This window comes from Halorubrum trapanicum (genome assembly GCF_017873555.1).
Classification (GTDB): domain Archaea; phylum Halobacteriota; class Halobacteria; order Halobacteriales; family Haloferacaceae; genus Halorubrum; species Halorubrum trapanicum.
Genome location: NZ_JAGGKE010000001.1, coordinates 278,140 through 333,605 on the forward strand (window position 1 = coordinate 278,140; position 55,466 = coordinate 333,605).

The 55,466-nt window shown below is 69.6% G+C and carries 56 protein-coding genes (2 of these 56 only partly in view); 31 read left to right on the plus strand and 25 right to left on the minus strand.

The window, feature by feature from the left end; genetic code table 11:
- From J2744_RS01365 to J2744_RS01375, 3 genes are all read left to right on the plus strand, one after another.
- A protein-coding gene (locus tag J2744_RS01365) for a VC_2705 family sodium/solute symporter (protein ID WP_209543470.1) crosses the window boundary here: on the plus strand, positions 1–1,078 show its 3' portion. It extends 722 nt beyond the left edge of the window; 1,078 of the gene's 1,800 nt are visible here — the last part of the coding sequence; its start codon lies beyond the left edge, outside the window; its stop codon occupies positions 1,076–1,078.
- Positions 1,078–1,539 (plus strand): universal stress protein, encoded by a 462-nt coding sequence (locus tag J2744_RS01370; protein ID WP_209543472.1) that lies wholly within the window; start codon positions 1,078–1,080, stop codon positions 1,537–1,539. The genes J2744_RS01365 and J2744_RS01370 overlap by 1 nt, the downstream gene beginning before the upstream one ends.
- 106 nt (positions 1,540–1,645) lie before the next feature.
- Positions 1,646–1,921 carry a hypothetical protein gene (locus tag J2744_RS01375; RefSeq protein ID WP_209543474.1) on the plus strand — a complete coding sequence of 92 codons (276 nt, stop codon included), beginning with the start codon at positions 1,646–1,648 and terminating at the stop codon, positions 1,919–1,921.
- A 32-nt stretch (positions 1,922–1,953) separates the two neighbouring features.
- Here J2744_RS01375 and J2744_RS01380 read toward each other — a convergent pair whose 3' ends face one another.
- Positions 1,954–2,610 carry an NAD-dependent epimerase/dehydratase family protein gene (locus J2744_RS01380; RefSeq protein WP_209543476.1) on the minus strand — a complete coding sequence of 219 codons (657 nt, stop codon included), beginning with the start codon at positions 2,608–2,610 and terminating at the stop codon, positions 1,954–1,956.
- A 79-nt stretch (positions 2,611–2,689) separates the two neighbouring features.
- On the minus strand, positions 2,690–5,350 hold the full coding sequence (locus J2744_RS01385; RefSeq protein WP_209543478.1) for a heavy metal translocating P-type ATPase: 2,661 nt from the start codon (positions 5,348–5,350) through the stop codon (positions 2,690–2,692).
- Between the two features lie 232 nt (positions 5,351–5,582).
- On the opposite strand from J2744_RS01385, the gene J2744_RS01390 reads away from it, so the two are divergent.
- From J2744_RS01390 to J2744_RS01400, 3 genes are all read left to right on the plus strand, one after another.
- Positions 5,583–6,353 (plus strand): MOSC domain-containing protein, encoded by a 771-nt coding sequence (locus J2744_RS01390; protein WP_209543479.1) that lies wholly within the window; start codon positions 5,583–5,585, stop codon positions 6,351–6,353.
- Positions 6,354–6,499: 146 nt separating this feature from the next.
- Positions 6,500–6,694: a cold-shock protein gene (locus tag J2744_RS01395; RefSeq protein WP_004045866.1), complete on the plus strand. Its 195-nt coding sequence runs from the start codon at positions 6,500–6,502 to the stop codon at positions 6,692–6,694.
- A 117-nt stretch (positions 6,695–6,811) separates the two neighbouring features.
- The gene (locus tag J2744_RS01400) at positions 6,812–7,387 is read left to right on the plus strand and encodes a hypothetical protein (RefSeq protein ID WP_209543481.1); all 576 of its coding nucleotides are present in this window, start codon (positions 6,812–6,814) and stop codon (positions 7,385–7,387) included.
- A gap of 13 nt (positions 7,388–7,400) precedes the next feature.
- On the opposite strand, the gene J2744_RS01405 is transcribed toward J2744_RS01400, so the two are convergent.
- Positions 7,401–8,360 carry an oxidoreductase gene (locus tag J2744_RS01405; protein WP_209543491.1) on the minus strand — a complete coding sequence of 320 codons (960 nt, stop codon included), beginning with the start codon at positions 8,358–8,360 and terminating at the stop codon, positions 7,401–7,403.
- A gap of 170 nt (positions 8,361–8,530) precedes the next feature.
- Between J2744_RS01405 and J2744_RS01410 the strand changes: the two genes are divergently transcribed.
- The gene (locus tag J2744_RS01410) at positions 8,531–10,999 is read left to right on the plus strand and encodes a DNA topoisomerase VI subunit B (protein ID WP_209543999.1); all 2,469 of its coding nucleotides are present in this window, start codon (positions 8,531–8,533) and stop codon (positions 10,997–10,999) included.
- Positions 11,000–12,085: a DNA topoisomerase IV subunit A gene (locus tag J2744_RS01415; RefSeq protein ID WP_209543492.1), complete on the plus strand. Its 1,086-nt coding sequence runs from the start codon at positions 11,000–11,002 to the stop codon at positions 12,083–12,085.
- Between the two features lie 18 nt (positions 12,086–12,103).
- Here J2744_RS01415 and J2744_RS01420 read toward each other — a convergent pair whose 3' ends face one another.
- The gene (locus tag J2744_RS01420) at positions 12,104–12,340 is read right to left on the minus strand and encodes a CDGSH iron-sulfur domain-containing protein (RefSeq protein ID WP_209543494.1); all 237 of its coding nucleotides are present in this window, start codon (positions 12,338–12,340) and stop codon (positions 12,104–12,106) included.
- Positions 12,341–12,448: 108 nt separating this feature from the next.
- On the opposite strand from J2744_RS01420, the gene msrB reads away from it, so the two are divergent.
- Positions 12,449–12,859, plus strand: coding sequence for a peptide-methionine (R)-S-oxide reductase MsrB (msrB, locus tag J2744_RS01425; protein WP_209543496.1), 411 nt, complete (start codon positions 12,449–12,451; stop codon positions 12,857–12,859).
- Positions 12,860–12,940: 81 nt separating this feature from the next.
- Here the strand turns inward: msrB and J2744_RS01430 are convergent, their stop codons facing one another.
- The 5 genes from J2744_RS01430 to J2744_RS01450 all read right to left on the minus strand — a co-directional run bounded on the left by J2744_RS01430 (position 12,941) and on the right by J2744_RS01450 (position 17,059).
- On the minus strand, positions 12,941–13,720 hold the full coding sequence (locus J2744_RS01430; protein WP_209543498.1) for a sensor histidine kinase: 780 nt from the start codon (positions 13,718–13,720) through the stop codon (positions 12,941–12,943).
- A 69-nt stretch (positions 13,721–13,789) separates the two neighbouring features.
- The gene (locus J2744_RS01435) at positions 13,790–14,944 is read right to left on the minus strand and encodes an acyl-CoA dehydrogenase family protein (RefSeq protein ID WP_209543501.1); all 1,155 of its coding nucleotides are present in this window, start codon (positions 14,942–14,944) and stop codon (positions 13,790–13,792) included.
- A gap of 138 nt (positions 14,945–15,082) precedes the next feature.
- On the minus strand, positions 15,083–15,415 hold the full coding sequence (locus J2744_RS01440; protein WP_209543503.1) for an antibiotic biosynthesis monooxygenase family protein: 333 nt from the start codon (positions 15,413–15,415) through the stop codon (positions 15,083–15,085).
- Between the two features lie 19 nt (positions 15,416–15,434).
- The gene (locus J2744_RS01445) at positions 15,435–16,574 is read right to left on the minus strand and encodes a pyridoxal phosphate-dependent aminotransferase (protein WP_209543505.1); all 1,140 of its coding nucleotides are present in this window, start codon (positions 16,572–16,574) and stop codon (positions 15,435–15,437) included.
- Entirely contained in the window at positions 16,571–17,059 is a 489-nt protein-coding gene (locus J2744_RS01450) for an Lrp/AsnC family transcriptional regulator (protein WP_006113643.1), read from the minus strand. The genes J2744_RS01445 and J2744_RS01450 overlap by 4 nt, the downstream gene beginning before the upstream one ends.
- A 142-nt stretch (positions 17,060–17,201) precedes the next feature.
- Here J2744_RS01450 and J2744_RS01455 point away from each other — a divergent pair, with 142 nt between their 5' ends.
- Both J2744_RS01455 and J2744_RS01460 read left to right on the plus strand, forming a co-directional pair.
- Entirely contained in the window at positions 17,202–18,068 is an 867-nt protein-coding gene (locus J2744_RS01455; RefSeq protein ID WP_209543515.1) for an aldo/keto reductase, read from the plus strand.
- Positions 18,069–18,172: 104 nt separating this feature from the next.
- Complete coding sequence (locus tag J2744_RS01460) at positions 18,173–18,724, plus strand: hypothetical protein (RefSeq protein WP_209543518.1); 552 nt, start codon at positions 18,173–18,175, stop codon at positions 18,722–18,724.
- 47 nt (positions 18,725–18,771) lie between these two features.
- Here the strand turns inward: J2744_RS01460 and J2744_RS01465 are convergent, their stop codons facing one another.
- Positions 18,772–20,127 carry an adenylosuccinate synthase gene (locus J2744_RS01465; protein ID WP_209543520.1) on the minus strand — a complete coding sequence of 452 codons (1,356 nt, stop codon included), beginning with the start codon at positions 20,125–20,127 and terminating at the stop codon, positions 18,772–18,774.
- Between the two features lie 319 nt (positions 20,128–20,446).
- Between J2744_RS01465 and J2744_RS01470 the strand changes: the two genes are divergently transcribed.
- Entirely contained in the window at positions 20,447–20,752 is a 306-nt protein-coding gene (locus tag J2744_RS01470) for a hypothetical protein (protein ID WP_004595838.1), read from the plus strand.
- Positions 20,753–20,834: 82 nt separating this feature from the next.
- On the opposite strand, the gene J2744_RS01475 is transcribed toward J2744_RS01470, so the two are convergent.
- Together J2744_RS01475 and J2744_RS01480 are read right to left on the minus strand one after the other, a co-directional pair.
- Positions 20,835–23,129, minus strand: coding sequence for a DUF7527 domain-containing protein (locus tag J2744_RS01475; RefSeq protein WP_209543522.1), 2,295 nt, complete (start codon positions 23,127–23,129; stop codon positions 20,835–20,837).
- A gap of 159 nt (positions 23,130–23,288) precedes the next feature.
- Complete coding sequence (locus J2744_RS01480) at positions 23,289–23,762, minus strand: NUDIX hydrolase (protein ID WP_209543524.1); 474 nt, start codon at positions 23,760–23,762, stop codon at positions 23,289–23,291.
- 109 nt (positions 23,763–23,871) lie between these two features.
- On the opposite strand from J2744_RS01480, the gene J2744_RS01485 reads away from it, so the two are divergent.
- Positions 23,872–24,375, plus strand: coding sequence for a cupin domain-containing protein (locus J2744_RS01485; RefSeq protein WP_209543526.1), 504 nt, complete (start codon positions 23,872–23,874; stop codon positions 24,373–24,375).
- Positions 24,376–24,423: 48 nt separating this feature from the next.
- Here J2744_RS01485 and J2744_RS01490 read toward each other — a convergent pair whose 3' ends face one another.
- Entirely contained in the window at positions 24,424–25,401 is a 978-nt protein-coding gene (locus J2744_RS01490; RefSeq protein ID WP_209543528.1) for a transcription initiation factor IIB, read from the minus strand.
- A gap of 311 nt (positions 25,402–25,712) precedes the next feature.
- Between J2744_RS01490 and J2744_RS01495 the strand changes: the two genes are divergently transcribed.
- Entirely contained in the window at positions 25,713–26,897 is a 1,185-nt protein-coding gene (locus J2744_RS01495) for a M24 family metallopeptidase (protein WP_209543530.1), read from the plus strand.
- Positions 26,898–26,982: 85 nt separating this feature from the next.
- Positions 26,983–28,167 (plus strand): MFS transporter, encoded by a 1,185-nt coding sequence (locus J2744_RS01500; RefSeq protein WP_209544001.1) that lies wholly within the window; start codon positions 26,983–26,985, stop codon positions 28,165–28,167.
- Between the two features lie 34 nt (positions 28,168–28,201).
- On the opposite strand, the gene J2744_RS01505 is transcribed toward J2744_RS01500, so the two are convergent.
- The gene (locus J2744_RS01505) at positions 28,202–28,438 is read right to left on the minus strand and encodes a hypothetical protein (RefSeq protein ID WP_006628286.1); all 237 of its coding nucleotides are present in this window, start codon (positions 28,436–28,438) and stop codon (positions 28,202–28,204) included.
- A 139-nt stretch (positions 28,439–28,577) separates the two neighbouring features.
- Here J2744_RS01505 and J2744_RS01510 point away from each other — a divergent pair, with 139 nt between their 5' ends.
- Positions 28,578–29,243 carry a hypothetical protein gene (locus J2744_RS01510; protein ID WP_209543532.1) on the plus strand — a complete coding sequence of 222 codons (666 nt, stop codon included), beginning with the start codon at positions 28,578–28,580 and terminating at the stop codon, positions 29,241–29,243.
- Positions 29,244–29,261: 18 nt separating this feature from the next.
- Here J2744_RS01510 and J2744_RS01515 read toward each other — a convergent pair whose 3' ends face one another.
- From J2744_RS01515 to J2744_RS01540, 6 genes are all read right to left on the minus strand, one after another.
- Entirely contained in the window at positions 29,262–30,359 is a 1,098-nt protein-coding gene (locus J2744_RS01515) for a DUF2249 domain-containing protein (RefSeq protein ID WP_209543534.1), read from the minus strand.
- 89 nt (positions 30,360–30,448) lie between these two features.
- The gene (locus tag J2744_RS01520) at positions 30,449–31,051 is read right to left on the minus strand and encodes a CDP-alcohol phosphatidyltransferase family protein (protein ID WP_209543536.1); all 603 of its coding nucleotides are present in this window, start codon (positions 31,049–31,051) and stop codon (positions 30,449–30,451) included.
- Between the two features lie 26 nt (positions 31,052–31,077).
- Complete coding sequence (locus J2744_RS01525) at positions 31,078–31,632, minus strand: adenylate kinase family protein (protein ID WP_209543540.1); 555 nt, start codon at positions 31,630–31,632, stop codon at positions 31,078–31,080.
- Complete coding sequence (gene hisC, locus J2744_RS01530) at positions 31,629–32,723, minus strand: histidinol-phosphate transaminase (protein ID WP_209543542.1); 1,095 nt, start codon at positions 32,721–32,723, stop codon at positions 31,629–31,631. Before hisC ends, J2744_RS01525 begins: the two co-directional genes overlap by 4 nt.
- Positions 32,724–32,826: 103 nt before the next feature.
- The gene (locus J2744_RS01535; protein ID WP_209543544.1) at positions 32,827–33,570 is read right to left on the minus strand and encodes a fumarylacetoacetate hydrolase family protein; all 744 of its coding nucleotides are present in this window, start codon (positions 33,568–33,570) and stop codon (positions 32,827–32,829) included.
- Positions 33,571–33,648: 78 nt separating this feature from the next.
- Positions 33,649–34,818 carry a zinc ribbon domain-containing protein gene (locus tag J2744_RS01540; protein WP_209543546.1) on the minus strand — a complete coding sequence of 390 codons (1,170 nt, stop codon included), beginning with the start codon at positions 34,816–34,818 and terminating at the stop codon, positions 33,649–33,651.
- A gap of 106 nt (positions 34,819–34,924) precedes the next feature.
- Here J2744_RS01540 and J2744_RS01545 point away from each other — a divergent pair, with 106 nt between their 5' ends.
- The 3 genes from J2744_RS01545 to J2744_RS01555 all read left to right on the plus strand — a co-directional run bounded on the left by J2744_RS01545 (position 34,925) and on the right by J2744_RS01555 (position 37,851).
- Complete coding sequence (locus tag J2744_RS01545) at positions 34,925–35,647, plus strand: metal-dependent hydrolase (protein WP_209543548.1); 723 nt, start codon at positions 34,925–34,927, stop codon at positions 35,645–35,647.
- A gap of 304 nt (positions 35,648–35,951) precedes the next feature.
- Positions 35,952–37,349 carry a sugar porter family MFS transporter gene (locus tag J2744_RS01550; protein ID WP_343770684.1) on the plus strand — a complete coding sequence of 466 codons (1,398 nt, stop codon included), beginning with the start codon at positions 35,952–35,954 and terminating at the stop codon, positions 37,347–37,349.
- Positions 37,350–37,452: 103 nt separating this feature from the next.
- A complete protein-coding gene (locus J2744_RS01555; RefSeq protein WP_209543550.1) occupies positions 37,453–37,851 on the plus strand; it encodes an OsmC family protein in 399 nt (132 codons plus the stop codon).
- A 45-nt stretch (positions 37,852–37,896) separates the two neighbouring features.
- Here J2744_RS01555 and J2744_RS01560 read toward each other — a convergent pair whose 3' ends face one another.
- Together J2744_RS01560 and J2744_RS01565 are read right to left on the minus strand one after the other, a co-directional pair.
- A complete protein-coding gene (locus J2744_RS01560) occupies positions 37,897–40,563 on the minus strand; it encodes a PAS domain S-box protein (protein ID WP_209543552.1) in 2,667 nt (888 codons plus the stop codon).
- Positions 40,564–40,609: 46 nt separating this feature from the next.
- On the minus strand, positions 40,610–41,275 hold the full coding sequence (locus tag J2744_RS01565; RefSeq protein ID WP_209543554.1) for an O-methyltransferase: 666 nt from the start codon (positions 41,273–41,275) through the stop codon (positions 40,610–40,612).
- 121 nt (positions 41,276–41,396) lie between these two features.
- Here J2744_RS01565 and J2744_RS01570 point away from each other — a divergent pair, with 121 nt between their 5' ends.
- On the plus strand, positions 41,397–43,070 hold the full coding sequence (locus J2744_RS01570) for an acyl-CoA mutase large subunit family protein (protein ID WP_209543555.1): 1,674 nt from the start codon (positions 41,397–41,399) through the stop codon (positions 43,068–43,070).
- 25 nt (positions 43,071–43,095) lie between these two features.
- Here the strand turns inward: J2744_RS01570 and J2744_RS01575 are convergent, their stop codons facing one another.
- On the minus strand, positions 43,096–43,899 hold the full coding sequence (locus J2744_RS01575) for a formate/nitrite transporter family protein (protein WP_209543557.1): 804 nt from the start codon (positions 43,897–43,899) through the stop codon (positions 43,096–43,098).
- A 163-nt stretch (positions 43,900–44,062) separates the two neighbouring features.
- On the opposite strand from J2744_RS01575, the gene mce reads away from it, so the two are divergent.
- Positions 44,063–44,449 carry a methylmalonyl-CoA epimerase gene (gene mce, locus J2744_RS01580; RefSeq protein WP_209543559.1) on the plus strand — a complete coding sequence of 129 codons (387 nt, stop codon included), beginning with the start codon at positions 44,063–44,065 and terminating at the stop codon, positions 44,447–44,449.
- 63 nt (positions 44,450–44,512) lie between these two features.
- Here mce and J2744_RS01585 read toward each other — a convergent pair whose 3' ends face one another.
- Positions 44,513–46,645, minus strand: coding sequence for a S9 family peptidase (locus J2744_RS01585; RefSeq protein ID WP_209543561.1), 2,133 nt, complete (start codon positions 46,643–46,645; stop codon positions 44,513–44,515).
- A gap of 135 nt (positions 46,646–46,780) precedes the next feature.
- Between J2744_RS01585 and J2744_RS01590 the strand changes: the two genes are divergently transcribed.
- The 9 genes from J2744_RS01590 (at position 46,781) to J2744_RS01630 (ending at position 54,470) form a co-directional block, all read left to right on the plus strand.
- A complete protein-coding gene (locus tag J2744_RS01590) occupies positions 46,781–47,476 on the plus strand; it encodes a cyclase family protein (protein ID WP_209543570.1) in 696 nt (231 codons plus the stop codon).
- A gap of 99 nt (positions 47,477–47,575) precedes the next feature.
- Complete coding sequence (locus J2744_RS01595) at positions 47,576–47,857, plus strand: 50S ribosomal protein L44e (RefSeq protein ID WP_004595867.1); 282 nt, start codon at positions 47,576–47,578, stop codon at positions 47,855–47,857.
- Between the two features lie 2 nt (positions 47,858–47,859).
- Entirely contained in the window at positions 47,860–48,033 is a 174-nt protein-coding gene (locus J2744_RS01600) for a 30S ribosomal protein S27e (RefSeq protein ID WP_004595868.1), read from the plus strand.
- Positions 48,034–48,051: 18 nt separating this feature from the next.
- A complete protein-coding gene (locus J2744_RS01605) occupies positions 48,052–48,852 on the plus strand; it encodes a translation initiation factor IF-2 subunit alpha (protein ID WP_209543572.1) in 801 nt (266 codons plus the stop codon).
- Positions 48,853–48,886: 34 nt separating this feature from the next.
- Positions 48,887–49,069 carry an RNA-protein complex protein Nop10 gene (locus J2744_RS01610; protein WP_209543574.1) on the plus strand — a complete coding sequence of 61 codons (183 nt, stop codon included), beginning with the start codon at positions 48,887–48,889 and terminating at the stop codon, positions 49,067–49,069.
- A gap of 107 nt (positions 49,070–49,176) precedes the next feature.
- A complete protein-coding gene (locus J2744_RS01615) occupies positions 49,177–49,929 on the plus strand; it encodes a proteasome assembly chaperone family protein (RefSeq protein WP_209543575.1) in 753 nt (250 codons plus the stop codon).
- Positions 49,930–50,043: 114 nt separating this feature from the next.
- The gene (locus J2744_RS01620; protein WP_209543577.1) at positions 50,044–51,210 is read left to right on the plus strand and encodes a thiolase domain-containing protein; all 1,167 of its coding nucleotides are present in this window, start codon (positions 50,044–50,046) and stop codon (positions 51,208–51,210) included.
- Complete coding sequence (locus J2744_RS01625; protein ID WP_209543579.1) at positions 51,207–51,641, plus strand: Zn-ribbon domain-containing OB-fold protein; 435 nt, start codon at positions 51,207–51,209, stop codon at positions 51,639–51,641. Before J2744_RS01620 ends, J2744_RS01625 begins: the two co-directional genes overlap by 4 nt.
- Before the next feature lie 126 nt (positions 51,642–51,767).
- Positions 51,768–54,470 carry a hybrid sensor histidine kinase/response regulator gene (locus J2744_RS01630; protein ID WP_209543581.1) on the plus strand — a complete coding sequence of 901 codons (2,703 nt, stop codon included), beginning with the start codon at positions 51,768–51,770 and terminating at the stop codon, positions 54,468–54,470.
- A gap of 39 nt (positions 54,471–54,509) precedes the next feature.
- Here J2744_RS01630 and J2744_RS01635 read toward each other — a convergent pair whose 3' ends face one another.
- A complete protein-coding gene (locus tag J2744_RS01635) occupies positions 54,510–55,277 on the minus strand; it encodes a VOC family protein (RefSeq protein ID WP_209543590.1) in 768 nt (255 codons plus the stop codon).
- 182 nt (positions 55,278–55,459) lie between these two features.
- Between J2744_RS01635 and J2744_RS01640 the strand changes: the two genes are divergently transcribed.
- On the plus strand, positions 55,460–55,466 hold the start of the coding sequence (locus tag J2744_RS01640) for a UbiA prenyltransferase family protein (RefSeq protein ID WP_209543592.1). It continues 959 nt past the right edge of the window; only the first 7 of its 966 coding nucleotides appear in the window; its start codon is at positions 55,460–55,462; its stop codon lies off the right edge, out of view.

Here is a 55,466-nt window from a genome sequence, read left to right on the forward strand (position 1 = left end):
GATCAGTCAGCTCGGCAGCGAGTTCTCCGAGCCGTTCGCCTCGTCGAGCTACTACCTCTGGGTCGCGACGACGTTCTCGCTCATCGTCGGCACCTGCGGGCTCCCGCACGTGCTCGTCCGGTTCTACACGGTCGAGAGCGAGCGGACGGCCCGCTGGTCGACGGTCTGGGGGCTGTTCTTCATCTGTATCCTCTACTGGAGCGCCCCGGCGTTCGCGGCGTTCGGCACCGACCTCTACTCGCAGAACATCGGCGCGACGTACGGTGACCCCGGCATGACGAGCGCGGCGAGCGAGGTCATCGTCGTGCTGGCGACGCAGCTGTCCGGGCTTCCGGAGTGGTTCGTCGGTATCGTCGCGGCGGGCGGTATCGCCGCGGCCATCGCGACGGTCGCCGGGCTGTTCATCGCCGGGTCCTCGGCGATCAGCCACGACATCTACACGAACATCATCAACGAGGACGCGACGCAGCGACAGCAGATCCTTGTCGGCCGCCTCTCGATCGTCGCGCTGGGCGCGCTGACCACGCTGGCCGCGCTCAATCCCGCGTCCTCGATCGCGGCGCTCGTCGGCTACGCGTTCTCGCTCGCCGGCTCCGTCCTGTTCCCGATGTTCTTCCTCGGCATGTGGTGGGAGAACGCCAACCGACAGGGCGCGCTCGCCGGCATGACGACCGGGCTGACGCTCTGGTCGATCCCGATGATCAACCAGATCGTCCCGACGTACATCGGGTCGCTCGAGGCGCCGCTGTCGGCGGGGCTGGCGCAGTGGATGCCCGCCATCGGCTCGGCGCTCATCACGCTCCCGATCGTGTTCGTGGTCACCATCGTCGTCTCGATGGCGACCGACGAGCCGTCGCTGGAGACGAAGCGGATCGTCCGGCAGTGTCACAGCCCCGAGCCGATGGGGCAGCAGGAGACCGCCGAGGACGTCGTCGCCGCTGACGGCGGCGAAGACGTTGCGACCGATGGCGGCCGCGCAGTGGACGATGCGGGCGCCGACGGGAACCGCGCAGTGGACGACGCGGGCGCCGACGGGGACCGCGCAGCGGACGACGCGACCACGGAGGAGGAGCGATAATGTACGACCGAATCCTCGTACCCACGGACGGAAGCGACGTCGCGGAGGCCGCCGTCGACCACGCGCTCGACCTCGCGGCGAAGTACGGAGCCGAGGTCCACGCGCTGTACGTGGTCGACATCGACTCCGTGAACTTCAGTCTCGGGACCGAACAGGTCGACCGGCTCAAGCAGGGTCGGTTCGACGAGATGGACGAACTGAAAGATCAGGCGGACGAGGCGACCGGCGTGGTCGCCGAGCGCGGCGACGAACGCGGCGTCGACGTCGTCGAACACGTCTCGGGCGGTCGACCGCACAAGGTGATCGCCGACTACGCCGAGAACCACGACATCGACCTGATCGTGATGGGGAGTCACGGCCGCGCCGGCGTGCGTCGGGCGCTGCTCGGCAGCGTCACGGAGCGCACCCTGCGCTCGACGCACGTCCCCGTCCTCGTCGTCGACTACCTCGACGAGGACTGAGCGCTCGACGGGTCGATCTCCTCGTCGACCGACGGATCGCTTCGTCGCGCGCCCGACGCCGCGCGATTCCGCAACACCGACGTAACCCCCCGCACACACTCACTTCATGCCCGACACGGACGCCGCGGAGACGCCGGACGACGAGCCGACCGACCCGAGCGTCGCCGACCGCGCCCGGCACGTGCTCAGCGAGAACGGCACCGGGATGCTCCAGGACCTGCTGTTCGCGCTCGTCTGGGTGGGGATCGCGTCGTCGCTGTACAACGTCGCCTTCTCGACGGCCCCGCAGTGGGTGCTGTACATGTTCATGGCCGCGGGGATCCCGGCGTACTTCGGCTTCTTCATCTCGCTGGAGATGGCCAAGGAGCGCAGCGCGCGCTGACGGGCTTTTACGATCAGGTATCTCCCCGCCGCTCACCCGGCGAGGTCGCGAATGTCGGAGACGTCGAGCAGCCGCTCGCCCGGGTCCAGCGCGGCGCGGTACGTCGCGCGAGCGACGGTGTCGACGGAGAGGGGCCGCGCCTCGCCGAGCCGCGACGCGATGGGGCGCGCGCTCGCGACGAACCGAAGGACGCGGTCGGCGACGCCGGGGAGATGGGGCTGTCCCTCGCCGTACACCGGTCCCGGCCGGAGGGTGACGACGTCGAGGTCGAGGTCGGCGATAGACGCCTCGGCGCGGCGCTTAGCCGTCAGGTAGGCGTTCCGGATCCCCGGCGGCTTCGCGGCCGCGGAGAGGAAGACGAACGCGTCGACGCCGGCGCGCTCGGCCTCCAGCGCCGTGAGAACGGCCGCGTCGCCGTTGACGCGCTCGAAGGTGACGCCGTCGGTCGCCGCCTCGGTGAGCGTCCCGACGGAGTGGACCACGGCGTCGACGCCGTCGAGGCGGTCGCGCCACGCGTTCGGTCGGAACAGGTCGGCGCTCGTCCACGAGACGGAATCCACCCACGCCTCGTCGACCTCGGGGCGGCCGCTCCGCGAGACGCTGCGGACCTCGTGTCCGTCGCGAACGGCGAACCGACAGACGTCGCGTCCGATGAAGCCGCTGCCGCCGACGACGAGGAGGGTCGACATACGCCGGCGTACGCGCCGGGCCGTCTTGGGGCTTCGGGACGGCGGCGGGAAGCGGACGGGAGCGGCGGTCGACTCCCGATCAGCGCCGGAGGAACCCGAGGAGCCGGTAGTCGCCGTCGGGGTCGTACCGGCGGAAGAGGAGGCTGTTCGTCAGCACGGACACCGACGAGAACGCCATCGCGCCGGCCGCGAGGACGGGCTGGAGCAGCCCGAGCGACGCGAGCGGGATCATCGCCGTGTTGTAGCCGAGCGCCCACACGAGGTTCTGTTTGATCTTCTGGAGCGTCGCGTCCGAGACGCGGATCGCCTTCACCACGTCGAGCGGGTCGTCGCGCATCAGCGTCACGTCCGCGGCCTCGATGGCCACGTCGGTCCCGGAGCCGATGGCGGTGCCGACGTACGCGACCGCGAGCGCCGGGGCGTCGTTGACGCCGTCGCCGACCATCATCGCCCGGCGCCCGTCGGCCTGGATCTCCTCGACCGCGTCGGACTTGTCCTCGGGCAGGACGCCGGCGCGAACGCTGTCGGGGTCGATCCCGACCTGCTCGGCGACCGCGCGGGCCGTGCGCTCGTTGTCGCCCGTGATCAGCATCACGTCGACCCCGCGCTCGCGGAGTTCGCTCACCGCCTCCTTCGCGCTCGGTTTCACCGTGTCGGCGTCGGCGACGACGCCGAGGAGCTCCCCGCCATCCGTGCCGGCGCGAACCCGGGCGACGAGCATCGCCGTCTTCCCCTCGCTCTCTAAGCGTTCCATCGTCTCCGCGGCGGGCGCGGGGTCGATCCCGTTGTCGCCCAGCAGCTTCCGGTTGCCGACCAGCACCTCGTCGCCGTTCACGGTCGCCTTGACGCCGTGTCCGGGGACGTTCTCGAAGTCCTCGGGGTCGCTGAGGTCGAGGCCGCGCGACTCGGCGCCGTCGACGATGGCGCGGGCGAGCGGGTGTTCGCTGCCGCGCTCGGCGCTCGCGGCGAGCCGGAGGACCTCGTCCTCGGACGTCGCCGTCGAGCCGCCTCTCGTCGCGTCTTCGCTCGTCGCCACCGCGTTCTCGCCCTCGGCGAGCGCGCCGCCGTCGGGGAGCGTCTCGCTGAACGCGACCACGTCCGTCAGCTCCATCTCGCCTCTCGTGAGCGTCCCGGTCTTGTCGAAGACGACCGTGTCGACGTCCTTCGCGCGTTCGAGCACGTCGCCGCCCTTGAACAGGACGCCGTTCTGCGCCCCGATGGTGGTCCCGACCATCGTCGCGGCCGGGGTCGCCAGCCCGAGCGCGCAGGGACACGCGATCAGGACCGACGAGGCGAACACGACGATCGCGAACTCGAACACCGAGACGGTCCCGCCGACCGGGGCGGGACCGCCGGCGACCTGGCCCCACAGCGGGAGCCAGTCGACGAAGGCGGCGAGCGTCTCGGGGAAGGCGAACCAGACGATCCCCCACAGCAGCGCGTTCGCGATGACCGCGGGCACGAAGTACGCGGAGATGCGGTCCGCGAGGTTCTGGATCTCGGGCTGGCGGGACTGCGCCTCCTTGACGGTCTGGACGATCTGCTGGAGGGCGGTGTCCGCGCCGACCTTCGTCGCCTCGACGACGAGGAGACCGTTCTCGTTGATGGTGGAGCCGACGACCTCGTCGCCCTCGGTCTTCTCGACCGGGACGGACTCGCCGGTCACCATCGACTCGTCGACCGCGGACTGCCCCTCGACGACGACGCCGTCGGTCGGAATCTGTTCGCCGGGGCGGACCTTCATCCGGTCGCCGACCTCGACATCGTCGATCGACACCTCGCGCTCGGTCCCGTCCTCGTCGACGAGGGTGGCGGTGTCGGCCTCCATCTCCAACAGCTTCCGGAGCGCCTCCCCGGCCTGTCCCTTCGAGCGGGCTTCGAGGTAGTTGCCGAGCGTGATGAAGACGAGGATGAGCGCGGCCGTGTCGAAGTAGACGCTCCCGGCGACCGCGTTGAGGAGGACGGCGACGGAGTAGACGTACGCCGTCGTCGAACCCAACGCGATCAGCACGTCCATGTTGGCGCGGCCGTTCGTGACGAGCGCCTTGTAGGAGTTCACGTAGAACGGCCGGCCGAGCACGACCTGGACCGGCGTCGCGAGCGCGAACGCGACCCAGTGAATATCGAGACCGAAGACGCCGTCCGGCACGATGGCGCCCCCGAGGAGGAGATTATCGACGAGGAAGAAGAGGAGGGGCGCGGAGAGCGCGGCGCCGAACAGCGTCAGTCGGCGCTGTTTGCGGATCTCGTCGTTCCGGGCCGCGTCGCGCGCGCTCTCGGCGGAGTCGCCGCCCTCCCCGTCGGCCGCCTCGCCGTCGCCCTCGCGGACCGGCGAGTAGCCCGCGTCCTCGACGGCGTCGTACAGCGCCGAAATCGACGTGTCGGCGGGATTGTACCGCACCTGCGCCTCGTCGGTCGCGTAGTTCACGTCGGCGTCGATGACGCCGGAGACGCCTTCGAGCGCCTCGCGGTTGGCGTCCGCGCAGTTCGCGCACGACATGTCGGTGATCGCGACGGTCGCGGTCTCGGAGACCGCGCCGTAGCCCGCGTCCTCGATGGCGTCGTAGATCGCCGCGAGCGAGGTCCGCTCCGGGTCGTACTCGACGGTCGCCTCGTCGGTGGCGTAGTTCGCGTCCGCCCGCGAGACCCCGTCGAGCGACTCCACGGCGTCGCCGACGGTCGCCGAGCAGTTGGCGCAGCTCATCCCCGTGATGTCGAGATGGGTGGTTCTGGTGCTCATCTTGTGTTGTACTACGGGATACTCCCTTAGTGCGTTTTCCCCTTCGGAACCAAAGCTCTCCACCGCCGGTACTTTCGGATCAAAACCCAACCGATGGTCGCGCCCGCGACAGAAAACGGAAACTGGCGGATCGGGATCGGTCGAGGCGTCGTCGTTCCCGTCCTCGGCCGCGGTCAGCGGCACGGACGTGTTCGAGGAAAGGCTATAGGGAGCGGCGGGTTGTTCCCACGATATGGCCCGCTTGGAGCGACTCAGGGTGTTTCCGGTGAAGGGATTAGACGGGGTCGACGTCGAAGCCGTCCCGATCCTCGACGGCGGGACGCTGAAACACGACCGCGAGTTCGCGCTGTTCGACGCCGACGGCGACGTCCTCAACGGGAAGCGGACAGACCGGGTACACGACCTCGCGACCGACTTCGACCCCGAGTCGGGGACGCTGCGGGTCGAGACGCCCGACGGAACCGGTCGGCGGTTCGACCTGGACGACGAGCGGACCCGCGCGACGCGGTGGTTCAGTGACTTCTTCGACGCGGATCTGACGCTCCGGCGGGACGAGTCGCTGGGGTTCGTCGACCGGCGAGACATGGGTCCGTCGGTCGTCAGCACGGCGACGCTGGAGGCGGTCGCGTCGTGGTTCGACGGGATGACCGTCGACGGCGCGCGTCGACGCCTTCGGGCGAACGTCGAGGTCTCGGGCGTCCCGGCGTTCTGGGAGGACCGGTTCGTCGGCGACGAGGCACCGGCGTTCGAACTCGACGGCGTGCGCGTCGAAGGGGTGACGCCGTGCGGCCGGTGCGTCGTTCCGCAGCGCGACCCCGACACCGGGGAACCGACCCCCGAGTTCCGCGAGCGGTTCGTCCGGCGACGGGAGGCGACGTTCCCCGAGTGGGCCGACGACGACGCGTTCGACCACTACTACTCGCTGATGATCATCGCGCGGATTCCCGAGCGCGACCGCGGGGAGACGCTCCGCGTCGGCGACGAGGTCGCGGTCCGCGACTGAAATCGGTAGCGGTCTCGACGCCGCGTCACACGAACGCGCACCGAATTCCCCTCGCGTGCGACGAATACGCCCGGCAGAAGGCACGCAGCGGAGATCTCCCGAGGCACGCAACACTTATCACCACGTCGGGAGACAGTTAGATTGCGATGGCGACAGGCAAGGTCGACTTCTTCAACGACACCGGCGGCTACGGATTCATCGAGACTGACGACGCTGACGAGGACGTGTTCTTCCACATGGAAGACGTCGGCGGCCCGGACCTCGAGGAGGGACAGGAGGTAGAGTTCGAGATCGAGGAGGCGGACAAGGGTCCGCGCGCGACGAACCTCACTCGGCTGTAGCTCGTCCGGCGGCATCCGCTACCGACGAACTCGGACAGCTCTCGAAACGCGTTCCCGTATATTCACGCCCCGAGCGACGGCGCCGTCGTTTTGGTCGCCGAGCGAGGAGCGCTCCGCATGGAGGCTGACGACTCCCACGCGGACGACGCTCATCCGTCACCGGACGACCTCGACGCGTTCGTCGCCGAGAACCTCGACCGCTACGCCGAGACGCAGGGCCTGCTCCCCGAGCGGCTGGAGGAGTTCGGCGAGACGTATCGGTCGCAGGGGCACCTGACCCGAGATCAACTGTACGAGATCGCCTACGCGTCGTCGACGCGGAGCGCCTACCACGTCGAGACGAACCCCGAATCACGGTGTCGAGAGGTGACCCGCAACGCCCGCGCGGTCGACGGCGACTTCTCGACGATCCGCCTCCTCACCGGTCTCTCCGGGTTCAAGGCGCCGACCGCGTCGTGCGTGCTGGCCGCGCTCGACGGCGACCGCCACGCGGTCGTCGACACGCGCGTCTGGGCGTCACTGGAGCGGCTCGGCTACCTCGACGGCCGGAAGGAGAGCTTCGACGCCGCCGACTACGTCGCGATGATCGAGCCGATCCGCGAGATCGTCGACAAGACCGATTACCGCGCTGTCGACGTGGGCTACGCGCTGTTCGCGTACGACGACCACGTCCGCGAGGGGACGTTACACTGAGTCGCTCGGACGATCAAACCGGGAACTCGACGCCGGTCGCCTCGGTCGAGTACTCCCAGAGCTTCCGGGCGTCCTCGCGGTCGTAGGAGGCGTCGTTCGACCGGCCGACGGTCGGGTGCCCGCGCATGTTCATCAGGCCCCCCGGCTCGACGTACGCGCCGCCGTCGACGTCGGCCGTCGCCGCGTACAGCATCGGTTCGACGCCGATCGCTGCGTCCTGTCCCAGCACAAGGTTCGCGGCCCGCATCCCGACTTTCATCAGGGGGTTCCCGCTCTCGGCCGCGGTCCGCATCTGGAGGTTCGTGTCGGTGTAGCCCGGGTGACAGGCGACGCTGCGGATCCCCGGGTCGTCGCCCTCGTCGCTCGCCGCGTCGAGGCGGCGCTGGAGCTCGTAGGCGAAAAGCAGGTTCGACAGCTTGCTGCGCCCGTACGCCTGCCACTTGCCGTACGAGCGCTCCCAGTTGAGGTCATCGAAGTCCATCTCGCCCTGCTCGTGGGCGCCCGACGACTGGGTGACGACGCGGGTGTCGCCGTCGATGCCGTCGGCCGCGTCGAGGAGGTCGAACAGCCGACCGGTGAGCGCGAAGTGGCCGAGGTGGTTGACGCCGAACTGCGTCTCGAAGCCGTCCTCGGTCTCGCTCCGCGGGATCGCCATCACGCCGGCGTTGTTACAGAGGACGTCGACCGCGTCGTAGTCGTCGCGCAGTCCCTCGGCGAACGCCGCGACCGAGTCGAGCGAGGCGAGGTCGCACTCGCGGACGTCGAGTTCGCCGTCGACCGCGCCCCCCGCGTCGGCGCGGAGCTCGCTGGCCGCCTCCTCGGCGCGCTCGACGCTCCGGCACGCCATCACGACTGTCGCGCCCCGGGCGGCGAACGCGCGGGTCCCCTCGTACCCAAGTCCGCTGTTCGCCCCGGTGACGACGACCGTCTTCCCGTCCAGTCGCGGCACGTCCTCGGCGGTCCACTCTGTCATGGGGTACAGAAGGGGCGTCACGGGGAGAAACCTGTCGGCGGGATCGGACGTTGCCTTTTCGTGCGACACACTCTCGAACAGGGCGACGAGACGCCGTCTGACGCGGATATCCACTTCCACCGCGCCGCCGGTGCGTTTTTAGGTGCCTCGGAGGTAGGATGGTGTACCGAATGACGTCCTTCCAGTCGACGATCGGCGACGAGGAGGGGATCGCGGAGGAGCTGGCCGAGGGCCAGCGCGAGATCTCCATCGCCGAGTTCTTCGAGAAGAACAAGCACATGCTCGGGTTCGACTCGGGCGCCCGCGGGCTCGTCACCGCCGTCAAGGAGGCGGTCGACAACGCCCTCGACGCGACCGAGGAGGCCGGCGTCCCCCCCGACATCTACATCGAGATCGAGGAGGTGGGCGACTACTACCGGCTCGTCATCGAGGACAACGGGCCGGGCATCACGAAGGAACAGCTCCCGAAAGTGTTCGGGAAGCTTCTGTATGGCTCAAGATTCCATAAGCGTGAACAAAATCGCGGTCAACAGGGGATCGGGATTTCAGCGGCCGTGCTGTACTCTCAGTTGACCTCCGGCCAGCCCGCGAAGATCACCTCGCGCCCGAAGGGGCAGTCGCGGGCGCAGTACTTCGAGCTGATCATCGACACGGACACGAACGAGCCGGAGATCCAGGCCGACGAGGAGACGACGTGGGACCGTCCGCACGGCACCCGGATCGAGCTGGAGATGGAGGCGAACATGCGCGCCCGCCAGCAGCTCCACGACTACGTGAAACACACCGCGGTCGTCAACCCCCACGCCCGGATCGAACTGCGCGAGCCGGGGCTCGACGAGCCGCTGAAGTTCGAGCGCGCGACCGACGAGCTGCCCGCGGAGACGAAGGAGATCCGTCCGCACCCGCACGGCGTCGAACTCGGGTCGCTGATCAAGATGCTGGAGGCGACCGAGTCGTACTCCGTGTCGGGGTTCCTCCAGGAGGAGTTCACGCGGGTCGGGAAGAAGACCGCGGACGGCGTCATCGACAACTTCCGCGATATCTACTACGGCCGCGAGCTGTCGTGGTCCCCGCCCCGGACCCACGACGACCGCGACGTCGCGAGCGCGGTCGCGGACGCCGTCGCCAACAAGGGCAAGGACGCGACGACCGCCTTCGCCGAGGGCGTCGCCGAGACGGTTTCGAACAACGACCGGCTCACCCGGTCCGAACTCGCGGAAATCGTCGACAACACCGCGGAGACGGTCGAGGGCGACACGAGCAAGACGTTCGGCGGGACCGTCCGCGAGAACGCGGTCGACGCCGCGTGGCGGGCGGTCACCGGTCTCGGCGCCGAGGAGGACGCGGCCGCCGATCCGGGCGAGAGCGACGTCGGTGACGCCGACGAGACCGAGGAGTCGCCGCTCGTCCCCGACGTCTACGCCCTCGTCGACGAGGCGACGTCGACGCGGAAGGACGACGCCGCGGTCCAGGCGATGGCAGAGGCGCTCGCGCGCCGGTTCGAGAACCTCGACGGCGACGCGTTCCGGATCACCCGCGACGACCTCGACCGCCTCGTCGCGGACGCGGCGTCGTTCGTCGCCGAGCAGCGCGACGCGACGTTCGGCGAGACGGCCCGCGAGAACGTCGTCGAGGCGTTCTGGTCGCGGGCGCGGACCGTTCCGGACGACCCGCCGAAGGTGAAATCGATCGCGGGCGACCGCGACGCCGCTGCCGACCTGCTCGAGGCGATGCGGACGACAGACATCCTCGCGCCGCCGACCGACTGCCTCGCGCCGATCACCGCGGAGTTGGTCGAGGCCGGGCTGCGGAAGGAGTACGACGCCGACTTCTACGCGGCCGCGACCCGGGACGCCGACGTCCACGGCGGCGACCCGTTCATCGTCGAGGCCGGCATCGCCTACGGCGGGTCGATCCCGTCGGAGGGGTCGGTCGAACTGCTCCGGTTCGCGAACCGCGTCCCGCTCGTCTACCAGCGCGGCGCCTGCGCGACGACGGACGTGATAAAGCAGATCGGCTGGCGCAACTACGGGTTGGACCAGCCCGGCGGCTCCGGGATGCCGAACGGTCCCGCAGTCATCTCGATCCACGTCGCCTCCACCAACGTCCCGTTCACGAGCGAGTCGAAGGACGCGCTCGCGAACGTCCCGGAGATCGAAGACGAGATCGAGCTGGCGGTTCGGGAGGCCGCAAGGGAGCTGAAGTCGTTCCTCAACAAGCGGCGCTCGATGCAACAGCGCCGGGAGAAGCAGGACGTACTCGGCCGGATACTCCCCGAAATGGCCGACAAGGTCTCGGAGGTGACGGGACGGTCGCGCCCCGACATCGACGGGGCCTTGGCGCGGATCATGAACAACGTCAGCGTCGAGCGCGAGGTGAACGGCGAGACGGTGACCCTCGTCGTCGAGAACCACTCGGACGTGAACGAGGCGCTTGAGATCACGGACATCGTCTCGGCGGAGCCGACCGACCTCTCCGACGGGACGGTGGTGGACATGGACGGCGAGTGGTTCGTCCAGTGGAAGCCCGAGGTGCCCTCGGGCGACGAGAGGGAACTGACGTACGCGGTCGACGGCAACCCCGAGTTCGAGGTCAGCGTCGGCGGCGTGGAGACGGAGAAGCTCACGGTGAACGCATAAATGACGACCGAAAGCGACGCACGAGACGAGCTGATCGACCTGGCCGCGGACTTCTACGACCAGTTCGCGGCGGGGGACATCCCGGAGATGACGCTCCCCACGCGGACGAAGAGCAACATCGAGTACGACGAGGAGAGCGGCGTCTGGACCTACGGCGACCGCACCTCGACGCGCAGCGCCAACTCGGTGCGGGGCGCGCGCAAGCTGTTGAAGGCCGCCTACACGATCGAGTTCCTCGCGGGCCAGCTCGACGACGACCGCTCGTCGACGCTGCGTGAGCTGTACTACCTCTCGGAGTCGTGGGACAACGACGAGGCGCAGTTCAACAGCCAAGACGAGTCGAACGACCTCGTGGAGGACCTCGAGATCGTGACGGGGGTCACCCGCGAGGACTTCCACATGCGTCCGGAGGAGTCGGGCGCGAAGGTGATGGGACCGCTACAGATCCGCGAGCAGACCAACCGCGGCGACCGCGAGATTCACTGTCAGCTCGACGTCGGGCAGGGGGGGTACCAGATCCCTAACAACCCCGACACCATCGAGTTCCTCGACAACGACGCCGAGTTCGTCCTCTGCGTGGAGACCGGCGGGATGCGCGACCGGCTCGTCGAGAACGGCTTCGACGAGGCGCACGACGCCCTCGTCGTCCACCTCGGCGGGCAGCCCGCGCGCGCGACGCGCCGGCTGACGAAGCGTTTCCGCGACGAGCTGGACCTCCCCGTGGTGGTGTTCACGGACGGCGACCCGTGGTCCTACCGGATCTACGGCTCCGTCGCGTACGGCTCGATCAAGTCCGCGCACCTCTCGAAGTACCTCGCGACGCCGGAGGCGAAGTTCATCGGGATCCAGCCGGAGGACATCGTCGAGTACGACCTCCCCTCCGACCCGCTCTCGGACTCGGACGTGAACGCTCTCGAATCCGAGCTGGAGGACCCGCGCTTCCAGACCGACTACTGGGAAGAGCAGATCGAGCTCCAGCTCGACATCGGCAAGAAGTCCGAACAGCAGTCGCTCGCGAGCCGCGGCCTCGACTTCGTCACGGACACCTACCTCCCCGAGCGGCTCGGCGAGATGGGCGTGCTCTAAGGGGCGAGCGAGAGGCGGCTACTCGTCGGCGTAGACGATCTCGTCGATCTCGCGCCGCTCCGCCTCGGGGTCGTCGTCCGGGTACTTGTACACGACGCCGTCCGCCTCGTCGGCAGTCGCGTTGTGCGAGCCGTCACAGAGCGGCTTCGTGTCCGAGAGGCCGCACTGGCAGACGTAGATGAGGCCGTCGTCGCCCTTGTCGTCGTCGTCGAGCACCGCCGGCCCCCGCTCCTCGTGCGTGACTTCGCGCGCCATGCGAACCGATCCGCAGCGAGGGTGAAACCAGTTGGGTCGGCGGCGCGTCGCCGCCGGGGTCGCTCCGATCGGCGCAACCCCCTTGCCCGTGGGGCGCGTACCGGTGGTATGAGCGAGACCGACGAGCGCGACCCGAGCGAACTGACCGACGAGGAGTGGCGCGAGCGGCTCTCCGAGGAGGAGTACCGCGTGCTCCGCGAGAGCGGCACGGAGGCGAAGTTCTCGGGGGAGTACGTCGACCACCACCCCGACGACGGGGAGTACCGCTGTCGGGCCTGCGGCACCGTCCTCTTCGAGGCCGAGACGAAGTTCGAGTCCGGCTGCGGCTGGCCCGCCTTCTACGCCGCCGAGGAGGAGTCCGTGACGACGACGGTCGACACCAGCCACGGGATGCGCCGGACCGAGGTCCGGTGCGCGAACTGCGACTCCCATCTGGGCCACGTGTTCGACGACGGCCCCGAGCCGACCGGCAAGCGATTCTGTATCAACTCGGTCGCGATGGAGTACGACGACGAGTAGGTCGGGTCTGAGATTCGGTTGACGGTCTGTTTATAAATGACCGATGACGCGGAGAATCTCTCTAACTCTCCAGCCCCTCGCTTATGATCCCTCACAGAGCGGCAGGCGGACCACGAACACGGCGCCCTTCGGCTCGTTGTCCTCGATCCACACGTCGCCGCCGTAGATCTCGACGAGCGACCGGACCAGGTAGAGTCCGATCCCCGCGCCGGGGCTGTCGAGTCCCTTCTCGCCTTTGCCGAACACCTCGTCGCGCTGGTCTTCGGGGATCCCCGGCCCGTTGTCGGCGATCCGCACCTCGGCGACGCCCTCGCTCCCCTCGACCGTCGCGGACACCGTCACCTTCGGCGGCGTCTCGTCGTTGTGCTGGACCGCGTTCCGTAGGAGGTTCCGGAACACGGAACTCAGCATCTCGTCGGCGACGACCGCCGCCTCGGGGAACGACCCCTCGACGGTGAAGACGGCCTCCGAGTAGGCGGAGCGGACCTCCTCGACCTGCTGTGAGAGGATCCGGTCGAGCGAGACGCGGCTCGGCTCCGCGTCGTCCCGGAGCATCACCTCCGCGAGGTCGCGGACCGTCGTGGTGAGCGAGACGGCGCTCTGGGTGTTCCGTTTGATCACGTCCAGGTACTCTTCGCCCTCCTCGTCGACGTGGTCGTCGAGCAGTTCGGCGTACGCCCCGACGAGCTGGAGATCGTTGCGGATGTCGTGGCGCATTACCTGGTTCAGGAGTCGGAGGTCGTCGCGCTGGCGCTTGAGCCGCTCCTCGGGGTCCGCCTCGTCGCCCGGTTCGAACGTTACGCCGTCGCCCGTTCCGGCGTCTGCCCCCTCGACCCGCTCGGCGTCCGCGTCCTTGCTCATGCCGCGGTCCTACGTCGCCCCGGAGTTTTTACGTACCGGTTGCTGCCGGCGCGGGACCCGTCCCCGACCTCACATCCCCTCGTCGAGCAGCTCGCGGGCGACGATGTTCTTCTGGATCTCGGTGGTCCCCTCGTAGATCTGGGTGATCTTCGCGTCGCGGTAGAGCCGTTCCACGTCGTGGTCGTTGACGTAGCCGGCGCCGCCGTGGACCTGGACCGCCTCGTCGGCGACCTCCACCGCGGTCCGCGAGGCGAACTCCTTGGCCATCGACGCGAGCGCGGTCAGGTCGCCGGACTCGTTGTCGACCGCCCACGCGGAGCGGTAGGTGAGCCAGCGGGCGGCCTCGGTGTTCGTGTGCATCTCCGCGAGCTTGTGTTTGATCGCCTGGAAGTCGCTGATCGGGCGGTCGAACTGCTCGCGCTCCTCGGCGTACTCCAGCGCGCGCTCGGCCGCGCCGCGGGCGATGCCGACCCCCTGTGCGGCGACCGCGGTTCGGGTCTCGTCGAAGAACTGCATGAGCTGGAGGAACCCCATGCCGCGCTGGCCGATGAGGTTCTCCTCGGGGACCCGAACGTCATCGAAGCGCAGCTCGGCCGTGTCGCTCGCCCGAATCCCGAGCTTGCCGGTGATCTTGTCGCGGGTGAGCCCGTCGCGGTCGCCCTCGACGAGGATCTGCGAGTAGCCCGAGTAGCGGTCGTCGATCTCGGGGTCCGTCTCGCAGACGACGACGAAGTAGTCCGCGACGGTGCCGTTCGTGATCCACATCTTCGAGCCGTTGAGCACCCACTCGTCGCCGTCCTTCTCCGCCCGCGTCGCGACCGAGGTCACGTCCGACCCCGCCTGCGGCTCCGAGATGGCCGAACCCATCACCGCGTCGCCCGCGGTGACCTCGGAGAGGACGCGCTCCTTCTGATCCTCCGTCCCGAACTCCATCAGGGCCTCCGCGCCGAACCCGGCGCTGGAGATACAGAGACCGATCCCGGGGTCGGCCGCGAACAGCTCCTCGGTGAGGATCGCGTTCTCCAGCGAGGAGTAGCCGATGCCGCCGTACTCCACCGGGACGTGCGGCGCGAGCAGCCCCATGTCGGCCGCCTTGTCCATGATCTCGTGGGGGTACTCCTCGTCGACGTCGTACTCGGTCGCGACCGGCCGGATCTCCTCGTCGGCGAACTTCCGTACCTCCTCGCGCAGCTGCTTCTGTTCGTCCGTTAGCTGGAACTCCATACCCCGTCGATCCGGATCGAACGTGATAATCGTTGGCGAACGGTGATAAATTCGCGAGGAGTTGTTCGTTTACCGGTCGCGGGCGCACGGCGATCGCGGAGTCCCCGGGTGGTCGCCGCTCGGGTCGCGACCCGCCGCTCAGTACTCGCGCTCCTCGCGGACCTCGTAGTGTCGCGCGCGGTCGTCGAACCGCTTCAGGACCTCGCGGGCCGCCGGCGGAACGTGCGCGTCTCGGTACTCCTCGCCCGCGAACTCCCTCACCGACTCGGTCGAGTCGAACCGGAGGATCGTGACGAACTCGACCTCCCCGTCGTCGGTTTCGGGGTCGGCCTCGCGCCGGAGCAGCCGAGTGCCCCGGTAGCCGTCGTTGTCCGCGTCGGCGAACGATGGGAGGATCTCCTCGCGGAGCAGCCGCTCGTACTCGTCCGCGTTCTCCGGGGTCGTCCAGCCGTGCCAGATCCTGTCGATCATCGGTCCTCGACGAACTCGGTCATCGGCCCTCGACGAACGCCGCGATCCGGTCGGTCGCCTCCTTCAGCTCGCGCATCGAGGTCGCGTACGAAACGCGGAGGTGGCCCTCCCCGCCGTCGCCGAAGACGGACCCGGGGACGACCGCGACGCCCTGCGCCTCCAGCAGCGCCTCCGCGAACGCCTCGTCGTCGCCGCCGCACTCGGGGAACGCGTAGAACGCGCCGCCCGGCTCGAAGGTGTCGAGACCCATCTCGTTGAACCGGGAGACGACCAGCCGGCGGCGACGGTTGTACTCCTCGACCATCTCCGTCACCTCGTCGTCGCAGCGGTCGAGCGCCTCGATGGCCGCGTACTGCGGCGTCGTCGGCGCCGACAGCATCGTGTACTGGTGGATCCGGTTCATCGCGTCGATCGCCTCCGCGGGGCCCAGCGCGTACCCCAGCCGCAGGCCGGTCATCGCGTACGCCTTCGAGAAGCCGTTGACGACGACCGTGCGCTCGCGCATCCCTGGCTGGGTCGCGATCGAGGCGTGGTCGGCGCCGTATGTGAGCGCGGCGTAGATCTCGTCGGCGATCACGCGGAGATCTTCCTCGCGGCAGAACGCCGCGACCTCGGCGTACTCCTCGTCGGTCATCGTCGCGCCCGTGGGGTTGTTCGGGTAACAGAGCACAAGTAGGTCGGCCTCGGCCGCGCCCGCGGCCTCCAGCGACTCGCGGGTGAGCGCGAAGTCGTCCGCGGAGCGGGTCGGAACCGTCAGCTGCTCGCCGCCCGCGAGTTCGATCCCCGGGCCGTAGGAGATGTACGTCGGCTCGTGGACCGCGACCGTGTCGCCGGGGTCGACGAGCGCGCGGAACGCGAGGTCGACCGCCTCGCTCGCGCCGGTCGTGACCAGGATTTCCGACTCCGGCGCGTACGACTGGTCGTAGCGCTCGTGGTGGTCGGCGATCCGCTCGCGGAGCGCGGCCATCCCCCGGTTCGCGGTGTAGGAGGTCTTCCCGCGTTCGAGCGAGTCGATCGCGGCGGTGCGGGCGGTCCACGGCGCCGAGAAGTCCGGCTCGCCGACGCCCAGCGAGATGACGTCGTCGCGCGCCTCCGCCAGCTCGAAGAACTTCCGGATCCCCGACTCGGGCAGGGTGCGCGCGCGGTCCGACAGCCTCATGGCGACACGGAGAGGCGGTCGTCGTCGTCGCCGTCCTCGAACCGGATCCCGCCGTCCTTGTACGTCTCCATGATGTAGTGGGTCACCGTCTGGGTGACCGCCGGCATGGGCGCGACCTGCTCGGAGATGAACTCGGAGACGTCCTGCATGTTCTCGCCGAGCACCTCGACGGCGAAGTCGTAGTCGCCGGAGACGAGGTGTAAGGCGTCGACCGCGGGGAACTTCGCGATCCGGTCCGCGACCTGTTCGTACCCCGTCTCGCGGTCGAGTTCGACGTTGATCTCGACGACCGCGCGGATCTTCCCCTCGTCGACGCGGTCCCAGTCGACGACGGCCTGGTAGCCGTGGACGACGCCGTCAGCCTCCAGCGCGTCGATCGCGTCCGCGACCGCCGCCGCGTCGAGACCCGTCTGGGCCGCGATGTCGTCGATGTCCTCGCGGGCGTTCCGCGCCAACACGTCGAGTACCTCGCGCTCGGCGTCCATACCTCACGATCACGCGGGGACGGTTTATGAGTAGCGACGGGCGCAACACGGGCGAACGGTTGCAATATCGAGCCGGCACCGTCGAGGCACGCTTCCTTCCGCCACCCTCACCGCTTTCCGCGTGGCGCGAGATCACTCAGTCATGGCTTCCGACACCACCGACAGGAGCGAGACGTTCGACATCGGCGGCGAACGCACCGTCAACCGCCTCGGCTTCGGCGCGATGCGGATCACGGGCGAGGAGATCATCGGGCGACCCGACGACGAGGACGACGCGAAGGACGTACTCAAGCGCGCGGTCGACCTCGGCGTCGACTTCGTCGACACCGCGGACTCCTACGGACCGGGCGTCTCCGAGCGGCTGATCGGCGAGGCGCTCGGCGACCCCGACGACGTCGTGATCGCCTCGAAGGCCGGCCTGCTCCGCAACCGCGAGGGCGACTGGCTCCCCTACGGCGACCCCGAGTTCCTGAAGAACCAGGTGCTGTGTAGCCTCGACCGGCTCGGGACGGACACCATCGACCTCTACCAGTACCACCGCCCGGACCCCGACACCGACTTCGAGGAGTCCGTCCACGCGTTCGCGGAGATGAAAGACGCCGGGCAGATCGCCCACGTCGGCCTCTCGAACGTCACCGTCGAGCAGCTTGAGACGGCGACCGACATCGTCGACGTCGCCACCGTCCAGAACCGCTACAACGTCGGCCACCGCGACGACGAGGACGTGCTGGCCGCCTGCGAGGACCACGGCGTCGGCTTCATCCCGTGGGGACCGATGTACGCGGTCGACGACGACGAGTCCGCCGAGGCGATCGACGAGGTCGCGGAGCGCCGCGACGCGACGACCAGACAGGTCGCGCTCGCGTGGCTCCTCGACCACTCCGACGTGACGCTGCCGATCCCGGGCACGTCGAGCGTCGACCACCTCGAATCCAACCTCGCGGCCGCGGAGCTGTCGCTGACCGACGAGGACCTGACGGCGCTGGACGAGATCGACCCGCAGTACTGAGACAATTCGCAGAATCTCCTGCTGAGCCATTCGAAACCTCTCATATCCAAATTTAATTTATTTTTAACAAGTCTATAAGTGAAATTGTGCTGAAGCAGATTTAGATGGAACTTAGCCGACGACATTTGCTTGCGACATCGGTTGGGCTTAGCGCTACACTTGCTGGCTGTTCAGAGGGAAACGATTCCGATGGGGGAGGAGGTTCAAACACGAATTCGCAAAACGACGAACCGGCCGACACAGACGGTGATGGCGTTCCTGACGTACAAGACGAATACCCAGACGATCCCGATCTCAGTGGTAGCCAGACTGAGAGCGATACTCGGAACCTAGAGGAAGACCAGTGGCGACATTTCAGTATTAGCTTTTCGAGCACGGGCTATATCGAGTTTGACTTCATCGTCCGAGACGGGCCAGCGATCGACGTGATTCTGATGGACGAGTCCGAGTACGAACACTTTGACCAGGGAGATCGATACGAATACATTCCGGACCTCTCAGCTCTGGATTCCAGTGGAGCAACCGTGAGTTCAAAAGTTCCCGAAGGCGAGTATCGGCTTGTTGTCGATAACTCCGAACGAGGAGAAGCGTCACCCCCAACAAACCTCAGCAACGACGTAGTGAACGTTGAATACGATCTCACGCTCGCCGAGTAACTGACTTCCCGCCTGTTCACCTGAGATCCACAGAACGTGGATCCGGCCTATCTATCGAACGGGTTCGTCAGTTCGACCGTCTCCTCGCGGTCGGGACCGACGCCGACCGCGTAGACCGGGGTGTCGATCTCGTCCGCGAGGAACTGTAGGTACTCGCGGGCGGCCTCGGGGAGCGCGTCGTAGCCCGCCTCGGCGACCGCGGCCGAGTCGAACGGCTCCCAGGTGTCGAGCGTCTCGGATATCGGCTCGCAGCGCTCCCACCGGTCGGTGGTGGTGGGGACGGTGTCGATCTGCTCTCCGTCCAGCTCGTACCCCGTACACACCTTCAGCTCGTCGAGGCCGGCGAGCACGTCGACGTGGTTGACCGCGACGCCCGTGAACCCGGAGACGCGCGCGGCGTGGCGGAGCATCGGGAGGTCGAGCCAGCCGATCCTGCGGGGGCGGCCGGTGACCGTTCCGAACTCGCCGCCCTTCTCGCGGATCTCGTCGGCGAGCGCCTCCTCGTCGGCGTCGCCGTCGAGTTCGGTCGGCATCGGTCCCTCGCCGACCCGCGAGAGGTACGCCTTCACGATGCCGACCACCTCGCCGTCGCCGACCGCCGTGACGCCGAGCCCCGAGCCGACCGACGCGGCGCCGGCGGTCGGGTTCGAGGAGGTGACGAACGGGTAGTTCCCGTGGTCGACGTCGATGTGAGTGCCCTGCGCGCCCTCGAAGAGGATCTCGTCGCCCGCCGCGTGGCGGCGGTGGAGGTAGTCGGAGCAGTTGACGGTCATCCCCTCGTCGGCGAGTCGCTCGCCGATCGCGGCGAACTCCTCGTGGAGCGCGTCGACGTCGAACGCCGCGGCGCGGTCGTCGTCGTCTGCGAGGTCGAGTCCGTACACGTCCTCGACGAGCGCGCGCTTCTGCGGGACGGCGTACTCGAGCTTCTCGCGGAGCACGTCGGAGTCGAGCAGGTCCGCGATCCGGATCCCGCGGCGGCCGGCCTTGTCCTCGTACGTCGGGCCGATGCCGCGGCCGGTGGTGCCGACCTCGTCGCCTGCGTCGTCGTCGGCCTTGACCTCCTCTTCGATCCCGTCCAGCACCCGGTGGTACGGCATGATGACGTGCGCGCGGCGGGCGACGCGCACGGCCGGGTCGAGCCCCCGCTCACGGAGGTCGTCGATCTCGGTGAACAGCGTCTTCGGGTTGACGACGCAGCCGTTGCCGAGGATTCCGGTCGTCCCCCGGACCGCGCCGCTGGGAACCAGCGAGAGCTTGTACTCCGCGCCGCCTTCGACGACGGTGTGGCCGGCGTTGTCGCCGCCCTGATAACGGACTACGACGTCCGCGTCCCCTCCCCATCGGTCGACGAGCGCGCCCTTGCCCTCGTCGCCGAGCTGGGAGCCGACGATGGTGAGTGTCATACGACCTGCCGATTCCCTGCGGGGGGTAAAACAGATTACGGTCTGCGACCGCGAGAACGCCACGGATGTGGATCACGCGATAAACGCGTAGTTGTCGATAGGCTCGTTCGTGTATTGTCTCGATTTCGACCGGCGGCGCCCGCCTCGCCGCCGTCCGCGCTGACTCGGCTCCGTCCGTCGTGCCGCGATCGAACACGTTAACTACTGGCACGTCAAAGCGTCGGATCACTCGATCCGTCGCGGCCGCCGCGGCCCGGCGCGGTCTCCCCGGCCGCCGACAGCAACTTTTAAACGGGGGCATGACGAGTTAACATGTGCCATGATAGATCGATTAGAGAAGGAGGTAGACATGCTGGAACGTCACCTCCAGGTCCTGCGAATGGTCATCGAAAACGAACCGATCGGCATCGTGAAGATGTCGAACGAGACCGGCTACCCGCACCACAAGGTCCGCTACTCGCTGCGGGTCCTCGAAGAGGAGAACCTCATCGAGCCGTCCAGCCAGGGCGCGATCACCACGGAGCGCACCCACGAGTTCGTCGACGAACTCGACGAGAAGCTCGACGAGACCGTCGAGAAGCTCGGATCCATGCGGATCGACGACGCCGCGGAACTCGAGAACTGACGCCGCTTTCGATTTCGCTCGCCGAGTAGGCGCCGCGTTTTCTCTCCGCGCGCAGCCGCGGATCCGAAACGGTCGGTGACGCCTACAGGTCGGGGACCGTCATGTGGAACCCGCCGTCGCGCGCCTCGACGAGGCACAGGTGGTACCCCTGCTTGCGCGAGAGCTTCACGAAGCTCGCGCGCTTCGACCGGCTGAACAGGCCGCCGCCGACCGCGTCGCTCGCGGTCTCTAAGGCGCCCGGCTCGAAGAAGCTCTCCGTCACCGCGAACGCCCCGGCGAACGTCTCGTTCGAGGACGCGATGTCGCGCCCGTTCTCGACGAGCGACTCCAGCGTCCCCTCGGGCGTCGGGTCCCGGCTGTCGTTCAGGTCGGCGACGAAGAGGGGGTGGCCCATCCGGTCGCGCAACACGAGGTCGAACGTCCGCTGCTCGCGGGTCTCCTCGCCGCCCTCGCGGAGTTCGATCGACACCGTCCCGCCGATCTCGGCGCGGTCGACCTCCGGGAGGGCGTCGTAGAGGTCCCGGAGCGTCCCCTCGTTGCCGGTGCCGCGGACCTCGAACGGGAGGTCCTCGACGAGCCAGCGGGTGAACCCGTACTCGATGGTGTCCTCTAAGAACTCCTCGAACGGTCGCCCGTCCACCGCGACCCCGTCGGTCTCGAAGCTCGTGTGGTGTTCGACCCGGAGGTTCTCGCGGAGCGCCTCGCGGTCGACGCTCCCCTCGTGGGCGTCGGCCAGCGTCGCGCCCTCCTTCGAGTCGTACCTGATGAACAGGTTCGTCCCGCTGCGCGCCTCCGCCGGGGTGAGCGTCCGCTCCGCGTCCGGGAGCCGTTCCTTCGCCTTCGAGAGCTCGCGCCGGAGCCGGTCGCGCTCCTCCCTGAGGTCCTCCGTCTCGGACTCGAGCCGCTCGACCTCGTCGGCCAACTCGTCGCGCTCCGTCTCGACCTCGTCGCGTTCGGCCGCCAGCCGGTCGCGCTCGTCGGCGAGCGACTGGCGCTCCGTCTCGGTCTCCTGGAGAGCCGCCTCGAGCTTCCGGAGTCGCTCCGGGTCCGCGCTCCCCGCCGCGTCTCCGCCCGCGTCGCGCTTCGAGACCGCAGACGGCGTCGACGCCGACTGCGCGGTCGAGCGCGGCGACGGCGACCCGCCGTTCGTTCCCGATTCGTTCCGCTCGGACCGGCCGCGTTGGCCGGCCGGCCGCTTGCGCTGTGACGACGCGGCGCGTCGGTCGTCGCCCGGTCGGGTCTCCTCGCCCGCCTCCGAGGGGTCGAGCGCCGGGATCGACTTCTGTTCCCGCCACTCCGCCTCCTCCGAGAAGACGTCCTCGGAGTCGGGCGTGTCTGGGGCGTCCGAGGCGGCGGCGTCCGAGCTACCGCCGTCCGAGTCGGCAGGGTCCGGGACTTCGGTGCCGCCGGCGGCGTCGGCGTCTCCGATCTGGACCGCGTTCGGTCCCGCTCCCGCATCGGCGTCCGGGGACTCGCCGTCCGCGTCGGGACCGTCGTCCGGGACGCTACCGTCGTCGGTTCCGGTCGATCGGTCCGCCGTCGCCGGATCGCTGTGCCGGGACGACGCGGTCGGGTCGGGATCCGGACCGGCGCTCGGGTCGTCGTCTCGACCGGCGCTCGGGCCGGGGGCGGCCGCGCTCGCGGGAGTATCGGCGTCCCCGCCTTCCGCCTCCGCCCCGTCGTCGCCAGCCGTCTCAGGGGCGTTCCCGAGGTCTCCCGACTCGTCGGCCGGCCCTTCGTCCGCGTCGCTCGCGGCACCCGAACCGGTCCGGTCGGTCGTCTCTGCCGAGTCCGCCGGATCGGTCGGATCGGCGGCGCCCGTGTCACCCGTGCTGTCGCCGTCCGGGAGCGGGCGGACGTCGAGGTCGACCTCGTACACCGTGTAGATGCCGACCTCGTCGGCGGCGAGGTCGAACGCCTCCTCGCCGGTCTCCAGCCGCCTGGCGTTGCCGACGTACGCCGCCGCCATCGACTCGCCGCCCGTGTAGGCGACGTAGTAGTCGCCGGAGAGGACGTTCTCCGACAGCTCGACGTAGCCGGTGAACCCCCCCTGCGAGAGCTTGCGGTCGGCCTCGGTCAGCGGCGTGTCGTTGGTGTAGTACTTCGCCCGCGGCTCGCCGCCAAGCTCCTGCATCGCGAAGAGCACGGGGAGCGCGTCGTCCGGGGCCCGGTAGACGGTCCCCGAGGCGTCGGCGAAGTCGTCGAGCGACCCGTCGACGACGCCGACGACCTTCCCGTCGACGAGGAACAGCCAGCCGGTCCCGTCGGTCGCCGCGCCGGAAAACCCGTCGCTGACGACCCGGCCGAGTCCCCCGAACCCGTCGGAGAACGAGCGGTCGTCCCACTCGGCGATCGCTTCCCTTCGCTGTGCGTCCATCCTTGCGTTTACGTCGCCAACACCGACCCAAATACCTTCCGGAGCGTGAGACGGCCGTCTGACGCCGGGATCCGCGGATTCGAACCCGACGACGGCGGTGCCGCGGCCGGGAGACGCTCCCGACGGCCCGGGACCGAAGCCCCCGACCACCCGGACCGCTCAGCGCTCCACGACGGCGGCGATCGCCTCTCGACCGAGGTCGACGACGTCTTGCGGCAGGTCGCTCGCAGCGAGTTCGGACGACGTGTACCACCGCCAGCGCTCCGGGTCGACCTCGTCGTCGCCGTCGGGGGCGATCTCGCGGGAATCGACCCGCGCGTAGTAGAGGTGATCGACGTGTTGGTGGCCCACCGACCCGTCCTCGTGGACGTTGATGTCGTGGAGCATGAGGTGGGCCGGCTCCGGAAGTCCGCGGGTGTTCGGTCCCGCGATCTGTGACTCCGCGGCGACCAGCTCCGGAGTTAACCCCGTCTCCTCGCGGACCTCGCGGCGCGCCGCCTCGTGGGGGAGTTCGTCGCGGTCGACGTGGCCGCCGGGCGGCAGCCTGATCCCGAGCCGCTCGTGCTCGTGAAGCGCGGTCGCCCCGTCGTTGACGATGTACGTCGTCGCCGTGAAGTGGCGCGTCGTCTCCATGTCCGCGGGTGGCGACGCGCCGCCTTCGCGGTTTCGGCTCGCGCCGCCGCCGGAACGACCCTCGACTTCCCGCCCGAACGCCTTTGGCGGACCTGTGTGACCGAAGGGTATGCCACCGATCAACGCGGACGACATGTCGTGGACGACGCCGGACGCCGCGGCCGCCGACTGGCGACGGAAGCAGTTGGGCGCGGCCGCTGGGAGCGAGGACTTGGGGTGTAGCCTCTACGAGCTTCCGGCGGGGGAACGCTCGTGGCCGTACCATCATCACACGGCCAACGAGGAGGCCCTGTACGTCCTCGCGGGCGAGGGAACTCTCCGGCTCGACGGGGAGACGTATCCGCTTCGCCCCGGAGAGTACGCCGCGTTCCCCGCCGACGAGACGGGCGCGCACCGCGTGGTCAACGACGGCGACGAGCCGCTTCGGTACCTCGTCGTCTCGACGATGCACGAGCCGGACGTGACCGTGTACCCGGACTCGGGGAAGTTCGGCGTGTACGTCGGTTCGCCGCCGGGCGGCCGCGGGGAGCGGTCGCTGTCGGGGTACTACCGGATCGGCGACGACGTGGACTACTGGGACGGCGAGGGCGACGACGGCGAAACGGGCGATTGAAAACGGAACGGACTCCGAACGTCACGACGCCCGGAAGCCGAGGGCGCGTCAGTTCAGCGCGACCGAGTCCTCGGCCTCGAGGAGCTCGTGGTACCGGTTCCGGATGGTGACCTCGCTGATGTTCGCGACCTCGCTGACCTCGCTCTGGGTCACCTTCTCGTTGACGAGCAGCGAGGCGGCGTAGACGGCGGCCGCGGCGAGCCCGACCGGCGACTTCCCGGAGTGGATCCCCTGCTCTTTCGCCGTGTCGAGGAGGCTGCGGGCGCGCCGCTCGGCCTCGTCGGAGAGGCCGAGGTCGGAGGCGAACCGCGGGACGTAGCTCTCGGGGTCGGCGGGCTGGATCTCCAGCTTCAGCTCGCGGACGACGTAGCGGTACGTCCGCGCGATCTCGTCCTTCTCGACCCGAGAGACGGCAGCGATCTCGTCGAGGCTGCGCGGCGTCCCCGCCTGCCGGGCCGCGGCGTACAGCGACGACGTCGAGACGCCCTCGATGGAGCGACCGGGCAGGAGGTCCTCGTCGAGCGCGCGGCGGTAGATGACGGAGGCGGTCTCGCGGACGTTGTCGGGGAGTCCGAGGGCGCTGGCCATGCGGTCGATTTCGCCGAGCGCCTGCTTGAGGTTGCGCTCCTTGGAGTCGCGGGTACGGAACCGCTCGTTCCAGGTGCGCAGCCGCTGCATCTTCTCGCGCTGGCGGCTGGACAGCGACTTGCCGTAGGCGTCTTTGTCCTGCCAGCCGATGTTGGTCGACAGCCCCTTGTCGTGCATCATGTTCGTCGTCGGGGCGCCGACCCGAGACTTGCTGTCCTTCTCCTTGGAGTCGAACGCGCGCCACTCCGGCCCGCGGTCGATCTCGTCCTCCTCGACGACGAGTCCGCAGTCGACGCAGACGGTCTCGCCGTGCTCCGTGTCAGTCGCTAACTGCCCGCCGCACTCCGGGCACCGCAGCTCCTCCTCCTCGCTTTCCGACTCGGTCTCGCTCTCGTCGTCGACGGTCTCTGTCGTGTACGTTCGAAGGTTCTCGCTCATTGGTTTGGTACGTGGAGGGAACAACGAAACCGAGAGACGATTCTCGGTGTTTTCCTCACCCTTAGGTAAGTGACCCAAATACTTAAACGTTTTCGTGTCTGGTGACTCAGAGACACGGCCGAAAACGGCGTGTACAACCCTGTACAATTCGGAATTGCCGATGTGCCGAGCGGAGCACCGAGGAGTGCGAAACTGACGCGATCTGAGCGGGGACGTAGTATATAGGCGTTTCGCGAGCTGTCGCGGCGCTCAGGGTCGCTCGCGGTTCCGCGAGGACAACCGCTTTGAGCGTCGGCCGAACAGGGAGTGGTATGAACCGACCGCGGCTCGACGACCGACTCGCCGACCTCGAGGCGGACGGCTACCTGATCGACGCCTCGCAGGAGGACGCCAACCAGCTGTACCTCTCCGGGTTCACCGGTCCCGACCCGTTCCTCACGCTGTACGCCGACGGCGAGGTCCACGTCCTCGTCAGCGGGCTGGAGTACGGCCGCGCGACGGCGGAGGCGACGGCCGACACCGTCGAGCGTCACGCCGACTACGGCTACGAGTACGGCGGCCGCGAGGCCCGCAACGACATGTACGCGGAGTTCGTCCGCGACAAGGGGGTCGACTCCGTCTCGATGCCGCCGCGCGGCCCGGTCGGCACCGCGGACGCCCTCCGCGACCGCGGCATCGACGTCGCGGTCGACACCGACGACCGACTCCGAGAGGTCCGCGCGGTGAAGACCGACGAGGAGATCGACGCGATCCGCGAGGCCCAGCGGGCGAACGAGGCGGCGATGCGGGCCGCCGAGGAGCTGATCGCCGGCGCCGACGTGGCGGGCGAGGACGCCGAGGTCGGCGACGCGGAGCCGGGCGTCCTGCTCCACGAGGGCGAGCCGCTCACCAGCGAGCGCGTGGCGGAGGAGATCGAGGTGACTCTCCTGCGACACGGCTGCGCGCTCGACGAGACGATCGTCGCCGGCGGCGCGCAGGCCGCGGACCCGCACGACCGCGGGTCGGGGCCGCTGCGAGCGAACGAGGCGATCATCGTCGACATCTTCCCGCGCTCGAAGGCGACGAAGTACAACGCCGACATGACGCGGACGTTCTGCGTCGGCGAGCCGAGCGAGGCGCTCCGCGAGTGGTACGAACTCACCGGGCGCGCGCTGGACGCCGCGCTCGACGCGGTCGAGCCGGGCGCCACCGGCGAGGACGTCCACGCCGCCGCCTGCGAGGTGTACGAGGAGGCGGGCGAACCCACCTTCCGAACCGACCCCGAGACGGAGACCGGGTTCATCCACTCGACCGGCCACGGCATCGGTCTCGACGTCCACGAGTCGCCGCGGCTCGCGAACGGGGGCGAGGCGCTGGAGCCGGGCCACGTGATCACCGTGGAGCCGGGACTCTACGACCCCGAGGTCGGCGGCGTCCGGATCGAGGACCTCGTCGTCGTCACCGAGGACGGCCACGAGAACCTCACCGACTACCCGATCCGGTTCGCGGCCGAGTGAATCTTCGGGCCCTCTGACCGGGCGAGGCCCCGGCCCGTCTGACCGCGATCGGAAGCCGCTTTGACCCGTGTCGGCAACGACGACCGTGAACTGGCGGTACGAACACACGGCGCTCGCGCTCTGTACGCTCGCGTTCACGGGGACGATGGTGGCGCGGCTGGTCGTCAGCCCGCTCGTCCCGGAGATCACGACGCAGTTCGACGTGACCAACGGGACCGTCGGGCTGGCGCTCAGCGGGATGTGGCTCACGTACGCGCTGGCGCAGTTCCCCTCCGGCGTCCTCGGCGACCGCTACGGCGAGCGCCGCGTGATCCTCACCGCGGTCGGCGCCACCGCGGTCGCGTCGGTGCTCCTCGCCGCGTCGCCGTCGATGGTCGCGTTCGCGCTGTTCGCGGCCGCGCTCGGCGTCGGCGCGGGCCTCCACTACTCGGTCGCGACGACGTTCCTCACGCGGCAGTTCGACGACACCGGCCGGGCGGTCGGTGTCCACGTTGCTGGCGGACCGCTCGCGGGACTGGCGGCGCCGCCGGCCGCCGCCTTGGTCGGGTCGCGGTACGGCTGGCGCGCCGGCGTCCTCCTCGGGGCGGCCGTCGCGGTCCCCGTGTTCCTCCTGTTCGCGTGGCGGGTCCGACCGACCGAACCCCTCCGCCCGGACCAGCCGATGGGCGAGCGGTTCGCGCTCGGGCCGCTCGTCGAACTGCTCTCGCGGCCGCGGATCCTCTACACGACCGCGCTGGCGACGATGGGCGCGTTCACGTGGCAGGCGACCGCCTCCTTCCTTCCGACGTTCCTGGAGGTCGGAACCGGCCTGTCGAGCGCGCTGTCGGCGCTCCTGTTTTCGGTGTACTTCCTCGTCCACGGCGGTACCCAGCCGGTGACCGGGTCGGTGTCCGACCGGATCGGCCGCGACGCCACCGCGATGGTGACGATGGCCGCCGGCGTCGTCGGCTACGGGACGCTCGTCGCGGCCGCGACGCTCGACCTGGGACTCCTCGCGGTGGTTCCGGGCGTCGCTCTCGTCGGGCTCGCGATGTCGTGGGGCGCGCCGGTCCAGTCGCGGTTCATGGATCTCCTGTCCGACGCGGAGCGCGGCGCCGGCTTCGGACTCGTCCGGACGGCGTACATGGTCACGGGCGCCTCGGGTAGCGTCGTCGTCGGTACCGTCTCGGACGCCGCGGGCTGGGCAGTCGCGTTCGGGCTGCTCGCCTGCGTGATGGCGCTCGGGCTGGCGACGCTGTCGGCGAACCGCCTGCTGGGTCTGGGGTACTGAACCGGGAAAACGGCAGAACGAGGGGTGTGGCGCCTCAGAGCCGGTCGTCTTCGAGGCTTCCCGGGTCTTCGGCGGTGTCGAACATGTTGTTCTCGGCGCCGTCGAGCATCTCGTCGCGGCGCTCGTCGTCGACGACGCTCACGTTGTACGCCTCGATGCCGGAGGCGATGAGGTCCTCGGCGGCCTGCTCCTCCGAGACGAACTCCTGTTCCGCCAGCTGCTGAAACTCCGCGTACACGTCGTCCGAGAGGTTCAGCTCGAAAGTGGGCATACCTCCCGTTCCGACCGGACGCTTTTAAATCGTTCCCTCGTCTCGGCGGTGATGTTCGCGGCGTGCGCCGAGACGAGAGTCGGGCCGGCCCGAACATCTGCGGGGTCAGGGGTACCCCGGCGGGAGACGATGGTCGAGTATGCCCAGCTTTCCGTCTCCCTTCGGGTCCGACGACGACGACCTGTTCGACGGGTACGACGAGTTCGTCGCCGCCGACCTCCCGCGGCCGGGGGAGTTCCTCGACGGTCACGACGTGCTCGACGGCGCCGACCACCTCGCGTTCCACCGGCTCACCCGCGACTGCTTCGAGGAGCGGAAGGTGTACGACATGACGTTCAACTACAACCTCGCGCGGCTGAACCTCGACACGCGCCACGGGAACGCCGGGTTCCGCTACGCCGTCGAGCGCGGCGACCCCGCGGACGCCGTCGGTCCCGCCGACGTCGACGGAGACGCCGTCGGAGACGACGGTCCCGAGGAAGGGGACCTCGGCCGCGTCCTCCGCGCGGAGTTCACGCCGACGACGCCGTTCTGCCCGCAGACGCACACGCTGACGATCGGATCGTTCCGCGCGTGGAACGGGCTCGCCGAACGCCACGAGTACGACCTCGTCCGGGTCCGCGCGGCCCCGATGCACAACCAGAGCGAGGCGGTGAACGACCGGCTCGTAGAGCTCGAGGAGGCGTACCTCGAAACGGGCGACGTGGAGTCCGAGTCGGACGACGGCGCCGGTGTCGGACCGAATCCGACGGGGGGAACGGGGGAGGCGAGCGCGCGGAGCCGCTCGACCGACGCGCCGTTCTGAGCGGGATCGGAGGGCCGGTCAGAACGGGGCGCTCGTCTCCTCCGAGACGGACTGCCCCTCGGCGCCCGCTTCGCTCTTCCCGATCAACACGCGGAACTCGCCCGGCTCCTGCTTGCGGTACTCCCAATGGAACTCGGGACCGGCCTCGGTCTCGAACTGGTGGTACAGCGGTTTCGGGTCGTGGTCGTTCACCAGCACGAAGCCGTCACCGTCGTCGAGGGCCGCGTACGCGTCGAATATCTCCTCGTGACGCTGCGCCGGCGGCAGGTCGCGCACGTCCAGTTCCCGGGCGACCTCGGGCGGCTCGCCGCCTGCGCCCGCACCTCCCTCGCTTCCTCCCGCCGCCGTCCCGTCGTCCGCCGCGGATTCGGAGCCTCCCTCGTCGCTCGCGGCGGCGGACCCCTCGGTCTTCGTGATCCGGACGCGACACCGACCGGGTTCCGTCTCGACTACCTCCCAGCGGAACGCGTCGCCGTAGCGCTCGCGGAACTCCCCGTGGAGCGGCCGCGGCTCGTGGGGCGCGATTATCTCCATCGTCTCGCCGTCGGGGATCATCCCGTATCGGTGGTGGATCGTCTCGTGGCGGTCCGGCTTCGGGATCTCGCGGACGTCGTACCGCGTGAACGCCTCCGACTCGGCGGCCGTCGACTCGGCGGTCTTCCGGATCTCGACCCGCCACTCGCCGGACTCGCGGCTCGCGTACTCCCACCCGACGACGTCGCCGTAGGTCGACTGAAGCTCGTAGTACAGCGGCTTCGGGTCGTGGTCGTTCACCAGCACGAACCCCTCGTCCGGGTCGAGGCCGTCGAAGGCCGCGAGCAGCACCTCGTGTCGGCGCTGCGGTAGCAGTTCGCGCACGTCGGCGGTCCCCAGCGCCCCGCCGTCGAGTTCGCCGCGGTCGACCGCGCGGACCTCGCGCGGCTCCGCGTCGGGCTGCTCGTACTCCCACTCGACGTCGCGGCCGCGGTCGATCTGATACCGGATCAGGTCGACGTCGACGTCGCGGTCGGCGACGATACGAAGCTCCTCCCCCGTCTCGGTCGCGTCGAGCGCGTCGCGGAGCCGTTCTCGGCCCTCCTCGTCCGGCCGGTCTCGCAGGTCGATTTCGGTGGCCATCTCTCGGATCGAGGACGCGCCCAGAGGGGGATGGTCTCTCGCCCGAAGGTGTTCGGCTCCGCGTTCAGATTCCGGGACTCTCGAACCGCCTACAGGTCCCGCCACGCGCCGAGGAACCGCTGGACCGCGGTCAGGTGGCCGACGACGGCGAACAGCGCCAGCAGGAGACCGACGACGTTCAGCCCGGCGGCGATCGGCGACGGGTACACCGCGGCGACGACGCCGACGGTCCCCGCCAGCGCGAGGCGGTCCGCCCGGCCGAGGAGGCCGCCGTACTCGCGGCCGATGCCGACCGCCTGGATCTGCGTGCCGAGGTAGGAGGTGAGGAGGACGCCCGTGACGGCGGCGAAGCCGAGCGCGTACGCCTCGACTCCCGCGGTGAACCCCGCGATGATAGCCACGTCGGCGTAGCGGTCGAGGACGTGGTCGAGGAAGTCGCCGCCGTCGGAGGCGACCCCCTGGTGGCGAGCGAGCGCGCCGTCGACGACGTCGAGCCAGCCGTTGAGCAGGACGAGCAGCGCGCCGGCCGCGTAGAGGGTGGCCGACCCGACGGCGAAGGCGGCGGCGGCCGCGACCGCGACGAGGAACGCTATCACGCTCACCTGGTCCGGCGAGAGACCGAGCCTGTCGGCCGCCGACACCCACGGGCCGAGCAGGCGGTCCGCCACGGAGCGGTACTGGTCGAGGGTCATCTAACGTTCCGACGCTCGCGGCCGGCTCATATATAATCGATGAAGTTCACGGTGCCCGCGCTCGGCTCTCGCTCCCCGTCTATCGCCGTGCGGATCGCCTCGGCGACTTCCTCGGGGTCGCTGTCGGTGGCGTCGACCTCGTAGACGTGCTCGGCGCCGTGTTCGGCGACCGCCTCCGAGAGGATCACGTCGAGCGCCTCGCTCTCGGCGTTTTCCGCGGCGGTCGCGTCAGATTCACCGCGCTCGCGGAGTCGGGATTCGATCTTTTCCGGGTGACAGCGCAGCACGACGACGCGGTCGACGTCGAACCGGTGCGAGAGGTGCGAGTCGAGGACGCCGGACCAGTCGCCGAGCTCCTCGCGGACCGCGTCGAGGTCGGCGACGAGCGTGTCGCGGTCGGCGTCGCGCTCGGTCCAGAGGTCGTCGTCCGACTTGATCCGGTCGTTGAGGTGGATCACGTCGTACTCGTCTTCGAGCAGGGCCGTCGCGGTCGACTTCCCCGTGCCGGGAGTGCCCGTGACCGCGACGCGGTCGGCGCGGCCGCGGTCGGGGCTATCGGCGGAGTCAGAACGGTCGCTCACGCGCTGACACCGAGTTCGAGGTCCGCCAGCGCCTCGTTGAGCAGGGCGACCGCCTCCCGGGTCTCCTCGCGGGTGCCCGTCGAGATCCGGACGTGCTCCGGGAGTCCGAACGAGGTGCAGTCGCGGACGATCACGCCGCGCTCTTGGGCCGCCTCGGCGACGCGCTCGCCGTCGCCGACCGCGGCGAGGACGAAGTTGCCCGCGGAGTCGACGGTCGGCGCGTCCAGCTCGTCGGCGATGTACTCGCGCGCCCAGCGCGCGGTCACGACCGACTCCTCGACGTGTTCGTCGTCGTCGAGCGCGGCGAGCGCGGCGCGGCAGGCCAACTCGTTCGCGGCGAACGGCGTGTTGACGCGGGCGTACGCCTCGCCCCACGCCTCGGGGACGACGCTGTAACCGATCCGGAGTCCGGCGAGACCGTACGCCTTCGAGAAGGTGCGAAGCACCGCCACGTCGTCACGCTCGTCGACGAGCGGGATCGCGCTGTCGACGTCGGCGAACTCCCCGTACGCCTCGTCGACGACGACGAGCGTCTCCTCGGCGGTCGCGTCCGCGATCGCCTCGACCTCGTCGAGCGGCATCGTGGAGCCGGAGGGGTTGTGCGGCGAGGTGACGTAGACGATCCGCTCGCCGCCGTACGCGCTCAGCACCGTCTCCGCGTCCTGCGCGAACCCGTCGGCGGGCGAGAGCTCGTACTCGGTCACCTCGCCGTGGTGGTACCGCGACGACATCGCGTAGTAGGCGAAGCCGGGACTCGGCACCAGCACCTCGTCCCCCGGCTCCAAGGCGGCGCGCGAGAGGTAGTCGATCGAGCCGTCCGCGCCCGGCGACACCCACACCTGCTCGTCGTCGACCCCCCACTTCTCGGCGAGCCTCGCGGTGAGGTCCGTGTGCGAGGACTTCGGGTACTGGTTCACCCGGTCGGCGTGCTCGCGGATCGCCTCGACCGCCGCCGGACTCGGGCCGTGCGGGTTCTCGTTCGAGGAGAGCTTGATGAGGTCGTCGGGGTCGAGCCCGCGTTCGCGGGCGACCTCCTCGACGCCCCGCCCGGGCACGTACGGCGAGTGATCGGAGAGATCCCGTGGTCGCATGCCCGGGAGTCGGTGGCCGGCGGGCTTAAGCGTGGTCTTGGCGGGCGACCGGGTCGGCCTTCTCCCGCGCCGCGGTCGGGACCGGCGTCGCTCGTCGCGTGGCTCAGGGCACGCGCACGTCGTGTTCGAGGGTGCCGACGCCCTCGACCTCCACCTCGACGGTGTCGCCGTCGGAGAGCGCGCCGACGCCCTCGGGGGTGCCCGTCGCGATGACGTCGCCGGGTTCGAGCGTGAGGTACGTCGTGATCTCCTCGATCAGCGTCGGCACGTCGAATATCATGTGCTCGCGGTCGCTCGACTGCTTCGTCTCGCCGTTGACGCGGAGCTCGACGCTCGCGTCGTCGGGCACCTCGTCGGGCGTCGCGAGGACCGGACCCAACGGCGCGGCGCCGTCGAACGCCTTCCCGCGCACCCAGTTCTGCTCGCGGTTCTGGTCGTCGCGGTTCGACACGTCGTTCATACAGGTGAACCCCGCGACGACGTCCATCGCGTCTTCGGCGTCGACCGCCTTGCACTGCTCGCCGATCACCACCGCGAACTCCGCCTCCCAGTCGATCCGGTCTTTGCCGGCGGGGACGGTCACGGTGTCGCCGTGGCTCGCCACCGCGTTCGGCGGCTTCAGGAAGAGCAGCGGGCGGTCGGGCACGTCGTTGCCGAGTTCGGCTGCGTGGTCGGCGTAGTTGCGTCCGATACAGACGATCTTCGAGGGGTCGGTCGGCGCGAGCACGTCGATCGCGGGGTCGGAGAACGCGTACTCGTCGCCGCCGAAGGCGACCGTGTCGGTCGCCGGGTCGTACTCGCCCTCGCGGATCGATCCGGCCGGGTCGCGGAACCGTGCGCGGTACATACGAGTGCGATCGGGCGGCCGCCCGAAAAGGGTTCCCGGAGAGGCAATCGACGACGATGACGGTCCTGCCCCCGCCGATCACTCGGCCGAGTCGGTCGCCTCGCGGACCGAGTCGGTCTCCCCCTCCGACGGATCACCCGTCGGTTCCCGGGCCGAACTGTCCGCGACATCGTCGTCGACTGCGCCCGAATCTCCGTCGTCGACTGCGCCCGAATCTCCGTCGTCGACTGCGCCCGAATCTCCGTCGTCCGCGAGGTCGTCGAGCGACGGCGCGCCGACGCGGTCGCCGAACACCTCGGACCGCGCGCAGTCGGCGCAGTAGTGGTTGTGGCGCATCGAGTGGGTGCGGACCGGAACGCCGGCGACGACCGTCTCGTCTCGGCGCCGCCTGACGAGGCCGCGCTCGAACTCCTCGCCGCAGACGACGCAGGTCTCGTCGACGGACTCCGGCGGGCGAACGACCCGATGGTCGACCGTCTTCTGCCGGCCGAACTTCGTGACCCCGTGGCGACGGTCGAGCCGTCGGCGCACCGGCGGGGCCACGCCGAGTCCGAGTCCGGCGAACGCGAGTCCGATCAGCGCGGCGGGCGGGGAACTACTCGTCGCCGCGAGGAACGTGATCAGGCCACCGATCAGCAGCAGCAACGCGGTTATCATGTACGCGGAGACGGTCTCCACCCGCGTCTCGCCCTCGCGGCCGGTGGTAGAGCGCGCGGGCGTCCCGTCGCCGCGAACGAGCCGGCGGCGCTCCGCCAGCTTGGAGTAGTGCCACCAGCCGTACAGCAGGTTCCCGATCCCGCTGGTGAAGACGAACAGGAGGACGTGGATCCCGACGGAACCGATCCCCCTGTCGACGAGGACGACGCGGTCGCCGTCGTCCCGCTCGATCTCCCACCCGGCGTCGAGGTGGTCCTGTACCCGGCGGCGAAAGGAGCGCAGACTCTCTCCCGGAGACGACGGCGAACGCGACGGGGACGAGTCCGCGCCGCTGGACCGCTGCGATGCGTCGGTCGACGGGTCGGACGCGACCGCGGTCGACCCGCCGCCCGACCGCGACGCGCCGCAGTTCGAGCAGAAGCGGTCGTCGTCGTCGAACGCCTCGCCGCACTCGGCGCAGTACGCGGGGTCGGCGGGGTCGCCGAGGTCGGCGCCGCAGTCGGGACAGAAGCTCGCCCCGGCGGGCACCGCCTCACCGCAGGCCGGACACGCGGCGGAGGGACCGTCCGGGTCGCTGGTCTCGGAGGGCATTCGCCCGAGGGTTCGCGCTCGTCCCGGTTAATTGCTTTCGCCGCCGGGCGACGGATTCCGCGGCGTCGAGTTTTATTACCGCTCGCCGAGATGTACCGAACGAACCATGGAACTCACCTGGCACGGCCACTCCACGTGGCACGTCGTCGTCGAGGACACGGAGCTGCTCATCGACCCGTTCTTCGACAACCCGAAGACCGACGTCGACCCCGAGGAGCTGGACCCCGACTACCTCCTCCTGACCCACGGGCACACCGACCACATCGCCGACGCCGACCGGTTCGAGGGGGCCACCGTGGTCGCGACCCCGGAACTGACCAGCTACGTTCAGGAGAACTTCGGCCACGAACACACGCTCCCGGCCGGCGGGATGAACATCGGCGGTACCGTCGAGGTCGGCGACGCGTGGGTGACGATGGTCCGCGCGGACCACTCGAACGGCATCGACACCGGCTACGGCACCTCCGGCGGCATGCCGACCGGGTTTGTCATCGGCGACAAGAAGCCGACCCAGGAGTCGGACGCGGACTGTACCACGTTCTACCACGCGGGCGACACGGGCCTGATGTCCGAGATGGTCGACGTGATCGCGCCGTACCTCGAACCGGACGCGGCCGCGCTGCCCGCCGGCGACCACTTCACGATGGGTCCCGCGGGCGCCGGCATCGCCGCCGACTGGGTGGGCGCCGACGTGGTCTTCCCGATGCACTACGACTCGTTCGGGCCGATCGAGATCGAGACGCGCGAGTTCGTCAACGAGGTGAAGGCCGCGGGCGCCGCGGCCGAGCCCGTCGTCCTCGACGGCGACGAGACGTACACGCTCGAGTAGCGCGGCGACGCTCCGGACGCCGGTCCGATCCGACGCGGCCGGCGCGACGCGTGGCGACGGCCGCTTTTTTCGAGGCGACGACGCGATCGCGGAGCGCGAGGTCCGCGTGCGGTCTCCGTTCGACGCGGCGAGGCGACACCGCCGGCGACCGGTTGTAGAATACTATTTGAATCTGAATAAATATTAGGTAGCTGAGTGTAGATTTCGTATATCGCTGCCAGCACAAATATATCGGATATATTTAAATTAATAATAAACCAAAAGTCTTCTAAATAAAAGTTGGTTAGGACCGAATTGGTACACCATGTCAACCGCTGATATGCGGGCTGTGATCCGGGGGGACGGCGGACGGTTCGTGTACATCGTCTCCGCGCTCGCAGCGCTCAACGGACTCCTGTTCGGGTTCGACACGGGGATCATCTCGGGAGCTATCCTCTTCATCGACACCACCTTCGAGCTGAGTCCCCTGGTGGAGGGAATCGTCGTTAGCGGCGCGATGGTCGGCGCGGCCGCCGGTGCGGCCGTCGGCGGACAGATATCCGACCGCATCGGTCGCAAGCGATTCATCCTGGTCTCCGCCGGGGTGTTCTTCCTCGGCTCGTTCCTCATGGCGGTCGCGCCGACCGTCGAGGTGCTCGTCGCGGGACGGATGATCGACGGGATCGCCATCGGGTTCGCGTCGATCGTCGGTCCGCTGTACATCTCCGAGATCGCGCCGCCCTCCGTCCGCGGCGGCCTCACGTCGCTGAACCAGCTGATGGTCACCGTGGGGATCCTCTCGTCGTACTTCGTCAACTACGCCTTCTCCGGCTCCGGGTCGTGGCGGATCATGCTCGGCGCGGGGATGATCCCCGCGGTCGTGCTCGCGGCCGGGATGATCCGGATGCCCGAGAGCCCGCGGTGGCTCTACGAACAGGGCCGGACCGACGAGGCCCGCGCGGTCCTCCGTCGCACGCGCGACGGCGACATCGAGTCGGAGCTGTCGGAGATCGAAACCACCGTCGAGGCCCAGTCCGACAGCGGGGTCCGCGACCTCCTCAGTCCGTGGATGCGCCCGGCGCTGATCGTCGGTCTCGGGCTCGCGATCTTCCAGCAGATCACCGGGATCAACGCGGTGATGTACTACGCGCCGACGATCCTGGAGTCGACCGCGTTCGGAAGCTCGCAGTCGATCCTCGCGTCGGTGTTCATCGGCACCGTCAACGTCGTGATGACGGTCGTCGCGATCCTCCTCGTCGACCGCGTCGGGCGACGCCCGCTCCTGCTCGTCGGGACCGGCGGGATGATCGGGTCGCTGGCCGTCGCCGGGCTCGTCTTCCAGTTCGCCGACCCGACCGGCGGGCTGGGGTGGCTGGCGACGCTCACGCTCATCTCGTTCGTCGCGTCCTTCGCGATCGGACTCGGGCCGGTGTTCTGGCTGCTGATCTCCGAGATCTACCCGCTCGCCGTCCGGGGGAGCGCGATGGGGATCGTGACCGTCGCCAACTGGCTCGCGAACCTCGCGGTGACGCTGTCGTTCCCCGTGCTGCTCGACGGGATCGGCACGCCGCTGACGTTCTGGCTGTTCGGCGCCTGTAGCGTCGTCGCGCTGCTGTTCACCTACCGCACCGTCCCCGAGACCAACGGTCGGACCTTGGAGGCGATCGAGGCCGACCTCCGGGGCGCGACCGGAATGACGGCGGCCGCGTCCGACGACGACTGAGGCGGCGGCCGCGAACCGGCGCCGTCGCGCCGCGGCTCGGTACGTCCTCGACGTGCCGATGCCGATAGCCTTTATCCGCGCGAGACCGAACGAACACTCGACTATGGCAGACATCGAGACGTCCACCGTTTCCGAAGAAGGGTACGCCAGCACCAGCCAGGTCGGCGAGTTCGACCTCCAGATCGACGCGACCGACGAGACGGGACCGAACCCGAACGCGACGCTCGTCGCGACGTACGCCTCCTGTTACCTCCCGGCGTTCCGCGTCGGCGGGAGCCAGCGCGGCGAGGAGGAGCTGGGCAAGATCCAGATCGACGCGAGCGCCGAACTCGACGAGGACGACGACCTCGAATCGATCGCGTTCGACGTCCACGTCGAGACCGACCTCGACGACGAGACCGCCGCCGACATCGCCGAGCGCGCCGAGGGCATCTGTCACGTCCACAGCGCGCTCCGCGAGGGACTCCACGCCGACATCAGCGTCTACCCCGGCGCGTTCTGAGCCGGACCGCAGGCTCCGCCGTCTTTTCGTTCGCGGCTCGATCGCTCAGTCCCGGGGCTCGACCTCTCCCGCGGTCGACTCCGCCTCCTCGGCGGTCGACTCCGGCCGGTCGACCCCGGTGAACTCGAAGCGGGCGCCGCCGCGCTCGCCCTCGGTGACCGCGACCTCCCAGCCGTGCGCCTCGGCGATGCGCTGGACGATCGAGAGACCGAAGCCGGTGCCCGTCTCGGAGGTGGTGTAGCCGCTCTCGAACACCCTGTCGCGCTGGTCCGGATCGATCCCCGGTCCGTCGTCCTCGACGTAGAAGCCGTCGGGCAGGTCGCCCACGACGACACGCTCGACGCCGCGTTCGTCGGCGTCGTCCGGCTCCGCCCGACTGTCCGTGGAGCCGTGTTCCACGCTGTTCCGGAACAGGTTCCCGAGGAGCTGACGGACGCGCCCGGGGTCGGCGCAGATTTCGCTGTCGGTCTCGACCGCGATCTCGATCGGCGTCCCCTCCGCGCCGCCCCCCGCGTCCTCGATCCCCCCGAACGGGTCCTCGCCGCCGGTCGAGCCGAACGCCTCGTCGCCGTACGCGGCGGTCAGTTCGCCGAGGTGGACGCGCTCGAACGACCCGACCGTCTCGCCCTGTTTCGCGAGCGCGAGCACGTCGTCGATCAGCCGCTCCATCTCGTCGAGCGCGCGTTCACAGCGGTCGAAGTACGAGTCGGTCCCCGTCTCGCGGGCGAGCCGGAGGTACCCGGAGAGGACGTTGAGCGGGTTCCGGAGGTCGTGTGAGACGATCGACGCGAACTCGTCGAGGCGCTCGTTCTCGCGTTCGATGCGGCGCTCGTACGCCTTGCGCTCGGAGATGTCGCGGCTGCTCGCCAGAAAGCGGTCCTCGCCGCGAACGTCGATGCGCCTGACGTGGACCTCGACGGGGAACGTCGAGCCGTCGGCGCGGGCGAACGTCGTCTCCAGCCGGAGCGTCTCGTCCATCTCCAGGCCGTCCCAGAGCCGAACGCCCTCCTCCGGATCGAGTTCGTCGTCGACCTCCCACACGTCCATGCCGACGACCTCGTCTCGGTCGTACCCCAGCTCCCTCGTCATCGCCCGGTTGGCGTCGACGATCTCCCCCGCCTCGTCGTGGATATCGATCATGTCCGGGGAGCGCTCGAACAGCGCTTCCAGCCGCGCGGAGGTGTGTTCGAGCCGCCGCTGTCGCCGCCGCTCGTCGGTCACGTCCCGCGAGATGCCGAGCACCCCGTCGAACTCGCCGTCGATGACGAGCCGCGTCAGGGCGTAATCGACGATGGCGTCCGACTTCGTCGGTAGATCGAGCTCCCTCGTCCCGGTCAGCGAGTCGCGGTCGCCGTCGACGAGCGCCTCGAACGGGTCGCCGTCGCTCTCCGCTCGGATCCGCTCGACGAGGCAGCTCTCCGCTCCGACGAGCGCCTCGGGAGCGGTGCCGTACACGTCGGCGGCGTGGTCGTTGACGAGCGCGAACCGGCCGTCAGCGTCGTAGACGCAGACGGACTCGGGCAGCTCGTCGACGATGCGACGGTACCGCTCCAGCTCCCGCTCGCGCGCCTTCTCCTCGGTGACGTCGATGTGGATACCGACGGCGCGACGGGGATCGCCGTCGTCGGTCCGCTCGACGACGCGACCGCGGTCGCGGATCCACTTCCACTCGCCGGACTTCGACCGCATCCGGTAATCGCACTGGTAGAGGTCGGTCTCCCCGGCGAAGTGGGTCTCGATGGCGCTCCACGCCGAGCCGAGGTCGTCCGGGTGGACGCGGTCCTCCCACGAGGAGATGTCGAACCCGATCTCCTCGCGATCGTACCCGAGCATCGCCGCCCACCGCTCGTCGAACCGGACCTCGTCGGTCTGAACGTCCCAGTCCCAGACGCCGACGTCGGCCCCCTCGACGGCCAGCTGGAGGCGCTCTGAGAGCTCGCGGAGCTCGCGCTCGCGCTCGCGCCGTTCGGTCACGTCGCGGAAGTACAGCGCGAGACCGTCGCCGGTCGGATACGCGTTCACGGCGAGGTCGGCCCCGAGCCGGTCGAGGTGCTGTTCGAACCGCACGGGGTCGCCGGTCGCCGCGGCCTCGCGGAGCGTCGCCTCGCCGTCCGTGCCGACGGTCTCGGGGAACAGATCCCAGATACGCTCTCCGAGGAGATCGTCGGCGTCGAGGTCGATCATGTCGGTCGCGCGGTCGTTGAGGTGCGTCACCCGCCAGTCGCCGTCGACCTCGCAGAACGCGTCGGAGATCCGTTCGAGGTGGTCGGCGACCCGGCGCTCGCTCCGGGTGCGGGAGACGACGTCGTCGACGGCGGCCGCGAGCCGGTCGTACCGGTCCGGCGTCTCCCCGCGGACGTACTCGTCGACGCCCGCGGAGACCGCGGCGCTGGCGACGGCTTCGGACCCCGCTCCGGTGAACAGCACGAAGGGGAGGTCGCCGTGTCGCCCGCGGACGGTTTCGAGCAGCTCGATCCCGTCGGTCTCGGGCAGCTCGTACCCCGAGACGACGCAGTCGAACGAGGACGACGACAGCGCGTCGAGCGCCGCCGCCGCGCTTTCGACCGGCGCCGCGTCGATCCGATCTCGGCGCCGTTCCAGCGCCGAAACCGTCTCGTCCGCGAACTCGGGTTCGTCGTCGACGACGAGGACGCGGACGACCGGTCGCTCCCGTCCGGCGTCGGTCCCGTCGGCTCCGTTCCCTCCGCTCATCTGTGATGGTGTTTCTAATCCGACAGGATAACCGTTTCGTTCGAGTTCACCCGACGACCGTCGAGACGGCGATCCCGGAGCCGACGGGGAGGACCGCGGTCTCGACGGCGTCGTCCGAGCGGACGGTCCCCAGGTACTCCCCGATGCCGCGCGTCTCCTCGTCGACCGCGGCGTCCGGGAGCGGTTCGCCCGCCTCGAAGTGCGCGACGAGGGCTTGGAAGTCGATCGGACCGCGCGCGACGTTGTCGGCGACGATCACGCCCCCGGACCGGACCTTCGGGAGGGCCGTCCAGTAAGCGTCGGCGTACCGGCCCTTCTGGTGGTCGATCAGGACCACGTCGAAGGGTCCGTCGTAGCGGTCGACCGTCTCCATCGCGTCGCCGACCTCGAAGGTGACGCTCTCGGCGTAGCCGCCGTCGGCCGCGAACGCGGCGCCGCGCTCGGCCTCATCGGCGTCGAACTCGGTACAGACCACGTGCTCGGCGCCGCCCCGGAGGAACCAGGTAGCGGAGTAGCCGAACCCGGAACCGAACTCGAAGACGCGGTCCGCGTCCGTCAGCCGCGCCAGCAGGCGGAGGACCGCCCCCGCCTCGGGACCGATGATCGGGAACCCCCACTCGTCCGCGAGGTCGGCCATCTCCCTCTGAACCGGCGTGTGCTCCGGTGCCGTCGCAGTCAGGAACCGACGCACGGGGTCTGTGAGCACGTCCATGTCGTCGGGTCGAGCGCGTGACACTTAAATCGGATCGGCGGCCCCGTGGCGTCGGATCGCGCCGGGACGGTCGCCGGCGGGCTGAAAACTGTTAAGTCCCGCTCGGTCGACCGATTCAGTAATGTACGACCCTGAGGAACTCGCCGCGATCCGGGAGGCCAAGGAGTCGTGGGAGGCGGGCACCTACGGCGAGACGGTCGACCGGTTCGGCGAGCGCGAGGAGACGTTCACCACCGACACCGGCGGCCAGGAGGTCGACCCGCTGTACACGCCCGCCGACGCCGAGACGGACTACCGCGAGGACCTCGGCTACCCCGGCGAGGAGCCGTACACCCGCGGCGTCTACTCGACGATGCACCGGGGGCGCCTGTGGACGATGCGCCAGTACGCGGGGATGGGAACCGCCGCGGAGACGAACGAGCGCTTCCAGTACCTCATCGACGAGGGGTCGTCGGGGCTGTCGATGGCGTTCGACCTCCCGACGCAGATGGGGTACGACTCCGACGCCGCGATGGCCGAGGGCGAGGTCGGGCGCTCCGGCGTCGCCATCGACACGCTCGACGACTTCGAGACCGTCTTCGACGGCATCCCGCTCGACGAGGTGTCCACCTCGATGACGATCAACGCCCCCGCGGCGGTGCTGCTCGCGATGTACGTCGCGATGGGCGACGAGCAGGGCGTCCCGCGGGAGGAGCTCCGCGGGACGATACAGAACGACATCATGAAGGAGTACATCGCGCGGAACCTCTACATCTACCCGCCGAAGCAGTCGATACGGCTGATCACGGACATCTTCGAGTTCTGCGCCGCCGAGGTCCCCAGCTTCAACACCATCTCCATCTCCGGGTACCACATCCGGGAGGCGGGGTCGACCGCGGCCCAGGAGATCGCCTTCACCCTCGGCGACGGCATCGAGTACGTCGAGGCCGCGATCGACGCCGGACTCGACGTCGACGAGTTCGCCCCGCAGCTCTCCTTCTTCTTCAACGCCCACAACAACATCTTCGAGGAGGCCGCGAAGTTCCGCGCCGCGCGCCGGATGTGGGCGCGGATCATGGAGGAGCGGTTCGACGCCGACAACCCGAAATCGAAGCAGCTGAAGTTCCACACGCAGACCGGCGGTTCGACGCTCACCGCCCAGCAGATCGAGAACAACGTCGTTCGCGTCTCGTATCAGGCGCTCGCGGCCGTCCTCGGCGGCACGCAGAGCCTCCACACGAACGGGAAAGACGAGGCGCTCGCCCTACCGACCGAGAAGTCCGTCCGCACCGCGCTCCGCACCCAGCAGATCCTCGCCCACGAGTCGGGCGCCGCGGACACGATCGACCCGCTCGCGGGGTCGTACTACGTCGAGGACCTCACCGACGGGATCGAGGAGGGGGCGTTCGAGATCATCGAGGAGGTCGACCGCCGCGGCGGCATGCTGGAGGCCGTCGAGAGCGGCTGGGTCCAGCGGCAGATCCAGGACGTCGCCTTCGAGCGCCAGCAGGAGATCGAGGAGGGCGAGCGGATCATCGTCGGCGTCAACGAGTTCGAGGTCGACGAGGAGCCGGAGATGGACTTAGAGGAGGTCGACCCGGAACAGGAGCAGAACCAGCGCGACCGCCTGAACGAGGTGAAGGCCGACCGCGACGACGACGCGGTCGACGACGCGCTCGCGGGCCTTCGCGAGGCCGCGCGGGGAACCGAGAACGTGATACCCCACGTCGTCGACGCCGTGAAGGCGTACGCGACGGTCCAGGAGATATCGGACGTGCTCCGCGACGAGTTCGGCGAGTACAAGCCGGGGCGGTGACGGCGCGGTCGCGGGGCGCCGCGGCTCAGCTCGCCCCCCGAACGACGTGCCCGTACTTCAGGGCCGCGACGAAGATGCCGCCGCCGACGGCGTTGCCGACGGTCGCGAGCGCGAGGAACGAGAGGTAGTCGGTCACCGTTATCGCGGGCGAGGAGAACAGCCCGAACAGCACCTCGACGTTGCCGGCGATCGAGTGGGGCAGGTGGAGCATCCCGATCGTGCCGGTCACGATCAACACGAGGAGCAGGCGGCCGGTCGTCTCCTGTGCCGCCGTGATGAGCCACGCCAGCAGCCCCATCAGCCACCCGGCGAAGATCCCGCCGACGAACAGCCACTGGAGGTCGTGGCTGACGAGCTTCAGGGCAATCTCCTCGAACGCCGCCGGCTCGACGACGCCGAGTCCGGGGGTCAAGAGCACGGCGAGCAGGGTGAAACACAGCCCGCCGAGGAGGTTGCCGACGTACACCAGTCCCCAGAGCCGACCCAGCTGTCCGAGGGAGGCCTGTCCGTCCAACACGGGGATCACGGCGAGCATCGTGTGTTCGGTGAACAGCTCCGAGCGGCCCAGGATGACGAAGATGAAACCGACGGAGTAGACGCTCGCGAGCAGCAGCTCGGTCCCAAGGTCCCCGTACCCCCCCGGTGAGAGCGTCAGCACCACCGCCATCATCAGCGGGCCGAAGCCGATGTCGAGTCCCGCGGACAGCCCGGAGAGGAGCAGCCCGGACCGCTCCCGGTTCAGCTCGTGGAGCGCGCTGTCGAGGATGGAGTCGAGGATCGTCCGCGACGACTTCTGTTCTAACGCCGTGTCGGTGTTCTGATCGCTCACGCGGAGTCCCGCGTCGCAGTTGTCGCCCGGGATACCCAATTCTTTCCATCGGCGAACCCAGGTTCCGCGACCGTCGGAGCGGTCCGACGCCGTCGGTCCCCGTTTTCCGACCTCGTCGCGACGCCCGCCGTCATTTATGTGCTCCGCGCCGCGACGTGTCGCCATGCGCTTCGATCACGTCGGCGTCGCGACGCGCGACGCCACCGTCCTCGCCGACCTGTTCGGCGGCCTGCTCGACGCCCCGGTCGCCCACGAGGAGACGTTCGACGACATGCGGATCGTCTTCCTCGAACTCGACGGCGGCGGCTACTTCGAGCTGCTCGAACCGGACGCCGGCGGGACGATCGCCGACTACCTCGACCGCGAGGGACCGGGGATTCACCACGTCGCGCTCGCGGTCGACGACCTCCCGGCCGCGCTCGACGACGCGCGCGACCTCGGGATCGACCTCGTCGACGGGGAGCCGCGTCCCGGCGCGTGGGGCCACGAGGTCGCCTTTCTTCACCCGCGGTCGACGGGCGGCGTGCTCGTGGAGTTCGTCGAGGGCTGAGTCCGGTTCGCGGCGACCGCGACCGTGGCGGGCCGGCCGCGGCTCGGTCGGCGGGTCGGTTCCTCAGTCCTCGGCCTCGACCGCCGGGTCGTGGGTCTCGTACCAGTCGAGGATCTTCTCCAGCCGGTGGATCGCGCGGTCGGGGTCGCCGATGTTGTGGTGCTCGTCCGGGTAGACGACCAGTTCGGCGTCGATCCCTTGCTTCCGGGCCGCGACGTACAGCTGCTCCGACTGCGAGGAGGGGCACCGCCAGTCCTCGCCGCCCGCCATCACCAGCAGGGGCGTCTCGATGTTCCCGGCGTCGAGGACCGCGGTCGACGCGTCGTACGCCTCGGGGTTCTCCCACGGGAGGCCGAACTCCGCCTCCAGCCAGACGTGGGTGTCGTCCGTGCCGAACGCCGACCGGAGGTCGTAGATGCCGTGTTCGGGCGCGGCGGCGGTGAACAGCTCCGGCTCCTGCGTGACGAGGAACCCCTGCGCGATGCCGCCGTAGGAGAATCCGTGGCCGAACACGCGGTCGGGGTCGACCCAGCCGCGCTCCGCGAGCGACTCGACCCCAGCAGCGATGTCGTCGACCTCGGCGGTCCCCCACTTCCCGGTCAGCTCCGCGGTGAACTCGCGGCCGCGTGAGGTGCCGCCGCGGTAGTTGGGACGGAAGACGAGGTAGCCGCGGCTCGTCAGCGCGGCGTGGCCGAAGCTGAACACCGGCTCGTCGTACGACATCGGCCCGCCGTGGATCGCCACCACCAGCGGGTGGTCGCCGTCTTCCGGATCGACCTCGGGGTCGTGGTAGAGCACGCCGTCGAGCGTCCAGCCGTCGGACTCCCACTCGACGCGGCGGGCCTCCGGCATCGAGAACTCGTCGACGAGCGACTCGTTGACGCGGGTGAGCCGCCGGAAGGAGTCGGGTTCGGCGGATGCGTCGAGGTCCTCGACGTCGACCGCGTACAGGTCGCTCCCGTCCTCCGGGTCCGACAGGACCGTCACCGCCGTCGACCCGTCGTCGGCCACGTCGAAGTCGGCCATGGCGCGGTCGCGGCCCTGCGCCTCGAAGACGCGCTCCGTCGTGCCGTCGGTCTCCACGCGGACCAGGCGAGTGCTGCTCTCGTCCGCGATCCGGACGTATATCGCGCCGTCGACCCACACCGGCTCCCCGCCGCGGGCGACCGTCCGGTCGAGGTCCGCGGTGAGCGAAGCGGTCCCGCCGCCGTTCTCGTCCACGAGGTACACCTCCGCCGGGGCGGGCGGGTCGTCCGGGTCGCTCGCGACCGTCGCGACCCCGTCGGCGTCGGGGCGCCACGCCGGCGCGCCGTGGGTGAGGTCGACGTCCGTGAGCCGCTCCGCGTCGCCGCCCTCGGGCGAGACCGCGTACAGATCGCGGACGGTGGTGTCGTCGGGGCGGTCGAGGCGACAGGCGGTGAACGCGATCCGGCCGCCCTCGCTCCACGCGGGGTCCATCCCGGCGAGGTCCTCGAAGGCCCCGCCGCCGTACGCGTCGTCGAGTCGGCGGGGGTCGCTCTCGGGGTCGTCGAGGTCGACGACGAACAGGTACCGCGTCACGTCGTCGGTCCAGCCGGCGCCGTTCACCTTGTGCTGGAGCCGGGTCGTCTCGATCGGGCCGCCCTCCTCTCGCACCTGATCGAGGTACTCGGACTCCTCGTCGGTCGGGTCGCGTGACTCGATCACCAGCCGGTCGCCGTCGGGCGACCAGTCGAAGCCGGCGACGCCCTCGTCGCGCTCCGTCACCTGTCGGGCGTCGCCGCCGAGGGCGAGGTCGAACAGCCACACCTGCGGTTTCGGCTCTTCGTCGCCGTTTCCGAGGGGTTCGTCGTCCTCGTCTTCTGTGCCCTCCTCGTCGTCCTCGGCGCTTCCCCCGTCGTCCGCGGCGCCCTCGCCGTCCTCCCCGTCTCGGTCGCGCCACCCCACCCGTCGCTCGGCGTCGCGCTCGCGGGCCGCGAGAAACGCGAGGCGGTCGCCGTCCGGTCCCCACGTCGGCGCGGAGGCGCCCGACGCGCTCGTCAGGCGGTGCGGCTCGCGGGAGCCGTCGGTCGGGGCGACGAACAGCGAGGCGACCGCCTCGTCGGCGGCCTGGTCGTACTCGGTCGCGGTGAAGGCGACGCGGTCGCCGGTCGGTGAGACGGCGACCTCGCCGATCTGGGTCAGATCGTAGTACGCGTCCAGCGGCAGTTCCGACATGAACCGACACAGCGCCGGACCGAGGAAATACGTTCGGGCCGCGGAACCGCAGCGGGCGACGGGGATCCGGCGCGACCGCGCCTCGAGGCGAGCGACGGCGACCGACTTAACCGCGACGCGGCCCGACCGACGGCCGTGTTCCGCGACCTCTCGCGACCGATCGAGACGGGGATGCCGACCTACCCCGGCGACCCCGACGTGACGCTCGCGCCCGACGCGACCCACGAGGCCGACGGCTACGCGACGAGCGAACTCCGGACCGGCACCCACGCGGGAACGCACGTCGACGCGCCGCGACACACGATTCCCGGCGGCGAGACGGTCGACGAACTCGGCGTCGGGCAGTTCGCGTTCGACGCCCGCCTCGTCGACCTCCGGTCGCTGGAGCCGCGCGAAGCGATCGCGCCCGAGTCGCTGCCCGATCCGAGCGACCTCGACGCCGAAATCGACCTCCTCGTCCTCCGGACCGGCTGGGCCTCGTACTGGGGGACCGACCGATACCGCGACCACCCGTACCTGACCGCGGCGGCCGCCGAGCGCTGCCGGGAGGCGGGCGTCGGGGTCGGTCTCGATACCTTCGGGCCGGACCCGACGCCGACCGCGGAAGGCGACGCTGACCCTCCCTCGAACGCGCGAGGCGACGAACCCGACGGCACTCCGGCCCACGACGTTCTCCTGGGCGACTCGCTCCCGATCGTCGAGAACCTCTGTGACCTCGACGACCTCCCGGCTCGGTTCCGGCTGTCCGCCTTCCCGCTCCGGATTCGCGACGGGGACGGGTCGCCGGTGCGGGCGGTCGCGGAATGGGAGGGACGACCGGGAGACACGTAGCCGCGAGACCACGAGACCGGGGAACGCGCCGACTCGCGCGCACCCAGACCAAACCCGTTTTAAGCGTCGGCGACGAACCGCGTTTCAAGGTCGATATCCATGGAAATGCCACGCCGCTTCAACACGTACTGCCCCCACTGTGACTCTCACCACGAGCACGAGGTGGAGAAGGTTCGATCGGGTCGCGCGACCGGAATGAAACGCGACGCTCGGCAGCGACGCCGCGCGCTCGCGACGATCGGCAACGCCGGCGGGTACTCGAAGGTGCCCGGTGGCGACAAGCCGACGAAGAAGACCCACCTGAAGTACCGCTGCGGCGACTGCGGGAAGGCCCACATGCGCGAGGGATGGCGCGCCGGCCGTCTCACGTTCCAGGAGTAAGCATGGCGGGAGACTTCCACCGCGTCGCCTGCGGCGACTGCGAGAACGAACAGGTCGTCTTCGGCAAGGCCTCCTCGACGGTGTCGTGTGCGGTCTGCGGTACGACCCTCGCGACCCCCACCGGGGGAGAGGCCGAGCTTCACGGCGAGATCGTCGAAACCGTTGAGGCGCGGTAACCGCCTCACCGCTCCGTCATGAAGTACAGCGGCTGGCCCGAACCCGGCGAGCTGGTGGTCGGCGACGTCGACGAGATCGCGGACTTCGGCGTGTTCGTCGACCTCGACGAGTACGAGGACAAGCGCGGTCTCTGCCACATCAGCGAGGTCGCCTCCGGCTGGATCAAGAACGTCCGCGACCACGTCCGCGAGGGACAGACGGTCGTCGCGAAGGTGCTGGAGATCGACGAGTCGGCGAACCAGATCGACCTGTCGATCAAAGACGTCAACGAGCACCAGCGCAAGGAGACGATCCAGGACTGGAAGAACGCCCAGAAGGCGGACAACTGGATGCTCATCGCGCTCGGCGAGGACGTCGACGACGATCGCTACACGTCGGTCGCCAACGCCCTCCTCGTCGAGTACGAGAGCCTCTACGACGCCTTCGAGGCGGCCGCGATCAGCGGCGACGAGGCGCTCGAAGACGTCGACGTCGACGACGACACCGTCGACGCGATCGTCACGGCCGCCCGCGACAACGTCTCGGTCCCGTACGTGGACGTGACGGGGTACGTCGACCTCGAGTCGGCGGCCCCCGACGGCGTCGACGACGTGCGCGACGCGCTCGCGGCCGCCGAGGGGAACGGCGAGATCCCGGACGGCGTCGAGCTCGACGTCGGCTACGTGGGATCGCCCGAGTACCGGATCAAGGTCCGCGCGCCGAACTACAAGACGGCGGAGGCGCAGCTCGAATCCGCCGCCGAGCGCGCCCGCGAGTCGATCGAGACCGCCGGCGGCGCCGGCGAGTTCCACCGCGAGCGGCGCGAAGACGACGAGTAACCGCGAGCGGCCGAGGACACGACCCCTTCTTCCCGTGAAATCAGATATCCGCGTCTGCGCGAACTGGGAGACCGTTCACGACCGGCCGGTGTACGCGCTCGGCGACCGCTGCCCGGAGTGCGACGGCCCGACCGAGAACAGCGCGCCGGCCCCGTTCGGGCCGGAGGACCCCTACGGCGAGTACCGCCGGCGGGCGCGGCGACGCGACTCGGAGTAGGCGTTCGACGCTCGGCGGCACCGGCGGCGGAGTTTCCGGGTACCGATCGACCACGGGAGCCACCGGAATAGCCACGCTCTTGTGACCGCCGCCCGGACGGGCACGGTATGGAAGAGATCGAGATCGACGAGGTCGCGACGCCGGAGCTTACGGACCCGGTGTTGATCGAGGGGCTGCCGGGCGTCGGTCACGTGGGGAAACTCGCGGCCGAGCACCTGCTGGAGGAGTTCGACGGGGAGTTGGTCCGTCGGGTGTACGCCACGGAGTTCCCGCCGCAGGTGAGCGTCGACGATGGGGGCGTCGCGGAGCTGACCTGTGCGGAGTTCCACGCCGTCGAGACCGACGGCGCCGACCTGCTCGTGTTGACCGGCGACCACCAGGCCGGGTCGAACGCCGGCCACTACCGGCTCACCTCGACGTTCCTCGACATCGCCGAGGAGTTCGGCGCCGACCGGGCGTTCGCGCTCGGCGGCGTCCCGACCGGCGAACTCGTCGAGGAGTACACGGTTCTCGGCGCCGTCTCCGACGCCGACCTCGTCGACGACCTCGAAGACGCCGGCGTGGAGTTCCGCGCGGACGAGCCGGCCGGCGGCATCGTCGGCGTCTCCGGACTCGTGCTGGGACTCGGCGGTCGCCGCGGGTTCGACGCCGCCTGTCTGATGGGCGAGACGAGCGGCTACCTCGTCGACCCGAAGAGCGCGCGCGCCGTGCTGGAGGTCTTGGAGTCCGTCCTCGACATGGCCGTCGACTACGAGAGCCTCGAGGACCGCGCCGAGGAGATGGAGGAGGTCGTCGGAAAGATCCGCGAGATGCAGGAGGGACCGGCCGTGCCGGACGACGACCTGCGGTACATCGGATAAACGGAAGGGCACGGCGACTTCGACCCCGTTTCTCCGCAGGCGATCGCCCTCGTCGGCCGAGCGAAACCCCCGCTTCCGGCAGAGCTAAACCGCATCCCCGATCATCGTTCGTGTATGACAGACGTACGCGTCGCCGGGGTGGGGCTGACGCGCTTCGGCAGCCACCCGGAGCGCACCGGCCGCGACCTGTTCGGCGAGGCCGCGCTGCGGGCGTTCGAGGACGCCGACGTCGACAGGGCCGACGTCGAGGAGCTGAACTACGGGAACTTCATGGGCGCGCTCGCCGAGCATCAGGGCCACCAGGCGCCGCTGATGGCCGAGGCCGCGGGGGTCCGGTGTCCGGCGACGCGGTACGAGTCGGCGTGCGCGTCGGCCGGCGTCGCGGTCCGCGAAGCGGTCCGGACGGTGGCGGCGGGCGACGCCGACGTCGTCCTCGCGGGCGGGATGGAGCGCATGACGAACCTCCCGACCGACGAGGTGACGGAGGGGCTGGCCATCGCGGCCGACGACCTCTTCGAGGTCCGGGCGGGCGTGACGTTCCCGGGCGCCTACGCGCTCATGGCGAACGCCTACTTCGACGCGTACGGCGGGAGCCGCGAGGACCTCGCGCACGTCGCCGCCAAGAACCACGCGAACGCCGTGCCGAACGAGTACGCCCAGTACCGCGAGGAGGTCTCAGTCGAGGAGGCGATGGACGCCCCGCCCGTCGCGGAGCCGCTCCACCTCTACGACGCCTGTCCGATCACCGACGGCGCGAGCGCGCTCGTGCTGGTCTCCGAGGAGTACGCGGCCGACCGCGACCTCGACGCGTCGGTCGCGGTGACGGGGACCGGACAGGGGACCGACCGGATGGCGCTCGGCGACCGCGAGCACCTCGCGCGGACGCCCGCCGCGGACGACGCGGCGGATGCGGCCTACGCCGACGCCGGAATCGAGGCCGACGCGGTCGACGTCGCGGAGGTCCACGACTGCTTCACGATCGCCGAGGTGCTGGCGCTGGAGTCGCTGGGGCTGTTCGAGCCGGGCGAGGGGATCTCGGCGGCCCGGGAGGGGGTCACGACCGCCGCCGGCGACCTCCCGGTGAACCTCTCGGGCGGGCTGAAGGCGAAGGGACACCCGGTCGGCGCGACCGGCGGCTCCCAGATCGCGGAGCTGACTCGGCTCCTCCGCGGCGACCACCCCAACAGCGAGCACGTCCCCGACGCCGAGGTCGGCGTCGCGCACAACGCGGGCGGAACCGTCGCCAGCGCGGTCGTCCACGTGCTGGAGGTGGCGGAATGAGCGACAACGGGGCGGCGGCGGACGCCTCGCCGCCGACGGACCGCGAGTACGCCGAGTGGCTCGACGCGCTGGCCGGCGGAGACGGGTTCGCGCTCGTCTGCCCGGACGGCCACGGGTCGCTCCCGCCGCGCCGGGTGTGCCCCGAGTGCGGGTCCGCCGAACTCTCGCGGGAACCCCTCCGCGAGGCGGGGACCGTCGAGACGTACAGCGTCGTCCACGTCCCCTCGCCGCGCTTCGCGGACGACGCGCCGTACGCGACCGCCGTGGTCGATTTCGGCCCGACGCGGCTGACCGGGATCGTCCGCGACGGCGACCACGGGCGCGACGCGACGCCCGAGGTCGAAATCGGTGACCGGGTCGCGGTCGGCGTCGGCGAGCGCGTCACCGACGGCGAGCGGCTCGTCGTCTTCCGCCCCGTGGACGGCGAGTGAGACCGGAAGGCGCACGTCAGTCCCCGGAACCGACTCGCCCGGCCGGGACGACCCGCCGACCGGTACCGACAGCAGGTACCGACGCCGCCAAAACGGTTATATCCGGTTCGTCGGTACTCGAGACGTATGTCCGACCGCATCTCGGTCCTCCTCGTCGACGACGATCCGGATCTGCGCGCGGTCACTGCCTCGTTCCTGGAGCGCGAGGACGACCGGATCGCGGTCGAGACGGCCCCAGACGCGGACGCCGGACTCGACGCCTTGGCGGAGCGCGACGTCGAGTGCGTCGTCTCCGACTACGAGATGCCGGGACTGGACGGGCTCGACTTCCTCGACGCGGTGCGCGAGCGCCGCCCGGATCTGCCCTTCATCCTCTTCACCGGACGGGGCAGCGAGGCGGTCGCGAGCGAGGCCATCTCCGCCGGCGTCACCGACTACCTCCAGAAGCGGGGGGGAACGGAGCGGTACGAGCGGCTGGCGAACCGGATCGTCGAGGCCGTCGAGAAGTGCCGGGCCGAGCGCGACGCCGAGCAGGCGGTCGAGCAGTTCCGCGCGGTCGCGGAGGGCGCGTCGGACGCGATCGTCTCGATCGACACCGAGGGCGTGATCCGGTTCGCGAACCCGGCCGTCGAGTCGGTGTTCGGCTACGAGCCGGCGGAGCTGGAGGGCGAACATCTGGCGACGCTGATGCCCGAACGGTACCGCGAGGAGCACCGCAAGGCGGTCGAGCGCTACCTCGACACCGGCGAACGGGGTATCGACTGGTCGAACGTCCGGTTCGAAGCGCTCCACCGCGACGGCAGCAAGATACCCGTCTCCGTGTCGTACGGCGAGTTCACCGTCGACGGGGAGCGGCAGTTCGTCGGCGTGGTCCGCGACGACGCCGACCGCGACCGACACCGGGCGTTCATCGAACACACAAGCGACGTGGTCGCCGTGTTATCGAGCGACTGGCGGTTCCGGTACCTGAGCCCCTCCTGTGAGCGCGTGACCGGCTACGCCCCGTCGGAGCTGCTCGGCGAACGGTCCCTGGACTACATTCACCCGGAGGACCGGGAGGCCGTCGAGGCGGCGTTCGGCGAGCTCGACGGGGACCTCCCGAGCGCCGAGTATCGCTTTCGGACGGCGGACGGCGAGTACCGCTGGCTCGAGTCCGTCGGCAGCGAGCGGATCGACACCGACGGGATCGAGGGGTACGTCGTCACCACGCGCGACGTCTCCGCGCGGAAGGAGCGCGAGCGAACCCTCTCCCGGCTCCGAGAGTGGACGCGGGAACTCAACTACACCCGGACGACCGAGGAGGCGGCCGAGCTGGCGGTCGAGGCGATCGACGACCTGATCGACGCCGGGCTGAGCGGCATCCACCTGCGAACCGAGGACGGGGACCGCCTCGAACCGGCCGCGCTCGGCCAATCGGTACCCGCGCTGTTCGAGACGCAGCCGTCCTACGACCGCGACGCGCCGCCGGGAACGCGGGCGGCGCTGGCGTGGAACGCCTTCCGAGGCGAGGAGTCGGTCGTCATCGACGAACTCTCGACGTACGAGCGGATCGACGAGTCCTCGCCCGCGGAGAGCCTGGTGTTGCGCCCGATCGGCGATCACGGGCTGTTCGTCGTTTCCTCCCCGGAGCCGCGCAAGTTCACCGACACCGATATCCTCGTGGCGGAGATCCTCTCCGGCCACCTCGAAGCCGCGCTCGACCGCATCGAGCGAGAGAGCCGCGTCGAGCGGCTCCACGGCGCCACGCGAACCCTCGTGCGGGCTGAGTCGCGGGCGGAGATCGCCGAGCGAGCGGTCGAGGCCGCGACCGACGTGCTGGGATTCTCGATCGTCACCGTCCGAGTTCACGACGAGGCCGCGGGCGGACTGGTGCCGTCGGCGGTCTCGCCGGAGGCTGAGGCGCTGCTCCCGGAGCGCGAGACGTTCACGCCCGACGGCGGGAGCCTCAACTGGGCGGCGTTCGAGTCGGGCGAACCACGGATGTACGACGACATTCGCACGGCCGACGCGCTCGACGCCGACACGGCGCTTCGCAGCCTGCTGATCGTCCCGATCGGCGAGTACGGAACGATCGCGATCGGCGAGACGGAGCCGGGGGTGTTCGGCGGGGTCGACGAGTACCTCGCCGGAATCCTCGCGACCGCGGCCGAGACGGCGTTCCAGGCCGAGGCGCGAACCCGCCGGCTCGCCGAGCGAACCGCCGATTTGGAGCGACAGAACGACCGCCTGGAGGAGTTCGCCGGCGTGGTGTCTCACGACCTCCGGAACCCGCTCGAAGTCGCGCGGGGGCGGACCGAACTCGCCCGCGAGGAGTGCGACAGCGAGCACCTGGCGGCGGTCGAGCACGCGCACGGGCGGATGACCGCGCTGATCGACGACCTGCTCACGCTCGCCCGGGAGGGAGACCCCGTCACCGACGCCGAACCGGTCGATCTGGGGCAGGTCGTCGGCTCCTGTTGGCGGACAGTCGACACGAGGGACGCGACGCTGCGCGCCGAGGCCGAGCGGATGATCGTCGCGGACGAGAGCCGGCTCAGACAGCTGTTGGAGAACCTGATGCGAAACAGCGTGGAACACGGCGGCGACGGCGTGACGGTCACGGTCGGGTCGCTGCCGGACGGGTTTTACGTGGCCGACGACGGGCCGGGGATCGAACCGGACCGGCGCGAGGAGGTGTTCGACGCCGGCTACTCGACGTCGCAGTCGGGGACCGGCTTCGGGCTGCGGATCGTCGAACAGGTGGCCGACGCGCACGGATGGTCCGTGCGCGCCGTCGAGAGCGAGGCGGGCGGGGCGCGCTTCGAGATCACCGGCGTCGAGTCCGCGTAATCGTCCAGAGACGCGACGCTCGCCGGCCTTCGGAGCCGATCAGTCCCGAGTGACCAGCTCGACCTCGTGGCCGTCCTGGTCCTTCGTGAACGCGTAGTTGTGGTCGCAGGAAGCGGGGTCGCGGTAGTCGGGCGCTTCGCGGGTCATCAGGTCGTCCCACGCCTCGTCGAGGTCGTCGACGCGCACCGCGACGTGGCCCCAGCCGTCGCCCATCGTGTACTCGCGGCCGTCGTAGTTGTACGTGAGTTCGAGCTTCATCGCCTCCTCCGGGGCGTCTTCGGGCGCCACGAAGTAGTTCGAGAAGGTGTCGGCCTCCCAGCGGCCGGGCACCTCGGTGTACTCGAACTTGCGGGTCCAGTAGCCGAGCGCCTCGTCGGCGTCCTCGACGCGGACCATCGTGTGGTCGATGCTCCACTTCGCGCCGTGGTCGCGCTTGACGATCTCGATCTCGTGGCCGTCGGGATCCTTCACGAACGCGTAGCGGTTCCCGCACGAGTCGGGGTCGCGGTAGTCCTCGACGCCCTCCGCCATCAGCTGGTCGTACGACTCCTGGAGCGCGTCCTCGGGGACGCGGACCGCGACGTGGCCCCACGCGTCGCCGATCTCGTAGCTCCGGCCGTCGTGGTTGTACGTGAGCTCGAGGAGGGCGCCGTCCTCGTGGACGTCCTCGGGACCGAGGAAGACGTTGGTGAACGTGTCCGCCTCCCAGCGACCCTTCTCCTCGTAGTCGAGGTGCGTCTGGTACCAGCCGAGGCTCTCCTCTAAGTCCTCGACGCGGATCATCACGTGGTCGAAGGTTCCGTCCATACGAGAGCGATCGGCCGCTCGGGTCAAAAGCGTACTGAAGCCCGAACCAACCCCGCGGCCGCGACGGCTCGGACGATCTGATACCAGCGAAATTCCAGTTTTATTAATGCCGTGCGGCGTGGATAGATACGTTTCGGTCCCCCATTCCGGGTGTTCGCCGCCGTCCGGCGGCGAACACAGTCATGGCAA

Bases quoted from the DNA above. Each gene is read 5' to 3' on its own strand.
- J2744_RS01395 (WP_004045866.1), top strand. From the start codon at position 6,500: ATGGCGACAGGCAAGGTCGACTTCTTCAACGACACCGGCGGCTACGGA.
- J2744_RS01450 (WP_006113643.1), bottom strand. From the start codon at position 17,059: ATGGACGCCGAGCGCGAGGTACTCGACGTGTTGGCGCGGAACGCCCGC.
- J2744_RS01380 (WP_209543476.1), bottom strand. From the start codon at position 2,610: ATGTCGACCCTCCTCGTCGTCGGCGGCAGCGGCTTCATCGGACGCGAC.
- J2744_RS01540 (WP_209543546.1), bottom strand. From the start codon at position 34,818: ATGCCCTCCGAGACCAGCGACCCGGACGGTCCCTCCGCCGCGTGTCCG.
- J2744_RS01560 (WP_209543552.1), bottom strand. From the start codon at position 40,563: ATGAGCGGAGGGAACGGAGCCGACGGGACCGACGCCGGACGGGAGCGA.
- J2744_RS01550 (WP_343770684.1), top strand. From the start codon at position 35,952: ATGTCAACCGCTGATATGCGGGCTGTGATCCGGGGGGACGGCGGACGG.
- J2744_RS01625 (WP_209543579.1), top strand. From the start codon at position 51,207: ATGAGCGACAACGGGGCGGCGGCGGACGCCTCGCCGCCGACGGACCGC.
- J2744_RS01635 (WP_209543590.1), bottom strand. From the start codon at position 55,277: ATGGACGGAACCTTCGACCACGTGATGATCCGCGTCGAGGACTTAGAG.
- J2744_RS01630 (WP_209543581.1), top strand. From the start codon at position 51,768: ATGTCCGACCGCATCTCGGTCCTCCTCGTCGACGACGATCCGGATCTG.
- mce (WP_209543559.1), top strand. From the start codon at position 44,063: ATGCGCTTCGATCACGTCGGCGTCGCGACGCGCGACGCCACCGTCCTC.
- J2744_RS01570 (WP_209543555.1), top strand. From the start codon at position 41,397: ATGTACGACCCTGAGGAACTCGCCGCGATCCGGGAGGCCAAGGAGTCG.
- J2744_RS01585 (WP_209543561.1), bottom strand. From the start codon at position 46,645: ATGTCGGAACTGCCGCTGGACGCGTACTACGATCTGACCCAGATCGGC.
- J2744_RS01430 (WP_209543498.1), bottom strand. From the start codon at position 13,720: ATGAGCAAGGACGCGGACGCCGAGCGGGTCGAGGGGGCAGACGCCGGA.
- J2744_RS01520 (WP_209543536.1), bottom strand. From the start codon at position 31,051: ATGACCCTCGACCAGTACCGCTCCGTGGCGGACCGCCTGCTCGGCCCG.
- J2744_RS01545 (WP_209543548.1), top strand. From the start codon at position 34,925: ATGGAACTCACCTGGCACGGCCACTCCACGTGGCACGTCGTCGTCGAG.
- J2744_RS01370 (WP_209543472.1), top strand. From the start codon at position 1,078: ATGTACGACCGAATCCTCGTACCCACGGACGGAAGCGACGTCGCGGAG.
- J2744_RS01405 (WP_209543491.1), bottom strand. From the start codon at position 8,360: ATGACAGAGTGGACCGCCGAGGACGTGCCGCGACTGGACGGGAAGACG.
- J2744_RS01595 (WP_004595867.1), top strand. From the start codon at position 47,576: ATGGAAATGCCACGCCGCTTCAACACGTACTGCCCCCACTGTGACTCT.
- J2744_RS01440 (WP_209543503.1), bottom strand. From the start codon at position 15,415: ATGATCGACAGGATCTGGCACGGCTGGACGACCCCGGAGAACGCGGAC.
- J2744_RS01400 (WP_209543481.1), top strand. From the start codon at position 6,812: ATGGAGGCTGACGACTCCCACGCGGACGACGCTCATCCGTCACCGGAC.
- J2744_RS01615 (WP_209543575.1), top strand. From the start codon at position 49,177: ATGGAAGAGATCGAGATCGACGAGGTCGCGACGCCGGAGCTTACGGAC.
- J2744_RS01600 (WP_004595868.1), top strand. From the start codon at position 47,860: ATGGCGGGAGACTTCCACCGCGTCGCCTGCGGCGACTGCGAGAACGAA.
- J2744_RS01445 (WP_209543505.1), bottom strand. From the start codon at position 16,574: ATGAGGCTGTCGGACCGCGCGCGCACCCTGCCCGAGTCGGGGATCCGG.
- J2744_RS01455 (WP_209543515.1), top strand. From the start codon at position 17,202: ATGGCTTCCGACACCACCGACAGGAGCGAGACGTTCGACATCGGCGGC.
- J2744_RS01415 (WP_209543492.1), top strand. From the start codon at position 11,000: ATGACGACCGAAAGCGACGCACGAGACGAGCTGATCGACCTGGCCGCG.
- J2744_RS01535 (WP_209543544.1), bottom strand. From the start codon at position 33,570: ATGTACCGCGCACGGTTCCGCGACCCGGCCGGATCGATCCGCGAGGGC.
- J2744_RS01470 (WP_004595838.1), top strand. From the start codon at position 20,447: ATGATAGATCGATTAGAGAAGGAGGTAGACATGCTGGAACGTCACCTC.
- J2744_RS01555 (WP_209543550.1), top strand. From the start codon at position 37,453: ATGGCAGACATCGAGACGTCCACCGTTTCCGAAGAAGGGTACGCCAGC.
- J2744_RS01480 (WP_209543524.1), bottom strand. From the start codon at position 23,762: ATGGAGACGACGCGCCACTTCACGGCGACGACGTACATCGTCAACGAC.
- J2744_RS01460 (WP_209543518.1), top strand. From the start codon at position 18,173: ATGGAACTTAGCCGACGACATTTGCTTGCGACATCGGTTGGGCTTAGC.
- msrB (WP_209543496.1), top strand. From the start codon at position 12,449: ATGAGCGAGACCGACGAGCGCGACCCGAGCGAACTGACCGACGAGGAG.
- J2744_RS01620 (WP_209543577.1), top strand. From the start codon at position 50,044: ATGACAGACGTACGCGTCGCCGGGGTGGGGCTGACGCGCTTCGGCAGC.
- J2744_RS01565 (WP_209543554.1), bottom strand. From the start codon at position 41,275: ATGGACGTGCTCACAGACCCCGTGCGTCGGTTCCTGACTGCGACGGCA.
- J2744_RS01510 (WP_209543532.1), top strand. From the start codon at position 28,578: ATGCCCAGCTTTCCGTCTCCCTTCGGGTCCGACGACGACGACCTGTTC.
- J2744_RS01475 (WP_209543522.1), bottom strand. From the start codon at position 23,129: ATGGACGCACAGCGAAGGGAAGCGATCGCCGAGTGGGACGACCGCTCG.
- J2744_RS01410 (WP_209543999.1), top strand. From the start codon at position 8,531: ATGACGTCCTTCCAGTCGACGATCGGCGACGAGGAGGGGATCGCGGAG.
- J2744_RS01375 (WP_209543474.1), top strand. From the start codon at position 1,646: ATGCCCGACACGGACGCCGCGGAGACGCCGGACGACGAGCCGACCGAC.
- J2744_RS01385 (WP_209543478.1), bottom strand. From the start codon at position 5,350: ATGAGCACCAGAACCACCCATCTCGACATCACGGGGATGAGCTGCGCC.
- hisC (WP_209543542.1), bottom strand. From the start codon at position 32,723: ATGCGACCACGGGATCTCTCCGATCACTCGCCGTACGTGCCCGGGCGG.
- J2744_RS01495 (WP_209543530.1), top strand. From the start codon at position 25,713: ATGAACCGACCGCGGCTCGACGACCGACTCGCCGACCTCGAGGCGGAC.
- J2744_RS01605 (WP_209543572.1), top strand. From the start codon at position 48,052: ATGAAGTACAGCGGCTGGCCCGAACCCGGCGAGCTGGTGGTCGGCGAC.
- J2744_RS01390 (WP_209543479.1), top strand. From the start codon at position 5,583: ATGGCCCGCTTGGAGCGACTCAGGGTGTTTCCGGTGAAGGGATTAGAC.
- J2744_RS01485 (WP_209543526.1), top strand. From the start codon at position 23,872: ATGCCACCGATCAACGCGGACGACATGTCGTGGACGACGCCGGACGCC.
- J2744_RS01465 (WP_209543520.1), bottom strand. From the start codon at position 20,127: ATGACACTCACCATCGTCGGCTCCCAGCTCGGCGACGAGGGCAAGGGC.
- J2744_RS01435 (WP_209543501.1), bottom strand. From the start codon at position 14,944: ATGGAGTTCCAGCTAACGGACGAACAGAAGCAGCTGCGCGAGGAGGTA.
- J2744_RS01420 (WP_209543494.1), bottom strand. From the start codon at position 12,340: ATGGCGCGCGAAGTCACGCACGAGGAGCGGGGGCCGGCGGTGCTCGAC.
- J2744_RS01490 (WP_209543528.1), bottom strand. From the start codon at position 25,401: ATGAGCGAGAACCTTCGAACGTACACGACAGAGACCGTCGACGACGAG.
- J2744_RS01505 (WP_006628286.1), bottom strand. From the start codon at position 28,438: ATGCCCACTTTCGAGCTGAACCTCTCGGACGACGTGTACGCGGAGTTT.
- J2744_RS01515 (WP_209543534.1), bottom strand. From the start codon at position 30,359: ATGGCCACCGAAATCGACCTGCGAGACCGGCCGGACGAGGAGGGCCGA.